General features: G+C 38.3%; 41 protein-coding genes, 1 tRNA gene, 3 other RNA genes and 6 pseudogenes (1 of these 51 only partly in view). 11 read left to right on the forward strand and 40 right to left on the reverse strand.

The features are described from left to right. Positions 1 to 471 precede the first annotated feature (471 nt). Together LDL57_RS10440 and LDL57_RS10445 are read left to right on the forward strand one after the other, a co-directional pair. Positions 472 to 1,782 carry a serine/threonine transporter gene (locus tag LDL57_RS10440; RefSeq protein WP_225505565.1) on the forward strand — a complete coding sequence of 437 codons (1,311 nt, stop codon included), beginning with the start codon at positions 472 to 474 and terminating at the stop codon, positions 1,780 to 1,782. Positions 1,783 to 1,924: 142 nt separating this feature from the next. Then, a complete protein-coding gene (locus tag LDL57_RS10445; RefSeq protein WP_180560984.1) occupies positions 1,925 to 3,292 on the forward strand; it encodes an L-serine ammonia-lyase in 1,368 nt (455 codons plus the stop codon). Positions 3,293 to 3,397: 105 nt separating this feature from the next. Here the strand turns inward: LDL57_RS10445 and LDL57_RS10450 are convergent, their stop codons facing one another. The 6 genes and pseudogenes from LDL57_RS10450 to LDL57_RS10475 form a co-directional block, all read right to left on the reverse strand. Further along, positions 3,398 to 5,404 (reverse strand): hypothetical protein, encoded by a 2,007-nt coding sequence (locus tag LDL57_RS10450; RefSeq protein WP_225505567.1) that lies wholly within the window; start codon positions 5,402 to 5,404, stop codon positions 3,398 to 3,400. Between the two features lie 342 nt (positions 5,405 to 5,746). Next, positions 5,747 to 6,955: a serine hydrolase gene (locus tag LDL57_RS10455; protein WP_180560986.1), complete on the reverse strand. Its 1,209-nt coding sequence runs from the start codon at positions 6,953 to 6,955 to the stop codon at positions 5,747 to 5,749. 338 nt (positions 6,956 to 7,293) lie between these two features. Next, on the reverse strand, positions 7,294 to 8,127 hold the full coding sequence (locus LDL57_RS10460) for an SDR family oxidoreductase (RefSeq protein ID WP_180560987.1): 834 nt from the start codon (positions 8,125 to 8,127) through the stop codon (positions 7,294 to 7,296). A 108-nt stretch (positions 8,128 to 8,235) separates the two neighbouring features. Continuing rightward, positions 8,236 to 9,372: an iron-containing alcohol dehydrogenase gene (locus LDL57_RS10465; RefSeq protein WP_180560988.1), complete on the reverse strand. Its 1,137-nt coding sequence runs from the start codon at positions 9,370 to 9,372 to the stop codon at positions 8,236 to 8,238. Positions 9,373 to 9,769: 397 nt separating this feature from the next. Beyond that, positions 9,770 to 9,916, reverse strand: coding sequence for an AcrZ family multidrug efflux pump-associated protein (locus LDL57_RS10470; RefSeq protein ID WP_180560989.1), 147 nt, complete (start codon positions 9,914 to 9,916; stop codon positions 9,770 to 9,772). A 361-nt stretch (positions 9,917 to 10,277) separates the two neighbouring features. Then, a pseudogene (locus tag LDL57_RS10475) lies at positions 10,278 to 11,502 on the reverse strand (RNA-guided endonuclease InsQ/TnpB family protein). Positions 11,503 to 11,560: 58 nt separating this feature from the next. On the opposite strand from LDL57_RS10475, the gene tnpA reads away from it, so the two are divergent. Both tnpA and LDL57_RS10485 read left to right on the forward strand, forming a co-directional pair. Next, positions 11,561 to 11,965, forward strand: coding sequence for an IS200/IS605 family transposase (tnpA, locus tag LDL57_RS10480; RefSeq protein ID WP_225505529.1), 405 nt, complete (start codon positions 11,561 to 11,563; stop codon positions 11,963 to 11,965). A 77-nt stretch (positions 11,966 to 12,042) separates the two neighbouring features. Beyond that, positions 12,043 to 12,852, forward strand: a complete 810-nt coding sequence (locus LDL57_RS10485; RefSeq protein ID WP_180560990.1) for a TOBE domain-containing protein — start codon at positions 12,043 to 12,045, stop codon at positions 12,850 to 12,852. Positions 12,853 to 12,967: 115 nt separating this feature from the next. Here LDL57_RS10485 and LDL57_RS10490 read toward each other — a convergent pair whose 3' ends face one another. The 4 genes from LDL57_RS10490 to LDL57_RS10505 all read right to left on the reverse strand — a co-directional run bounded on the left by LDL57_RS10490 (position 12,968) and on the right by LDL57_RS10505 (position 21,285). Next, on the reverse strand, positions 12,968 to 13,402 hold the full coding sequence (locus tag LDL57_RS10490) for a YuaE family lipoprotein (RefSeq protein ID WP_180560991.1): 435 nt from the start codon (positions 13,400 to 13,402) through the stop codon (positions 12,968 to 12,970). A gap of 460 nt (positions 13,403 to 13,862) precedes the next feature. After that, positions 13,863 to 14,849, reverse strand: a complete 987-nt coding sequence (locus tag LDL57_RS10495) for a hypothetical protein (protein WP_180560992.1) — start codon at positions 14,847 to 14,849, stop codon at positions 13,863 to 13,865. Positions 14,850 to 14,888: 39 nt separating this feature from the next. Further along, on the reverse strand, positions 14,889 to 20,570 hold the full coding sequence (locus tag LDL57_RS10500) for an Ig-like domain-containing protein (RefSeq protein WP_225505569.1): 5,682 nt from the start codon (positions 20,568 to 20,570) through the stop codon (positions 14,889 to 14,891). 232 nt (positions 20,571 to 20,802) lie between these two features. After that, positions 20,803 to 21,285, reverse strand: coding sequence for a YuaE family lipoprotein (locus tag LDL57_RS10505; protein WP_180559743.1), 483 nt, complete (start codon positions 21,283 to 21,285; stop codon positions 20,803 to 20,805). Between the two features lie 1,543 nt (positions 21,286 to 22,828). Between LDL57_RS10505 and gpmA the strand changes: the two genes are divergently transcribed. Continuing rightward, complete coding sequence (gene gpmA / locus LDL57_RS10510) at positions 22,829 to 23,581, forward strand: 2,3-diphosphoglycerate-dependent phosphoglycerate mutase (RefSeq protein WP_180559744.1); 753 nt, start codon at positions 22,829 to 22,831, stop codon at positions 23,579 to 23,581. Positions 23,582 to 23,633: 52 nt separating this feature from the next. Here the strand turns inward: gpmA and aroG are convergent, their stop codons facing one another. The 28 genes and pseudogenes from aroG to sdhC form a co-directional block, all read right to left on the reverse strand. Then, a complete protein-coding gene (aroG, locus tag LDL57_RS10515; RefSeq protein WP_180559745.1) occupies positions 23,634 to 24,695 on the reverse strand; it encodes a 3-deoxy-7-phosphoheptulonate synthase AroG in 1,062 nt (353 codons plus the stop codon). A 204-nt stretch (positions 24,696 to 24,899) separates the two neighbouring features. Then, positions 24,900 to 25,619 carry a nicotinamide riboside transporter PnuC gene (gene pnuC / locus LDL57_RS10520; RefSeq protein ID WP_180559746.1) on the reverse strand — a complete coding sequence of 240 codons (720 nt, stop codon included), beginning with the start codon at positions 25,617 to 25,619 and terminating at the stop codon, positions 24,900 to 24,902. Positions 25,620 to 25,650: 31 nt separating this feature from the next. Next, positions 25,651 to 26,691, reverse strand: a pseudogene (gene nadA, locus LDL57_RS10525) (quinolinate synthase NadA). A gap of 263 nt (positions 26,692 to 26,954) precedes the next feature. Further along, positions 26,955 to 27,070, reverse strand: a non-coding RNA gene (locus LDL57_RS10530) — RtT sRNA. Between the two features lie 41 nt (positions 27,071 to 27,111). Further along, positions 27,112 to 27,239: non-coding RNA, RtT sRNA (locus tag LDL57_RS10535), on the reverse strand. A gap of 41 nt (positions 27,240 to 27,280) precedes the next feature. Next, positions 27,281 to 27,408, reverse strand: a non-coding RNA gene (locus tag LDL57_RS10540) — RtT sRNA. Positions 27,409 to 27,449: 41 nt separating this feature from the next. Next, a tRNA-Lys gene (locus LDL57_RS10545) sits at positions 27,450 to 27,525 on the reverse strand. Between the two features lie 145 nt (positions 27,526 to 27,670). After that, entirely contained in the window at positions 27,671 to 28,432 is a 762-nt protein-coding gene (ybgF, locus tag LDL57_RS10550) for a tol-pal system protein YbgF (protein ID WP_225505571.1), read from the reverse strand. A 9-nt stretch (positions 28,433 to 28,441) separates the two neighbouring features. Further along, positions 28,442 to 28,939, reverse strand: a complete 498-nt coding sequence (gene pal / locus LDL57_RS10555) for a peptidoglycan-associated lipoprotein Pal (RefSeq protein WP_180559748.1) — start codon at positions 28,937 to 28,939, stop codon at positions 28,442 to 28,444. Between the two features lie 44 nt (positions 28,940 to 28,983). Continuing rightward, positions 28,984 to 30,276, reverse strand: coding sequence for a Tol-Pal system beta propeller repeat protein TolB (gene tolB / locus LDL57_RS10560; RefSeq protein WP_180559749.1), 1,293 nt, complete (start codon positions 30,274 to 30,276; stop codon positions 28,984 to 28,986). A gap of 133 nt (positions 30,277 to 30,409) precedes the next feature. Further along, positions 30,410 to 31,414 carry a cell envelope integrity protein TolA gene (gene tolA / locus LDL57_RS10565; protein ID WP_180559750.1) on the reverse strand — a complete coding sequence of 335 codons (1,005 nt, stop codon included), beginning with the start codon at positions 31,412 to 31,414 and terminating at the stop codon, positions 30,410 to 30,412. A gap of 34 nt (positions 31,415 to 31,448) precedes the next feature. Next, positions 31,449 to 31,871: a colicin uptake protein TolR gene (gene tolR / locus LDL57_RS10570; RefSeq protein ID WP_180559751.1), complete on the reverse strand. Its 423-nt coding sequence runs from the start codon at positions 31,869 to 31,871 to the stop codon at positions 31,449 to 31,451. 17 nt (positions 31,872 to 31,888) lie between these two features. Further along, on the reverse strand, positions 31,889 to 32,572 hold the full coding sequence (tolQ, locus tag LDL57_RS10575; RefSeq protein ID WP_225505573.1) for a Tol-Pal system protein TolQ: 684 nt from the start codon (positions 32,570 to 32,572) through the stop codon (positions 31,889 to 31,891). Further along, entirely contained in the window at positions 32,560 to 32,964 is a 405-nt protein-coding gene (gene ybgC, locus LDL57_RS10580) for a tol-pal system-associated acyl-CoA thioesterase (RefSeq protein ID WP_180559753.1), read from the reverse strand. The genes tolQ and ybgC overlap by 13 nt, the downstream gene beginning before the upstream one ends. A gap of 111 nt (positions 32,965 to 33,075) precedes the next feature. After that, positions 33,076 to 33,378: a cyd operon protein YbgE gene (gene ybgE / locus LDL57_RS10585; RefSeq protein WP_370520681.1), complete on the reverse strand. Its 303-nt coding sequence runs from the start codon at positions 33,376 to 33,378 to the stop codon at positions 33,076 to 33,078. Beyond that, positions 33,378 to 33,500, reverse strand: a complete 123-nt coding sequence (cydX, locus tag LDL57_RS10590; protein WP_180559755.1) for a cytochrome bd-I oxidase subunit CydX — start codon at positions 33,498 to 33,500, stop codon at positions 33,378 to 33,380. Before cydX ends, ybgE begins: the two co-directional genes overlap by 1 nt. Before the next feature lie 12 nt (positions 33,501 to 33,512). Beyond that, positions 33,513 to 34,652 (reverse strand): cytochrome d ubiquinol oxidase subunit II, encoded by a 1,140-nt coding sequence (gene cydB / locus LDL57_RS10595; protein ID WP_225505575.1) that lies wholly within the window; start codon positions 34,650 to 34,652, stop codon positions 33,513 to 33,515. Between the two features lie 17 nt (positions 34,653 to 34,669). After that, entirely contained in the window at positions 34,670 to 36,235 is a 1,566-nt protein-coding gene (cydA, locus tag LDL57_RS10600; RefSeq protein ID WP_180559757.1) for a cytochrome ubiquinol oxidase subunit I, read from the reverse strand. A 933-nt stretch (positions 36,236 to 37,168) separates the two neighbouring features. Next, positions 37,169 to 38,251 carry a hypothetical protein gene (locus tag LDL57_RS10605; protein ID WP_180559758.1) on the reverse strand — a complete coding sequence of 361 codons (1,083 nt, stop codon included), beginning with the start codon at positions 38,249 to 38,251 and terminating at the stop codon, positions 37,169 to 37,171. Between the two features lie 698 nt (positions 38,252 to 38,949). Next, entirely contained in the window at positions 38,950 to 39,825 is an 876-nt protein-coding gene (gene sucD / locus LDL57_RS10610) for a succinate--CoA ligase subunit alpha (protein WP_180559759.1), read from the reverse strand. Between the two features lie 3 nt (positions 39,826 to 39,828). Further along, complete coding sequence (sucC, locus tag LDL57_RS10615; protein WP_180559760.1) at positions 39,829 to 40,995, reverse strand: ADP-forming succinate--CoA ligase subunit beta; 1,167 nt, start codon at positions 40,993 to 40,995, stop codon at positions 39,829 to 39,831. A 135-nt stretch (positions 40,996 to 41,130) separates the two neighbouring features. Further along, positions 41,131 to 41,828, reverse strand: a pseudogene (gene sucB, locus LDL57_RS18195) (dihydrolipoyllysine-residue succinyltransferase); the annotation flags it as partial. 92 nt (positions 41,829 to 41,920) lie between these two features. Continuing rightward, positions 41,921 to 42,359, reverse strand: a pseudogene (locus LDL57_RS18200) (biotin/lipoyl-containing protein); the annotation flags it as partial. After that, positions 42,356 to 45,184 (reverse strand): 2-oxoglutarate dehydrogenase E1 component, encoded by a 2,829-nt coding sequence (sucA, locus tag LDL57_RS10625; protein WP_225505577.1) that lies wholly within the window; start codon positions 45,182 to 45,184, stop codon positions 42,356 to 42,358. The gene sucA and the pseudogene LDL57_RS18200, both read right to left, overlap by 4 nt. A gap of 282 nt (positions 45,185 to 45,466) precedes the next feature. Then, positions 45,467 to 46,183 (reverse strand): succinate dehydrogenase iron-sulfur subunit, encoded by a 717-nt coding sequence (locus LDL57_RS10630; protein ID WP_180559763.1) that lies wholly within the window; start codon positions 46,181 to 46,183, stop codon positions 45,467 to 45,469. A gap of 36 nt (positions 46,184 to 46,219) precedes the next feature. After that, on the reverse strand, positions 46,220 to 47,986 hold the full coding sequence (gene sdhA / locus LDL57_RS10635) for a succinate dehydrogenase flavoprotein subunit (protein WP_180559764.1): 1,767 nt from the start codon (positions 47,984 to 47,986) through the stop codon (positions 46,220 to 46,222). Further along, positions 47,987 to 48,331, reverse strand: coding sequence for a succinate dehydrogenase, hydrophobic membrane anchor protein (sdhD, locus tag LDL57_RS10640; RefSeq protein WP_180559765.1), 345 nt, complete (start codon positions 48,329 to 48,331; stop codon positions 47,987 to 47,989). After that, positions 48,325 to 48,717 (reverse strand): succinate dehydrogenase cytochrome b556 subunit, encoded by a 393-nt coding sequence (gene sdhC, locus LDL57_RS10645; protein ID WP_180559766.1) that lies wholly within the window; start codon positions 48,715 to 48,717, stop codon positions 48,325 to 48,327. The genes sdhD and sdhC overlap by 7 nt, the downstream gene beginning before the upstream one ends. Before the next feature lie 606 nt (positions 48,718 to 49,323). Here sdhC and LDL57_RS10650 point away from each other — a divergent pair. Continuing rightward, entirely contained in the window at positions 49,324 to 50,619 is a 1,296-nt protein-coding gene (locus tag LDL57_RS10650) for a citrate synthase (protein ID WP_180559767.1), read from the forward strand. Positions 50,620 to 50,759: 140 nt separating this feature from the next. On the opposite strand, the gene LDL57_RS10655 is transcribed toward LDL57_RS10650, so the two are convergent. Together LDL57_RS10655 and LDL57_RS10660 are read right to left on the reverse strand one after the other, a co-directional pair. Beyond that, positions 50,760 to 51,503 (reverse strand): type 2 GTP cyclohydrolase I, encoded by a 744-nt coding sequence (locus LDL57_RS10655; protein WP_180559768.1) that lies wholly within the window; start codon positions 51,501 to 51,503, stop codon positions 50,760 to 50,762. Between the two features lie 134 nt (positions 51,504 to 51,637). Beyond that, positions 51,638 to 51,841, reverse strand: coding sequence for a YbfA family protein (locus tag LDL57_RS10660; RefSeq protein ID WP_026822776.1), 204 nt, complete (start codon positions 51,839 to 51,841; stop codon positions 51,638 to 51,640). 360 nt (positions 51,842 to 52,201) lie between these two features. On the opposite strand from LDL57_RS10660, the gene kdpF reads away from it, so the two are divergent. The 5 genes and pseudogenes from kdpF to kdpD all read left to right on the forward strand — a co-directional run. Continuing rightward, entirely contained in the window at positions 52,202 to 52,306 is a 105-nt protein-coding gene (gene kdpF / locus LDL57_RS18205) for a K(+)-transporting ATPase subunit F (protein WP_081700644.1), read from the forward strand. Next, positions 52,307 to 54,013, forward strand: a pseudogene (gene kdpA, locus LDL57_RS10670) (potassium-transporting ATPase subunit KdpA). A 10-nt stretch (positions 54,014 to 54,023) separates the two neighbouring features. Further along, complete coding sequence (kdpB, locus tag LDL57_RS10675) at positions 54,024 to 56,090, forward strand: potassium-transporting ATPase subunit KdpB (protein ID WP_180559769.1); 2,067 nt, start codon at positions 54,024 to 54,026, stop codon at positions 56,088 to 56,090. 13 nt (positions 56,091 to 56,103) lie between these two features. Next, positions 56,104 to 56,697 (forward strand): annotated as a pseudogene (gene kdpC / locus LDL57_RS10680) (potassium-transporting ATPase subunit KdpC). Between the two features lie 9 nt (positions 56,698 to 56,706). After that, a protein-coding gene (gene kdpD, locus LDL57_RS10685) for a two-component system sensor histidine kinase KdpD (RefSeq protein ID WP_225505584.1) crosses the window boundary here: on the forward strand, positions 56,707 to 57,671 show its 5' portion. 1,735 nt of this gene lie beyond the right edge of the window; the window shows 965 of its 2,700 coding nt (coding positions 1-965); the start codon lies at positions 56,707 to 56,709; the stop codon falls past the right edge of the window.

Genomic DNA, 57,671 nt, shown 5'->3' on the forward strand with positions numbered 1-57,671 from the left:
AATTGAGTTTATTAACTGAATGATTAATCATATTTATTAAAACAACTATAAGCAATATTAGCCAAGAACAGTTAAAATTTAACAAAATAAAAACAAAAAATACCACTCATTTTAACAACAGGCTATAGATGATTATACTTTTGGGATGCTCATCACGGAATTTTATGCCAATAAATAATAAGATTTGCGTCTGAAAAACTAAAATATAATTTCGATATATAAAAAAACAAATAAAATTGATTCTAAACAGTATTGTGATAATGACACTAAACCATAATGTGGTATAGTATCGCAATTATCCTTAACTAGAATAATCAGTTACTTTATTTACATAAATTCTAACTATATATTTTGTTTCTGTAGATAAAGCATGTTGTATAAATATACCTGCAATCATAATTATATTGACCGGTTTTCATACATTAAAAATTTACTATTTTTTGTTTCTCGTTTTATATTTTGGAGATTACCATGGATACAACTCGAGTTGATTCCATCAGTTCCTCATATGCACACCAGGACGTAAAAGTTTGGCGTAAAAGTAATACAGTTTGGATGTTGGGCTTATACGGTACCGCTATTGGTGCTGGAGTCCTCTTTTTGCCTATTAATGCAGGTATGAGTGGCCTACTGCCCGTCATTCTAATGACGCTGCTCGCTTTTCCAATGGCCTTTTTTTCTCATCGCGGTTTGACCCGTTTTGTATTGTCCGGTTCAAAACCAAATGGCGATATTACCGAGGTGGTAGAAGAACATTTTGGCCGTTCAGCAGGTAATTGGATTACGTTGCTCTATTTTTTCGCTATTTATCCTATCTTATTGGTATACGGTGTATCGATTACCAATAATGTTGAAAATTTTATCGTTGAACTCCTCGGTTACAATGCTCCACCACGCTGGCTATTAGCGCTTATTCTTGTTGGTGGTATCATGGCTATTGTTAGCCTAGGTGAGAAATATATAGTGAAAATAATGAGCATGCTAGTATTTCCGTTTATTGCGGTGCTGGTGATATTCTCACTTTATATGATCCCGCATTGGCATAGTGCTGCATTAGAAACGCTTTCCTTCTCCAATCTTAATATGGATAATGCTGAAAATAACCAAAGTATGTTGGCTACAATTTGGTTAACCATTCCGGTTATGGTTTTTGCCTTTAACCATTCACCAATTATTTCTGCATTCGCCGTTGCCAATCGTAAAGAATATGGTGCGCATGCTGATCAAAAATCTTCGCGAATTTTGGCTTCAGCACATATTTTAATGGTACTAACAGTTATGTTTTTCGTTTTTAGCTGTGTATTTACCTTGTCTCCTGCTGATTTGGTAAAAGCAAAAGCGGCAAACATTAGTATCCTCGACTATCTATCTAGTTATTTCGATAAACCTTTTATTAAATATGCCGCTTCACTCATTGCTTTTGTCGCGATTATAAAATCGTTTCTGGGGCATTATCTCGGTGCTCGTGAAGGTTTTAACGGTTTGGTTGAACGCGCTTATCGGGCAAAAGGTAAAACAATCAATATCCAAAAGCTAAATAAAGCGACTGCAATTTTTATGTTAGTCACTACCTGGTTAGTTGCTACTTTAAATCCAAGCATTCTAAGCATTATCGAAAGTTTAGGTGGTCCTGTTATTGCAATTTTATTGTTCATGATGCCAATGTACGCCATTAGCAAAATACCCGCTATGCGTAAATATTCTGGTCATATTAGCAATATTTTTGTGGTAATTGTCGGTATTATCGCTATTTCAGCTGCAGTATATAAATTATTTCTTTAACGTTTAACGATTCTGGGATGGCTTTCATTATCCGTAATGAATTAGCTTTCCCAAATACCGTAAAACCGAAATATTAACTTCAACACTTCAGCCAACTTATTACTAAAAAAATTAGCGCCTTTAACAAGGAGGCGAATAAAATATGAGTAGTGTTTTTGATATTTTTAAAATTGGCATTGGCCCATCCAGTTCTCATACTGTCGGCCCAATGAAAGCCGGGAAACAATTTGTTGATGATCTAATCGAAAAAGAGATACTAACCAGAGTCAAGCGGATTAGTGTTGATGTTTATGGTTCTTTATCTTTAACTGGTAAAGGTCATGCCACTGATATTGCCATTATTATGGGTTTAGCTGGTAATCTACCTGATACTGTGGCTATCGATTCTATCTCTACCTTTGTTAAAAATGTTGAACAGACTCAGCGCTTATCTCTTGCCAATGGACAGCATGAGGTCGATTTTCCTATCCAAGGTGGGATGAACTTTCACACCACTAATCTACCTCTCCATGAAAATGGTATGGTAATTACCGCTTTCGCCGATGAAAATAAACTGTACAGTAAAACCTATTACTCTATTGGCGGTGGTTTTATTGTTGACGAAGAGCATTTTGGTCAAGAAAGTGGATCGTCAGTTCAACTACCTTATCCATACAAATCAGCTGCAGAATTACAACGCCACTGCAAAGATACCGGCCTTTCACTTTCGGCATTGGTTATGCAAAATGAACTGGCATTGCGTAGCAAAGAGGAAATCCAAACTCACTTCGATGCAGTCTGGCAGGTTATGCAGCAAGCTATCGAACGTGGAGTCAATACCGAAGGTCTTTTACCAGGCCCACTTCGGGTACCACGCCGTGCGGCAGCATTGAGAAGAATGTTAGTCACCTCCGATAATACGACCACTGATCCGATGGCAGTTGTTGATTGGATTAATATGTTCGCCTTAGCAGTTAATGAAGAAAATGCAGCAGGTGGACGCGTCGTTACCGCACCAACCAATGGTGCTTGTGGTATTATTCCTGCCGTACTTTCCTATTATGATAAATTTATTCGCCCTATTAACGAAAATTCATATACCCGTTTCTTTTTAGTTGCTGGCGTTATTGGCACCCTCTATAAAATGAATGCTTCCATTTCTGGTGCTGAGGTCGGCTGTCAAGGAGAAGTTGGAGTTGCTTGTTCTATGGCAGCAGCAGCATTAACAGAATTAATGGGGGGTAGTCCCGCTCAAGTCTGTATCGCCGCTGAAATTGGCATGGAGCATCATCTTGGCCTTACTTGTGATCCGGTTGGTGGTCAAGTCCAGGTTCCCTGCATCGAGCGTAATGCGATTGCGGCAGTTCAAGCGGTTAATGCTGCCCGAATGGCTTTACGTCGAATCAGTGATCCACGCGTTTGCCTGGATAAAGTGATTGAAACCATGTATGAAACCGGCAAAGACATGAATGCTAAATATCGTGAAACTTCACAAGGTGGATTGGCTATTAAAATTACTTATTGCGACTGAATGATTTAAAACTATTACAGCCATTAACTAGTAAGCCAGTTTTAATAACTGGCTTACTTAATATATTAATAAATTATTTTATTATCCATTACCTCTGTCTACCGATTAAACGACTTGCGGCATATACATGCGTGGGCTTGGATCGAATGCAGGCTTTAAATCACAGGAATCATAAGCGGTTGATTCTTTATTTTTAAATCCTGACATCATTTGGCTCAATCCTTCCGTTTGCATATTATCAATATTAATGGTATTCCCCTGAAGAGATAATCTACTATAACCATTTAAATTAATTATATTTATTTGATTATAATTTATAATTGTTGGCTGGTTGTCAACAGCAGCTCTAAGAGTTTGCATTTCCAAGCTTGGAGCTAAATATGCCGGTAAATGGGTTGTTGGCGATTCCGCTAGAAAACTTTTCTCTATCGGAGCTTCCTGTATTGGACTCTTCTCGCTCATGGTTTCATCTGAGCATCCACACAGTTTCTCTACAGTTAAAATTTCCGCTGTCGGATTTTTTTCTGTCGGAGCTTCCTCTGTTAGACTTTTCTCTGGCAAGGTTTCCTCTAGAGATAAAAACGGTTGCTCTATCGTTGGAATTGCCGCTGTTGGACTTTTCTCTGTTGCAGCTTCCTCTGTTATACTTTTCTCGGCCAAGGTTTCCTCTAGAGATAAAAACGGTTGCTCTATCGTTGGAATTGCCGCTGTTGGACTTTTCTCTGTTGGGGCTTCCTCTGTTATACTTTTTTCGGCCAAGGTTTCCTCGAGAGATAAAAACGGTTGCTCTATCGTTGGAATTGCCGCTGTTGGACTTTTCTCTGTTGGGGCTTCCTCTGTTAGACTTTTCTCTGCCAAGATTTCCTCTAGAGATAAAAACGCTTGCTCTATCGTTGGAATTGCCGCTGTTGGACTTTTCTCTACCAAGGTTTCCTCTGGAGATATAAACGTTGGAATTTCTGCTGTCGAACTTTTTTCTGTTTGTGTTTCACATAATAGCGTTCCCGTTACATTAATATTGTTACCAACGGTAATATCACCGATCCCCGCACTACCATGTTGTACTGCTATTACCGTAATATCGTTCTCTTTACCGGCGGTAATATCCTTGATGGTCAAACGACCACTCTCTTTTGCCGTCTGTTTAATGGTGTTGTTTTCACCAGCAGTGATATCGTCTATCTCTGCACTACCATGCAGTTCCGCTGTTAGTGTAAGTTTGTTTTCTTTACCGGCGGTAATATCCTTGATGGTCAAACGACCACTCTCTTTCGCCGTCTGTTTAATGGTGTTGTTTTCACCAGCAGTGAGATCGTCTATCTCTGCACTACCATATAATTCCGCTGTTGCTGTAATTTTGTTCTCTTTACCGGCGGTAATATCCTTAATGGTTGAACGACCACTCTCTTTTGCCGTCTGTTTAATGGTGTTGTTTTCACCAGCAGTGATATCGTCTATCTCTGCACTACCATGCAGTTCCGCTATTAGCGTAAGTTTGTTTTGTTTGCCCGCTGCAACATCCTTAATGGTTGAACGACCACTCTCTTTTGCCGTCTGTTTAATGTTGTTGTTTTCACAGGCAGTAACATCGTCTATCTCTGCACTACCATACAATTCCGCTGTTGCTGTAATTTTGTTCTCTTTGCCGGCGGTAATATCCTTAATGATTGAACGGCCGCTCTCTTTCGCCGTCTGTTTAATGGTATTGTTTTCATAGCCAATGATATTGCCTATCTGTGCATCAGCATGCTGTTTTGCTATTGCTATAATATTGTTCTCTTTATTTGCTTTAATATTGCCGATTGATGAAGTACCAACCTCTATAGCACTCTGTTTAATCGTGTTGTTTTTACCGGCAGTGATATTGCCTATCTGTGCATCAGCATACTGTTTAGCTGTGACTGTAATATCATTCTCTTTACCGGCAGTGACATTGCCTATCTGTGACTTACCACTATCCGCTACTAGGATATTAATATTATTAATACCGATAACTGTTATCGCACTATCATTAAGCGTTACCGAACGGTCAAATTTTATTTTTGTCTTTTTTTTATTTTTAATCTCTCCTTTTAAATTGTTATTTCTGACTTTGAATCTATTTGTATCCATTATACAAACTCCACCATAAGATTTTATTTAATAAAAATAGGGAATGCGGAATAACTTTCTGTTAATCCGAAATAATTGGTAGACAAAATTATAATAATTTAATTAATAAATAATTATTTAATTATGTCTAAAACAATTATGAGGCAATTAATTTAACCTCACAATGAAGTTTGTCTGTAAATAAAAAAAGTAAATTTATATAAAAAAATAATATTATATTTTTATATTTTTATAAAATTAATTAAATATAACGCTAATTTTATTCAAAAATATTTAACTTGCTTTTATTAAAAATAATTATAAAAAAAGACCCGCAGGTCTTTTTATCTTTAACTAATCAAACTAACCAAATAATGCCTGCCACCAACTGGAAATTGTCACAACAATATAATCCCATACTCGACTCAAAAATCCACCCTGCTCTATCGCTTGTTTCACCACTAATGGACGTTTATCAATCAATTGATCGTTTAAAAAGAAATTAATTGTTCCTACTACCTGATTTTTGCTTAACGGCGCTTTGAGATAATCTGAGTTGAGGGTATAGGTCGCTTTTAGCTCTTGCTCTTTTCCTTTCGGGATGGTTATTGCTGCATCTTTTTCAGTTCCCAATAAAACCGTAGATCGGTTGCCATACCATACCTTTTCAGTCGTAAAGGGTTTATCTGCCGTTATAGGAATAACCGTAGTAAAAAAACGAAATCCCCAATTTAGCAGCTTTTCACTTTCGGTAAAACGAATGCGATCACTCGATGCCCCCAACACTACAGCAATCAATCGCATTGGGCCATTCGTTGCCGATGTAATAAGATTATACCCTGCCCCACTTGTATGACCGGTCTTAATCCCATCCACCTGTAAGTTTTTGCTCCACAATAAACGATTGCGATTGAATTGCTTAATTTTATTATAAGTAAACACTTTTTCGCCGTGTAGCAAATACTCATGCGGAACATCTCTAATCAATGCTTGAGATAATACCGCCATATCGTGGGCAGTACTGTATTGGCCTTCTGAATCCAAGCCGTGTACGGTCTTAAAATGCGTATTTTTTAATCCTAATGAGGTAACATACTGGTTCATGAGATCGACAAAAACCGTTTGACTACCCGCGACATAATCCGCCAATGCGATACAAGCATCATTACCCGATTGAATGACGATACCACGATTTAAATCCAGCACCGATACCCTATCACCAGGTTTTAAAAACATTAAAGAAGAACCGTGTAAAACAGGGTTACCCGTTGCCCAAGCATCTTCTCCTACGGTGACAAGATCATTAATGCTAATTTTACCTGCTTTAATCGCTTGCCCCACTACATAACTGGTCATAATTTTTGTTAAACTAGCTGGATCTAAACGTTCATCTGGATTATTGGCTGTTAAAACTTTGCCACTATGGTAATCCATTAACACATAAGCTTTTACATCAAGTTGCGGTGTAACCTGTGATCCATCGGCATAAACATTGATCGGTAAAACAAAAATAAATAATAGACTTAATCCACTCGTCAAATGGTTAATTTTTTTCATCAAGCTCTTTTTCATTCTCGATCTCCCGCGCTTTCTGATTTAAATATATTAAGTATGCTACTATAAAGCGCTTATAACGATTAAAGTTAGCCTAAAAGCAGAAAGAATATTGCTATATATGATCTGCCACACAAATCGAAGTAGAAAAAATAGGTTGTTAACTGTTTCAGTTGATAAAATTAAGCCAATATAAAACATTCACCATAAGCAGAAAACCCGACAAATTTCGGACAATAACTGCTCGCAGTGGCATAAATAAATCAGTACAAAACCCTGTATTACTAATTTTTGCCCTAACCAGCAATTTTACTAATGGTCTAAATGCAAAATATATCTTACCGTCAATTCTCTAATTATAGACTCATTGGCATATTGCCAGGATCAGGATAGTTATATTCGAATCCAAGCTCCCTACAGATACGGCTACCATCAATAATTTTTCCAGCGATAGGTGTTGATTCAGAAATAAATTCTGGCGGTTGCAAGGCTAGCTGTTGTGATGCCGCTGTATAATAAGATGATCTAATTGGATGTTCAGGTGCGCATAAATTATAAATATTGCCACCTTCTGGCCGCAATATTAATAACTTTATTGCAGTAATAATATCATCTTGGTGAATAAGATTAACCGGCTCATTTCCTCCTGTTAATGCTGTTTGGCACGCTAAAAACCGTCCTGCATGTCGAGCTTCACCCACTAAACCCGCTAACCTAAGAATATCTACTGATATATTTGGCAATTGATGTAGCCAATTTTCTACCTCGACCAGCGTTTTACCTACTTCGGTATTAGGATATAACTCAGCATCTTCATTTAAAGTTCCACTTTGTGCTCCATACACTGAGGTTGAACTGGTAAAAATAATACGCGGTATAGCGTAGGAAAGGGCAGTATCAACTAAAAGTTGTACCGCCTTCAAATAACCGATACCACCTTCTGCTGTTTTATTGGCTGGTAACATAATAACCAACACATCGGTAGCATTCATTAACTGCACCAGATCTTCGGCCTCACACTTAATATCTGGCGTTAGCAGTAATTGGTAACAATCAATACCTGACATTCTGGCTGCATTTACACCATCTGGCGTGGTTTTACTACCAACCACTTCCATTCCTGACCGCATTAACTCAAGTGCTAAGGGTAATCCTAACCAGCCTAATCCAATGATAGCGACCTTTTTCATAAATCTGACCACCTCCGATCAACTTAGTAGTTACATTATACTTACCCTACTTATTAATATAATTCAAAGATCACAATTCTCTAACAATAATTAGTTATAACATTAAAACTACATTGCTGATTGGTAAATAGCGATCAAATCAGTTAAATTCGCCTGAACAGGATTAGTGATACCGGAAGCACTTTTTAACGCTGCTTTAGCTAATTTAGCTAAATCACTATCCTGAACATTCAATCGTCTTAGTCCTGAAGGTAGCCCAAGATCACAATTTAGCCGTCTTATTTCAGCAATACAAGCTTCTGCACCACGTTGATCGGTCATATGAGCAACTCGAATCCCCATTGCACCAGCAATATTTTTTAACTTTTTTGCCACTGCCTTCAGATTAAAAACTTGTACTTGAGGCAACAAAACCGCATTGCAAATGGTTAGTGGTTGATTATAAAAATGGCTCACTTGCCAGGCTAAGGTCTGTACATATCCCTGTGAAGCATTATTAAAAGCCATACCCGCTAGAAACTGGGCATAAGCAATATTTTCGTGGGCCTGCAAATCTAATGAATAATTAACTGCTCGGCGCAAATCATTACTCAATATTTTAATAGCGCTCAAAGCACATGCATCTGTAACAGGATTAGCTGCTGTAGAAACATAAGCCTCAATAGCATAAGTTAAAGAGTTCATGCCTAATGCAGCAATAAATTCACTTGATAAACCTAGCATTAATTCCGGTTCAGTTACTGACAGTAAGGGCGTAATACGTGATCCGGCAATTGCTAAATTGATCAATTCATTTTTAGTTTGATCAATCAATGGATTAAAATTATCGATATTTGAGGCAGAAGTTGTGTTGATGGTAATTAAAGGCCATGGCTTTTTAATATTATCAGTCATAAAAATGGATTGATGAGATTGTAAATAAATCATTGCCTTAGCATAATCATAAGCAGCTCCCTCACCAATTGAAACAATACAATCAATTTGCTGCTGTTCATAACAACCGATCGACTGTTTTACAATTTCTAATGATGACACCAATTTAGCATCAGTAAAAAGATGACTTTTAATCTTATTATGTAAAAAAACTCTGGTTACTTTTTCAACCAGACCACTATTCATTAAAAAAGGATCAGTCACTATAAGCACATGCTGATAACCATAATCCTTCATTAAATTTACCACATCGACTAAACATCCCCGGCCAATTTTATTGATAGTAGGAATGCAAAAAGTTGATGGCGGCATAATAATTATCCTTAAACTAAATAAAATAAAACAAATGAACTTATCTTGCTATCAAATAACAACCAAGCTATTTTTTCACAGATAGAAATAAAAATCGCTTCATCAATCACTAAGTCAATTTATAGTTTTATAGTTTATTTATACTTTTAAACTAAACAGGCTGATTATATTTAATATTTTGTCATCGGTAAGATATCAAGTAGGTATTAAGCGTTTACAGATCAGATAATAAAGAGCAAAAAATAGAGAATGGCGAGGTAATTGAGGCTGTTGTTATATCTAAATTAAATATATCACTCAGATTAAAAATAAGTAATAAAGTGCCTGAAAAAGCATAAAACGCTTTTTCAGGCAATGCCACAAAATTTTGGCTAATTATCAAGAGAAGATCAATGTATTAATGTTGTTTCTTTGAGTGAGGGTAATGTGCCTTCGACAATATGTTAAAAAGCTCTCCAATACCATAAATTAGTAACATAATTCCACCCATCACAATCGGCACCATACAGAGTGCAAAGAGCATACTTTTTAAAATATCCAGCATTAGATAGCCTCGGTAAAGTAGTGATTCATTCTATTAGGTAAGATATAAACATAACTAAATAGTAACCTTATAAGTTAGATTATTCTATTTATTTTCTATTTTGAAGGCTAACACTAAAGTTTTCATTTTTTTACACCGATGGTAAATTTAGTGACAAAAATGATTAAATTCCTAAAATATTAATCTCTAACCGCAGATATTTATTCGCAACAATCGACAAGTCTTCATTCTATTTCCACTATTTGATATAACAAAGAGCAATAAAATAATAAACTCGTAATGTGAGTTTGGGCTAATAAGGCTATTTTTATTGACATCCTCCCCCACCTTCACACTTCGTGACTCAGGAGGGGGATTCCCGTTAGTCGGAGACTATCTGATCGCTCAGAAGCCTGGTTCCTGCTGCTGACGGCATTACTGCACCGTTCACTTCACAGGCTAACACGGCATGTCCTGCCGCTAAAATGTTACGAGCTCCGTTGATATCTGCGTTCTCTGTATACCCGCACTCAAGGCACTCGAATCTACTTTGTGATTGACGATTTTCTTTCGCTGTATGACCACAACATGCACACCGTTGACTTGTATATGCCGGAGGCACAGCTAATACCTGACCACCGCGCCATAGCTGCTTGTACTCAAGCTGACGGCGCATTTCATACCAACCCTGATCCAGTATCGAACGGTTAAGTCCTGATTTTGCCCTGACATTCCGTCCGTGCTGCTCTTGTGTACCTTTTGCCGATTTCGACATGTTACTGACCTTTAAGTCCTCAATGACGATCATCGCGTGGTTTTTGCTGATTTCACTGGTGACTTTGTGAAGGTAGTCTTTGCGGATATTGGTTATATGCGAGTGGAGACGTTGGATTTTTCGCTTCTGTTTTTTCCAGTTATTGCTGAATTTAACTTTACAGCTTAACTGACGCTGGAATTTCGCCAGCTTTTTTTGGTTGGTTTTAAAACTGTTTACAGGTTCAAACACTGTGCCGTCTGACAGCGTGGCGAGTCTGGTTACACCTGCATCCAAACCAATCATTGTTGCTGACGAATGAGGCTGAATGTCCATTTCCAGTTCGACCTGAAACGATATATACCAGTGTCCCGCATGTTGGCTAACGGTTGCGTTTTTAATCTTACCGTACAGCTTTTGCGACTGCCGGAACTTTACCCATACCAAACCTGACGGTAATCTCACTCTGCCATTATCGAGCTGACAATATTTATCAAAATTAACAAAACGAACTGAATCACGCCCGTCATTTTTCCTTTTAAATACAGGAGCTTTTGCTGCCAGTTTTTTATCAAAGCAGCGTTTCCATGCCCCGTGCAGATCTTTGAGTTTCTGCTGAAGATTATCCGTGTAGGCTTCTTGCAAAAGGAATGTTCCGGCTTTTTTTCCATTCTGTGAGCATCCGATTTAGTTCAAACGCTGACGGTAGTTTACCGCCGGATTCAATAATGCGTTGCGTCTCTGCTAGCCCGTAATTCCAGATAAAACGAGCGCATCCGCACAACTGCCGCAAACGTTGCGACTGTTTTTCGGTTGGTTCGAGTCTGAATTTGTAGGCTTTTAGAATTAGCATTATTACTCAGTGTGTAGTAAATTATCTCACTATCTTACCGTATATCCGGTTAATTTCAATGCAAAAATATAAAATCAACCGTTCAAGACATGCAGCGTTTCTTTTACATGTTCACCTTGTCTTTGTGACTAAGTACCGAAAGAAAGTACTCAGTGGCTTGCACTACAAAGCATTTCATCAGTATGCAGGTGAAGTGTGTCGCGACTTTGGGGCTGATTTAAAGGAAAGTAACGGAGAGTCCGATCACGTTCATATGCTGATCGAGTACCCGCCCACAGTGCAGTTGTCAGTACTAGTAAACTCGCTGAAAGCGGTAACGTCTCGTCGTCTGCGTAATGAGTTTCTAGACTTGCGTGGGGCTTACGGCAAGCCAGTGTTGTGGTCTCGATCATACTTTGCAGGTTCGTGCGGGGGAGCACCGCTGGAAGTTGTTAAGCAATACATTCAAAATCAGCGTGGCTGATCATTCTTCGGGCTTTTCAAGCCCGACCAAATTCCCCTCCCACCTTATGTCGGTGGGAGTACCCTTTGGAGGTTAAGATGGATATTTTCTTAACCTTAAAACTTCATGATCGACTATTTGCTGATGCACGACGGATCAAATTACTCAACTATATAAAATCTTCTGGCTCCATTAATCAAGCTGCACAATTGGCGGGCATGAGTTATAAAAGCGCCTGGCATGCAATAAACGAAATGAATCAAATAGCCGAAAAAACTCTACTTGCCAGTGCTACCGGCGGTAAAGGTGGCGGTGGTACCGTTTTAACGCCCTACGGCGAACGTTTATTACAACTGTATGGATTATTAAAACAGATCCAGCAAAAAGCCTATCATGTGTTAAATGATAAAAATTTACCGCTCGATAGTTTACTAGCAGCAATTTCACGTTTTTCATTGCAAACCAGCGCGCGTAATCAATTCTTTGGTACTTTGATCGAATATGATAGCCACTCAATTCAGCAAAATATCAAAATTCAGTTAACCAATAGTGACACCATTTTAAATGCCTCATTAACTAAGCAAAGTATCAAACGATTACAATTAACAGTCGGCAAAGAAGTTTTAATTCTACTCAAAGCACCCGCAATAAAATTGCTGCCATCACAAACAGTAATCCCAGCAGCCGATAACAAGGTAACAGGAACGGTAGTTCATATTGAAAAAGATGATAAAGATAGTGAGCTGAAGGTGAAATTAGAGGATGGATTATTACTTTGCTCTATCATGTCAAATCAAGCAATAGCAGATCAAAGAATAGAACTTGGCAATAAATTGACGGCAGTTTTTGCCGCTAACCAGATTATTGTCGCCACATTACAATATTTGCCTGACTTAACAACAGATTAATTTTATAAAATTTATTTTAACATATAAAAAGCTTAATAAAACCAACCAATAATTAAGCTTTTATAATGAAAATATAAAAATTGATACTGATATTATTCCTATAACAGCAAATTAACTATTTTTGATAGGAGTCAACTAACTTCTGTATTTTCTTTTTCGTGCTAACAAAGTTATTGTACTTTACCTTGGCACAGAGTAAATCAAGTTTGGTATTAAGTGCCATCGCTAACAAATTTTTTGAATCACTATCCATAATATTTTTGTTAATATTCCAATATTTAATATCATCCATAATCATAACGTAGTCTTTTATATACTTTTGATATTTAACGGGTTCTGTTTTTTTAAGTAGATTTAAGTGATCAATACATTCGTTGTTTGTTGAGGAAATAATAATACCATTAAATAATATTCCAGATTTGTTGACTGGCGATTCAACTGCCGCTGTTTGGTTATCGATATTGCTATTTTTTTTAGCGAAACCCGCACATCCGCTCAACAACATAATGGCTAATAATACACTAAACAGATTTTTTTTATTGTACGTCATGTCATTGAATCCTAAAAATATTATTTTCTTTGATCTACACGAAATCACGAATGGTAAATTAACTGATAAAAGAAGTAAACAACTTCCTTTTCTAACGATAAATAAAGCGATCAACCTCTCAGATTAATTACCGTGGCTTTAAAATATAGTTTGCCATCCCTGGCAGGTTAACTACTTCCTAATATCTTTTATTTCAGTAAAAATGGGTTTAATTTTTGTAATAACGACTAAATAATAATTATTACCAATATTATCATTTCATTACTTTTTCTCACTAGCGATAAATGAATGCCAATTTCCTTATCGACATTCAAAATACCGCTTACATCCGTTAAGATTTATTGCAATGAAATTTACTAGAAATCCCTGCCAATACTAATGAAAATATTTCTTTCACTTGTATGCCCAATATAATATCTCTCCATTGATAAAAATATTTGTCATGATTTCCAACCCATTTTTATTCTATTAACCTTAGATCTGATTTGATACTGACTTTTTCTGGTGTAACGGTTGAGGTTGCAGGGTTATAGAGCCAATCCTGGCCAGGTTTCTGGTAATCTAACTTAAATAGCCCATCAACATTAATATTGGCTTGGCCTTTGTCATTAAGTGGTACGATGATTTGATTTCTGTTATTCGGTTTTAGCTCCTGACCCTCAATATTAAAGGTAAAATTTAATCCGGCTAAATTGGTGGTAAAAAACTCGCCAGACTTAGCGCTGTCTGGATAAACATCCAGCGTAACGCTTTTATTAGCAAGACTAAGGTGGTTATTAGCCTGACAGGTTAAATTTAAGCCGCCAATATTTGCTACTGACTGCTGCTTTAATGTTAAATTGTCATTGATAGAAAGATTAAATTTGCGCCAAGAATAGCTAGAATTACACGCAATTTCAGTAATATTATCTAATTGAGATAAGCTAAATCTATAATTCGGCCCTTTCGGATCATTATTCAATCCACCCTTACCATCAAGCTGATAAATATTTAGCTGCCCAGAAAAACGACTTGAATCAATATCACCATCTTTCTTTATATAAAGCCTTACCTGAATAGTTCCTTTTTCCGGCTGATTAGCATTCACGTAAATATCGGTTTCTATCCTTCGCTCTATTTCTGGGATATTAATATTCAAATCAGTATCATGACCGTTATAGGTTATACCAAATTTCATTCCCGGAGGAATGTCTGGCGCACTTACTTCTGGAAAAGAATAAAAGTAGACCGCTTCTGATTCCTTAGAAGTGCATTCAACATTTCGCGTAAATAGCTCAGATATCCAGATCTTTTCACCATTTTTAGAATCTTTAGGGATCAAAACATTGCCCACAGGTTTAGTCTCACGATAAGGATTATCAGTATTACCTAAAACCTTACATTCCAGCGCTAACGCGCTGCTGCTATAGAAAAACAGCATTGCCATAATAAGTGCTATTTTTTTCATTAAAAACTCCATTTCTATCTCACAATCAACCAGTCATTGTTAATTAGCTGATGACAACATTGTAATAGTGTATTCAACCTTGAACTTGTTAGACACTGTCTGATTGGTAGACGAAGTTACAGTCACATCAAACCTACCCACTTTTGCACTCTTCGGTGAGAACTTAACTTTACCTAGATTATCGGTGGTAAGTTTCTCATTAATCGATAAAGCTGGAATTAACACATCTACAGCATAATCTTTCAAAACATTACCATTGCTATCAGTGACACTAATTTCAAATGGATACTCTGATTGATCATCCGCCGGTACAATATTTTTTTGCATTAATGACGTAATTTGGATCCCAGCAGTTGCAGTATCGCCAACAAAGCTCACTGTTTTATCGGCTTTGTTTACCTTGCCATCGCTTAATTGCGCACTGACCTGAATATTCTCAACAGCTTTAGTTGTACTGGTTAAATCAATTTTGGCCTCTCCATTAGCGTCAGTTTTACTCTTCGCCGGTTTTGGTAATGTAGCATCGCTACCTTTATCTTGTTGCCATGTCACCTCGATGTTAGGCACCAAATTGCCATTTGCATCTTTTACCACTGCAATAAAAGTGAATGTATCTTTACCATTGGCAGCTTTACTAATGATATCGCCATCCAATCGAACTTGAGTTAATGCTGCCGTAGTGCTATCCGCAACAAAGTGGGTTGGTTTGTTAACCTCTTTATCATTAACTTTAGCCGTGACGGTATAAGCACCTGCCTTACTGCTCGTTACCTTGGTAATCGCTTTACCTTCGCTATCGGTTTTAACTTTTTGCTGCGTAAGTTTCGCTTCACCACTGACCGTAAATGTCACCTCTGCATCAGGCACCCAATTACCTTTTGCATCAGTTACTCTTGCAGTAACTACATTGGTTGTTTTTCCATCTGCCGGTGAGTTATCCGGATCAATCAACAAATTGGCGTCAGTAATTTCCGCCGTTGTGCCATCGGCTTTAAAGGTGGTCTGTTTATCAGTCCCTTTACCATTCACGGTAGCCGTAACGGTATAAGTACCCGCTTTACTACTCGTTATCTCGGTAATTGCTTTACCTTCGCTATCGGTTTTAACTTTTTGCTGCTTAATTGTCGCTTCACCACTGACCGCAAATGTCACCTCGGTATTTGGCACCCAATTACCTTTTGCATCAGTTACCCTAGCAGTAACAACATTGGCTGTTTTTCCATCTGCTGGTGAGTTATCCGGCTGAATGACCAAATTGGCGTCGGTAATTTCTGCGGTTGTGCCATCGGCTTTAAAGGTGGTCTGTTTGTCAGTCCCTTTGCCATTTACGCTAGCCGTAACGGTATAAGTACCCGCTTTATTACTCGTTATCTCGGTAATTGCTTTACCTTCGCTATCGGTTTTAACTTTTTGCTGCTTAATTGTCGCTTCACCACTGACCGCAAATGTCACCTCGGTATTTGGCACCCAATTACCTTTTGCATCGGTTACGATGGCAGTGACCCCATTAGTTGCCACACCATTTGCCGGTGAGTTATCCGGCTTAATGACCAAATTGGCGTCGGTAATTTCTGCGGTTGTGCCATCGGCTTTAAAGGTGGTCTGTTTGTCAGTCCCTTTGCCATTTACGCTAGCCGTAACGGTATAAGTACCCGCTTTATTACTGGTTATCGTAGCCTTCACTATACCCTTTGTATCCGTTTTAGCTTTTACGGGAGAAATAGCTGCATCATCACTGACCTTAAATATCACCTCAGTATTTGGTACCGGATTACCTTTTGCGTCCGTTACGATGGCAGTGACCCCATTAGTTGCCACACCATTTGCCGGTGAATTATCCGGCTTAATGACCAAATTGGCGTCGGTAATTTCTGCGGTTGTGCCATCGGCTTTAAAGGTGGTCTGCTTGTCAGTCCCTTTGCCATTTACACTAGCCGTAACGGTATAAGTACCCGCTTTATTACTCGTTATCTCGGTAATTGCTTTACCTTCGCTATCGGTTTTAACTTTTTGCTGCTTAATTGTCGCTTCACCACTGACCGCAAATGTCACCTCGGTATTTGGCACCCAATTACCTTTTGCATCGGTTACGATGGCAGTGACCCCATTAGTTGCCACACCATTTGCCGGTGAGTTATCCGGCTTAATGACCAAATTGGCGTCGGTAATTTCTGCGGTTGTGCCATCGGCTTTAAAGGTGGTCTGTTTGTCAGTCCCTTTGCCATTTACGCTAGCCGTAACGGTATAAGTACCCGCTTTATTACTGGTTATCGTAGCCTTCACTATACCCTTTGTATCCGTTTTAGCTTTTACGGGAGAAATAGCTGCATCATCACTGACCTTAAATATCACCTCAGTATTTGGTACCGGATTACCTTTTGCGTCCGTTACGATGGCAGTGACCCCATTAGTTGCCACACCATTTGCCGGTGAATTATCCGGCTTAATGACCAAATTGGCGTCGGTAATTTCTGCGGTTGTGCCATCGGCTTTAAAGGTGGTCTGCTTGTCAGTCCCTTTGCCATTTACACTAGCCGTAACGGTATAAGTACCCGCTTTATTACTCGTTATCTCGGTAATCGCTTTACCTTCGCTATCGGTTTTAACTTTTTGCTGCGTAAGTTTCGCTTCACCACTGACCGCAAATGTCACCTCAATATTCGGCACCTGGTTACCTTCAGCATCAGTCACTATCGCAGTAACAACATTGGCGGTTTTGCCATCTGCTGGTGAGTTATTGGGATTGATCAGTAAATTGCCGGCTGTAATTTGTGCCGTTTTCTCATCAGCTATAAAGGTGGTCTGTTTGTGGGTCGCTTTATTATTCACTTTAGCAGTAACAGTATAAGCACCGGCTTTTCTACTGGTTACCGTAGCCTTTGCTTGACCATCATTACCGGTTCTTCCTATTACTGTATTGATTAATGCACCATTACTAACGGTAAAAGCCACATCAACGTTAGGTACCAGATTACCATGTTCATCGGTTACCTTGGCTGTGGCCCCATTAGTTGCTATGCCGTTTGCTGGCGCATTATCAGAAGTGATCAACAAATTACTATCGGTAATAACAGCCGTTGAAGTATCTGCAACAAAATTAACCTTTTGCTGTTGAGTTGAATTGTTAATGCTTGCCGTAATAGTAGATCCAACCGCTGTTTTATTAGTGATCTCAAACTTGGCTTCTCCATTAGCGTTCGTATCGACGTTCTTCGATGCAGGCATCGCTCCATTATCTGCCTTAAATACTACACTTACATTTGGCACCAAATTACCATTTGCATCAGTGACTACCGCCTTTAACTGATTTTGTGCTTTACCATCGGCTAATTGATTATCTTTTAATATAATCAAATTACCTTTTTTAATGCTCATCGTGTCGCGATCCGCTTCTAGCAGCACAGTTACTGGCTTAACTTTCAACACTGAACCATTAATTTTAACGTTAAAGGTACTTTGTCCAGCAGTGGTGCCGGTTAATTCGGCGCTATAAACACCTTTAGCAGTCTCATTTATGTTATTAATGTGACTATTAGCCAAACTAGTGCTAAAGGTCACTTTATCACCACTAATAGGATTGCCCTGCGCATCCTTCAGTTCAAGTTTTAAGTTAGCTACCGCTTTACCATTGGCCACAATAGTTGCGGGTTGTGCGGTTAATAATGATTTTTCTGCACTTGGACGGCCAGTGACAAAGGTAACCGACTGCTTTTCTTCCTTACCATTAACTGCAGCGGTAATTTCACTTTTACCCGCTTTAGTATTGGTAACGCCAATAATCAGTTCTCCACGTTGATTAGTATTCGCGCTTCCACTATTGTCAATTATTGCGCCATCGGTGGCGGTCAGAATAATGGGCATATCCGCAACTGTATTACCATGTTTATCAGTTACTAATGCATACAGCGTATTCTTTTCTTTACCATCGGCTAATGCTTTATCCCTGGTAACAGTTAATTTGGCAACCTCAGCTGAATTACGATCCGCGCTGAATTTGAGCGCGCTATGTTTATAATTGCCGTTTTCCATTGTTGCGGTGATCTTGCCTTCGCCCGCCACTTTACTGGTTATATAAATAACCGCTTTTCCTTGGCTATCAGTAGTTGCTGTTATCCCCTTTCCATTGCTAGCACTTTGAGTACCGCTAAACAATGTTGTACCCGATTGACCATCTGACTGTTTTAAACCATCGACATGGAAAGTAATAACTTGTTGAGGTAATGGTTGTCCATGTTCATTAGTGATCACGGCAGTAGTGGTAAAACGATCCTGATTATTTGCAGGTAAAGTTGCATTAGGCTCGACAATCAAATCATTAACCACATTCTTAGAAGGTTTTACTCGTATTATGGTCGTGGCTCTGTTCGATTCATTGTCATTATTATCTATCCCCACCGCACTGATTTGATATTCTTGCGCAGCATTACTTTGTGTCTTATAAACATAAGCCGGTAAAATAATTTCCAATTGGGTTGGTGAAATAACCTTATAATTACCACCATTAGCGAGAAAATTAGCGGGAACTGTCCAGTTGATGGTTTTTAAACCATATTTGGTTTTATTGATGGTAGCAGAAACAATCACTGTTTCTTTTGCTTCCGCTCGCATTTCAGCGGGCAACGAAATATTAATTAATTCCTGTTTGCGATATTGCATAACAATATCATAATTTCGATCGACAAAATCATACTTATTACCAACCAAACTACGCATGACATCAACCGCATCAGGATCTAATTGCTGTGCTAAAGGCACGCCAAAGCGATAAATAATATCCATACCAACCATAGTGTCATTACGGTCACCGGCCGCATGCTCCCCTTTCAAGGTTATTAATGGTACGGGCGTGTAATTTATCCCTAATGTCAATGCATAAGGATCGTCTTTTAATTTATCAGGATCAACACCGGTACCAAGATGGACACCTTTGCCAAAATATTTTTCATATTTGATACTACCACCCAGTTTAGGGTAAGTCGGTAAATAGGCTTCTGCGCGAACATCAAAGCCGGTTGCTGGACGCTCATCATAATCATCCATTATAAATATCTTTGATTGGTGCCAATCAGTTAAGCCAAAATAGCCATTAGCCGCTAATTTCAGATAATCTGTCCAAGCTTCACCACCTAGACCTAAGCGGGCATTACCTCCGGTGTAATCATAGTCATAGAAAGTATTAATGCCATACATCCAATCGCCCCAATATTGACGATAACCTAAACCCAAATTTAAAGTATTTCTGTCTTTATTTGTTCTTAATCCTAATTGGGTAAAAAGCAAACTATTTATGCTATCTATAACAGGTAATAAAAAATCTCCAGTAAATGTTCTATCGCTGCTGATAGAAACACGGGCAGTACCATACTGACTTAACCAATCGTTAAGTCGCTGATTAACCAACCCTTCGCCAATATTTTTTGCATAACCGATAGAAGCATCAACTGCATTTCTATTGGCTAAAATATTGCCAACCTGGCTGGCAATGGAAGCCAAAGCTTGATCTGTATTGTCTTCTGCGGAAGTTTCAGCTCCACCTAAATTAGGTAAAATAGGATTAATTGTCTCGGTGCTGTTAGCCTTGATTTCAAGACTGGGTGGCATTTCTAACGGATAATGTCCTGAACTCAAGCGTTCAGAGGGAAATAGAGAGGTTTCTCCCTGAGATGACGATGTTAAACTCTCTTTAGTAACGATATTATCATGCTCTTTGGCATCATTCATCAGGGATTAAATACCTGAGATAGTATCAGCCATCTCAGCATTTTCGACTGCATTAGCTATTGAGGTAGAAAAAAAAAGGAGGGGAGAAAATAATTGTATTAAAAGTAACCACCACGCTATTATTTTTTTTCCCTTCCATGAAAACTGTGGCATAAGTAATTTACTCTAATATGTACATTCATAGTAAGAAACCACCTTCAGTTAATTAAAGGTGGTAGAATAAGAATAATATTTAAATACTTGATAACGCTTTAACTTTTTCTTTTACGCTTTGAAAACCTGAGAATTGAACTTTTGAGCATAGCGTGTCTAATTTAGTACTTAGGGTCATAGATAATAATTCTTTTGAATCTTTATCCATAATATTTTTATTAACATTTAAAAACGTATAATCCCTGCTAATTTTATTATAATCATTGGAATATTGTTGGTATTTACCGCCATTCGCTTCTTTTAAAAAATTAAAACGGTCAACACATTCATTATTTGACGAGGCAATAGTAATACCATCAAATAACATACCTTTTTTTTCTATATAATTTCGTGCAGGAATACTACTTTGGTTATTGACAATAGTCGCGCCATTTTTATTAGTTTGACTCGCTGTTTTATCATTTAATTTATTATTCATCTTTTTTGACACAGGTACAGAACAAGCATTTAATAAAAACATAGCACCAAATACTAAAGCGCACTTTTGGAAATTAACATTCATAACAAAGCCTTTATTCAATTACGTAGCTAATTAACAAGCTCCATTAAGGAGCCATTTCGAGTGATCCAAACTAATAATTCAGTACTACACAACATCATAAAAATGATAGAAAAAAGTAGTACTAGTTTTTTAATAAAAAAAGATAATCGTTTCGACATATAAAAGTGAATCCTTAAAATTTTATTAATAATAAAGTTAAGTAAAAATTCTCACTTTTAATAAAGTAAAATATCGAATAACTATTAGTCATAGATAAACTATATTTATTAATAATTTGATAGTGGTTGAATTATATTCAAATATAAATTATTTAAATTTTTAAACAAAAATTATTCTCATCAAATAGATGATTAGATTAAAGTATGAACTAAAACAAAAAAACAAGAAAAAATTCTATAAGTTAAGCTTGTAATGAGTGAAATGATATATATAAATATTAAAACGGCAAATCGTTTTAATCGATCATAAGTCAAATATTAATAGATAACAGCTATCAATTATTAACTTATGATCGTTTTCCCAATGGATTAAATTAATAAAAATCAATAAGATATAAAAAATGAAAACATTTAGATACATATTTAATTATAGTTTAACTATACAGAGATTACAAAATTACATATTATTCGCTTTAAAACGAATATAGAAAATAAAATTAAATGATATTGCAAAATAAATCATTATGAATACAACTAAATAAAAACAACTTAATAACAAATTGACTTTGAATATTCTCAATAATGACCAGGTATTGAATATGATAATTTACACGCTATACATTAATAATCACTAAACGAATATTTTATTTAATCGATTTGGAAACATACTTAATATATGGAAATATAACCTACTGATTGGTATTTTTTATTATACTAATTGTCTTATTCTATTTTGTGCCTGAAACTAACGGAAAAGTTTCTCTTATAAAAGGAAAATTGGAGCCATAAGGCTCCATTTTTTTTATCTATTGTTACAAATATAAATATAGACACATAATTTTAAAATAATTCTACAATATCATTAAAATTTATTATTAATAATTTATTTACATCGCTATTTTATAAATAGCCTATCGGACTAAATAGCTAATTTCTCTAATCTCAGTTTTTATTAATTTATTACATAAATAATTAACATAAATTTCACTTATTTTACTGAAAAGTTTATTTTAGCAAATAATCCATTATCTTTAATGCTTGATATTTTGTTATCATAGCTATAACAAATTTCTTTAATAGGTAAAATCAATATCAAAACTCTTCTATTATTTGCCATAGCTGTTCAGCTTTAATTTTTTAATAACAGATTTATCTGGCTAACACTATTTTAATTTCACTACACTTAAATAATACTTATTTATATAAATAACAAAATAGGTTATTTTTGCACTTTTAAACAACTACTTTAATGGTAGGCTGGTTAAATTAGGGTAGATCTTAGTCAACAATTTGAAAACGACAACAGTTATATTTGGTATTCAGTTTCATGGATAATATAATAATTCAGAACGATTTTAATGAATGTATCAATAGGAGTTTAAACTATGGCAGTAACTAAGCTGGTTCTAGTAAGACACGGCGAAAGCGAATGGAATAAAGAAAACCGGTTCACTGGCTGGACTGATGTTGAACTTTCCGATAAGGGGCGCGAAGAAGCAACAGAGGCAGGCCAGCTATTAAAAAAAGAAGGTTTTATTTTTGACTATGCTTATACATCCGTTTTAAAACGTGCCATTCATACATTGTGGAACATTTTAGATCAAATAGATCAACAGTGGCTTCCCGTTGAAAAAAATTGGCGGCTTAATGAACGTCATTATGGTGCGCTACAAGGTTTAGATAAAGCAGAAACAGCAGCAAAATATGGTGACGATCAAGTTAAACTATGGCGTCGTGGCTTTGAAATTACACCACCAGAATTAACCAAAGATGATTCTCGTTACCCTGGCCATGATCCTCGTTATGCAAATTTGCAACCTTCAGAGCTTCCTGTCACTGAAAGTCTCGCTACCACCATTGAACGTGTTGTCCCTTATTGGGAAGAGGTGATTAAACCTCGAGTTAAAAAAGGCGAAAAAGTCATTATTGCAGCTCACGGTAATTCATTAAGAGCATTAGTCAAACATCTAGATAAGATGAGTGAAGACGAGATCCTTGAACTTAATATTCCAACCGCTGTTCCGCTGGTTTATGAATTTGATGAAAATATGAAACCGATTAAACACTACTATCTTGGTGATCAAGCTGAAATAGCCGCTAAAGCAGCCGCTGTTGCTAATCAAGGTAAAGCAAAATAATTAAATTAAATTTATAAGTATAAGGCCACTTTGTGGCCTTATTAATCATGAATTAGATATGCTTTTTACGACGTATTCGAACAGCTTCAGCTAAACGATATAATAATTTTTTACTATCTTGCCAACCAATACAGGCATCTGTCACACTTTTACCATACTCTAGCGGTTTATTTATACTTATATCTTGATTTCCTTCAACAAGATGACTTTCGACCATTACTCCAATGATTGCTTTTTCACCGTGGCATATTTGATGAGCTACATTTTCAGCCACTTCAAGCTGTTTTTTATATTGTTTACAGCTATTTGCATGACTGAAATCAATCATAATTTGGGCTGACAAGCCTGATTTTTGCAAACTCTCTTTAACAGCTTGGATATCTGATTCACTATAGTTTGGCTTTTTACCACCACGCAAAATAATATGACAATCGAGATTACCGCTAGTATTTACAATTGCTGAGTGACCCCATTTAGTAACCGATAAAAAACAGTGAGTCGCTTTAGCAGCATTAATTGCATCCATAGCCACTTTTATTGTTCCATCGGTACCATTTTTAAAACCTACCGGGCAAGAGAGACCGGATGCTAATTCACGATGAACTTGAGATTCAGTAGTACGTGCGCCAATCGCTCCCCAACTGGTAAGATCTGCCACATATTGAGGTGTGATCATATCAAGAAATTCACCCGCAGTTGGTAAACCTAAATCATTAATTGTTACCAATAAATTACGTGCAATACGCAATCCTTCATTAATATCAAAACTGTTATCCATAAAAGGATCATTAATTAAACCTTTCCAGCCAACAGTTGTACGCGGTTTTTCAAAATAAACCCGCATAACAATTTCTAGTTCATCTTTTAACTCATCATGAATTTTTTTTAGCTTTTGTGCATATTCAATGGCTGCTTTTGGATCGTGAATTGAACATGGACCAATAACAACCAAAAGTCTGTCATCTTTACCAGTTAGAATTTGATGAATTGATTCACGAGCTGTTTGCTCTGTCAAAGCGGCTTTATCTGTTGCCGGAAATTTTTCTAGTAATGCAACTGGCGGTAATAACTCTTTTATCTGTTTAATTCTAATGTCATCATTCTTATAAGTCATCTTTTCTGCTCAATGTATCGCTTTTTAGCCAATATATTCTCTAAAATAAATAAAAGATGAACTCAATTTAACCTCTAGAGATAAAAGTGTAAATATGCACTAATATTTATATTATAAAGATTTAATCAAAATATATAATATGATATAAATTTCTTAATCGTTAATTTTAAAAATATTATACGGTTATACCAATACAAGTAACAATCAATTAGCTAAAAATATCGAACCATTTTCTTTAGCTGACCGACGCCAAAGTCGAAAACCATTGATTGAAATACCGAGTAACATCAAGTATTCAAATGACATTGCTAAAACACCCTGCAAGTAAAAAATGACAACACTAATAATATTGATAATAATCCATAGTAACCAGTTTTCTGCATATTTTCGTGTCATTAGTACCATAGCAATAATCGAGAGTACCATCATTACTGAATCCCAAAAAGGGAATGCATCGGGCTCTATTTGTACAGGTTCAATATGAAAGCCTAATAAATGGGCGATATCCCAAGTAATCTGAGTAAGAAAAATAAACACTTTATCAATGTTAAAACTTAATAGCAGCGTTGAAATAATAGCGATAAATAAAGTTACCACTACTTTTGAAAAACTCATCCAGCGAATCTTAAGCCTTAATTCATGATAAGCATCTACTCGACTCCAAGCGTACCAACCATATGTATTTGCTGCAAAAAAGAAAATTTGTAACAATAAGCTAGCATACAATTGAATTTGAAAAAAAATTACAGCAAATAATGTAACGTTTATTAAACCAAAAAGATAATTAATAATTTTTTCCTGGCTAGCAAGCCAAATACATAAAAATCCGGCTATCGTAGCCACAGCTTCTATATAAGATAAGTTATAACCATTGCTGCCAAGAGCAATATGTACCATAGTATTACTAGTATTGAAAAACTCCATTCCTCTTACCCTATTAACACTTATAATTCAGTCACTTAATGTTAGCAGCAAACGACAACATCCGCTCCAAAGGTTTTAATGCTCTCTCTCTTAATTCACCATTAATAGATATTTCGTGTAATTCACCTTCTTTTTTTAGTCCTTGTTCAATAGTTTTTAAGCTGTTCATTGCCATCCAAGGACAATGTGCACAAGTTCGGCAGAACGCACTTTCACCTGCCGTTGGCGCAATATAAAATGTTTTATCTGGACATGCTTGCTGCATTTTATAAAAAATACCTTTATCTGTTGCCACGATTATTTGCTGATTAGGCAAATTTTGCGCAGCTTGGATCAATTGACCGGTTGAGCCAATTGCATCTGCAAAATCAACAACAGCTGCTGGGGATTCTGGATGCGCTAATATTGCCGCATCAGGATACAACACTTTCATTTTCTTCAAGGCTTGAATTTTGAATTCATCATGTACAATACAAGTAGCTTGCCAGCAAAGAATATCTGCTCTTGTTTTTCTTTGTACATAATTACCTAAATGACGATCCGGTGCCCAGATAATTTTTTGTCCTTGACTATCTAAATAATCAATTAATTCAACTGCAATACTGGAAGTTACAACCCAGTCAGCTCTAGCCTTAACTGCGGCAGAAGTATTGGCATAAACAACCACTGTTCGCTCTGGATGTTGATCACAAAATTCAGCAAATGGCTTTGCGGGACACCCTAAATCTAATGAGCACTCCGCTTTCAATGTTGGCATTAATATTGTTTTTTCAGGATTTAAGATTTTGGCCGTTTCTCCCATAAATCTAACTCCAGCAACAACTAAAGTCGATGCCGGATGTAGTGAGCCAAAACGTGCCATTTCCAGTGAATCAGCTACACAACCACCGGTTTCTTCGGCTATAGCTTGAACGTCAGGATCGGTATAATAATGCGCGACTATAACCGCATTTCTCTTTTCCAACAATAGTTTAATAGATTATTTACAATGTTTTTTTTCACTATCTGTCAAAGGCGCTGACCTAATAGGAAATGGATAGCTAGCTAAATTGAAATCAATAAAATTAGACATTTTTCACTCGTTTGTTTAGTATTTAAATTAAAAATAATCTTTTTTAGCAAAAAAGACTATTTCTTTGCCTCTTTTGTTTCATATACTAAACAAGATAATCAATATTTAAAATTTTGTCGCTTAATTTTTACTATCAAATAGCGCTAGATAATCGATTTATCTATCTGGTTGCATAATAAAAATAAATACTGTTTTTCATCCGCATTCAGTATCCAGATAAGATGAAATTAGCTTTTGGCTGAAATAGTAGCAATATCTTTAGATGCTGGATCGTACAGGATCACTTGGCTTACGACCCCGCCCTGCGGGTCGTTGTGCTGTCTCGCTGCGCTCGACTCGAACCTACACAGCTTCTCATCCTGTACTCGCATTGCGATATATTATTTTTGGTTTTTTGGAAAGCATGAAGATATCTTTAGATGATGGATTGTACAGGATCACCCGGTCTACGGCCCCACCCTGCGGGTCGTTGCGCTTGGCACAAGGCTGTCTCGCTGCGCTCTACTCGAACCTACACAGCTTCTCAACCTGTACTCGCATTGCAATATATTATTTTAGTTTCTTTGCAAAGTAGGAAGAGTTTTTTAGATGGTGGGTCGTACAGGATCACCCGGTCTACGGCCTCGCCCTGCGGGTCGTTGTGCTTGGCACAAGGCTGTCTCGCTGCGCTCGGCTCGAACCTACACAGCTTTTCATCCTGTACTCGCATTGCAATATATTATTTTAGTTTTGTTGGAAAGTAGGAAGAGTTTTTTAGATGGTGGGTCGTACAGGATTCGAACCTGTGACCAATTGATTAAAAGTCAACTGCTCTACCGACTGAGCTAACGACCCATCTGAAGTTACCTGAGCTGATGGCGGTGTATATTACTTATTTTTACTAAGGGTGCAATTGTTTTTTTACTGAATGAATTTAAATGCTTATTAATCACACAATTATCCCCGAAATAAACAGCAGTATATACTTCGGGGCTATTCATTAGAGTGATGCTAATTTTTTCTCTGCCAATTGCGCACTCGGACTGCCAGGATAAGCTTTAATCACTTGTTGATAAACAACTCGTGCTTTATCATTTTGCCCTTTTTCTTGCATCAGTAACCCTACTTTATAAAGGGATTCTGCCCCTTTGGGTGAATTAGGGTAGTTTTTTACGACGGTAGCAAAATAAAAAGCCGCATCATCTTTATTTCCCTGATTATAATTCAATTGTCCAAGCCAATAATTAGCATTGGGCTGATAATTAGATTTAGGGTAAGCTTTGATAAAATGCTGAAAAGAACTAATTGCCTGGGCAATCTGCTGTTTAGATTTGCTCTTTATAGCAAGTGCAACCGCCGTATCATAGTCAGCCTTTTCATTCGCTGGTTCAGCCGTGCCAATAGCATTACTGCTATTACTACTTTCAGTATTTGCTTTGACTTTATTTGCACCAGTGGTCAATGAATCCAACTGGATATAAAGATCTTTTTGTCGTTCAATAACTTGAATTAACTGATATTGGTTTTCCTGAATTTGACCACGCAATGTATCAATGTCTCGCTGAGCATCCGATAACTGCTTCTGAATTTGATATAATAATTGCCCTTGAGAATTAACCGCTGTCTCAATTTGAAGAAGACGATCACTGGTAGAGCCTGAGCCGACATTAATGATTGGCGCTTGGGCAGTAGCGACTGCTGTAGCCGCTACGCCAACCAATAACGACAGACTCAAATAAAGATGTCTGAAGTTACTGTTCATGTAATACTCTTAATATGCCAGTACCGCACGACGGTTTTTAGCATATGCTGTTTCGTCATGACCCAGTACCGCCGGTTTTTCCTTACCATAAGATACGATAGCAATTTGCTCACCGTTGACGCCTTTGCTCTGCAAATACATTTTCACAGCATTAGCACGACGCTCACCAAGGGCAATATTATACTCTGGTGTACCGCGTTCGTCAGCATGGCCTTCAACAGTAATTTTTACTGAAGGATTACCGCGCATGAAAGCTGCATGCTGATCTAAAATTTGTGCATACTCTGGAGCAACATCGTACTTATCGAAACCAAAGTAAACAATATTGTTACTTTGCAATTCTTGCATCTGCTGACGAGCCAATTGCTCAGCAGAAAGGCTAGCATTGCTATCTACTACATTGTTTTCAGTACCTGTCTTGTCATTGCCTTTTTTTGAGCTACATGCTGCAACGGCTAGCATAGGTAACGCTAACATTAGCCCTTTAAGCACTTTATTCAATTGCATCTTGTTCGATCCTTTAATAGTTATTAAATACTTATTATTATGCATCACAAATACGGCGACCAGGCAGGAAATTTAACCTGTCCATCAGTTGCCGGCAGACGCGCTTTGAAACGCCCATCCGTTGATACCAGTTGTAATACAGTACCTAACCCTTGTGAGGAGCTATAAATTACCATAGTACCATTAGGTGCAATACTCGGCGTTTCATCCAGAAACGTATCCGTCAAATATTCAACGTTACCCGTTGCCAGATCCTGTTTAGCAATGTGCTGTTTACCATCACTCGAGTTGACCATTACCATAAACTTACCGTCAGGGCTGACGCTTGGATCCTGGTTTTGCTTGCCTTCCCAAGTAATACGCTCTGGCACACCACCATTAATATTTAGTTTGTATATTTGTGGACGTCCAGCTTGATCAGTAGTGTAAATAAGTGTCTGACTATCTGGCATCCAGTTTGGTTCAGTATTGTTACTGCGACCATCGGTTATTTGGCGAGTTTGGCCACTGGCCAAATCCATTACATAAAGATTTAAACTACCGCTCTTTGACAGAGCAAAAGCCAGCTTGGTTCCATCAGGGGAGAAAGTAGGTGCACCATTATGCCGCGGGAAAGCGGCAATTTGGCGGACTTCACCCGTTGCTAACGTTTGTATAACCAACGCAGAACTGCCGCTTTCAAAGGTTACATAAGCTAATTTTTCTCCATCAGCTGACCAGGCTGGAGACATGAGAGGTTCGGGCGAGCGATGGACAGTAAATTGATTATAACCATCATAATCTGAAACCCTTAATTCATAAGGAAACTTTCCACCATTGGTTTTCACTACATAAGCAATACGAGTACGAAATGCACCTCGAATACCGGTTAATTTGGCAAAGACTTCGTCACTAATAGTATGTGCTGCATAGCGTAACCATTTTGCCGCTACTTTCAATTGATTTTGCGTTAATACAGCGCCAGGAGAGTTCACCACATCAACCAATTGATAGCTAATAATATATTGCCCATCAGCAGCAGGTTGTACCTGGCCAACAACAACCGCGTTGATACCTAATGCCGTCCAAACAGTGGGGGTGACTTCCGATGCGGTGGTTGGTTGTTGAGGCATATGACTGGGATCAATCGGATTAAATTTACCGCTATTTCGTAAATCAGCCGCAACAATTTGTCCTACATTGTCGGGTAAAGTACCTGTTCCTGTCCATTTAAAAGGTACAATAGCAATAGGCTGTGCTGTATTGATGCCTTGAGTAATTTCAATACGAATTTCTGCCTGAGCATATGCCGCCCATAGTATTAGAAAACCTAATAATAATTTAAATGCCTGCTTCATTTTTTCTTCCTTATCACGTATTCACGTCCGTAATAATTAGCTTAAATATTAACAAAGGTGAATACACAAAACCAGATAACTGAAAAACTTTTGTTAATTTTCCTAGCCTTATGCTATTCATAACACTCATTAACTAAGGTTTGAACACTAAAGAACTTCCCTCTTTATTAAATGCATCATAAATACTACGACTAGGCGGTTTAGGCATTATCGCTGTCTTGGCTGCAAGTATCGCTGCGTCACAGAGTGATTGATCATTTGCTGCACTAGTTTTAGCTGCAATACTAATTAACATACCGTCAGGAGCGAGTTTTATGCTTAATTCGCATGTTTTGCCGCGATAAATATCAGCATTATAAAATTTGCTCTGAATCGCGGCTTGGATCTTGCTCTGATAATTAGCCACGTCTGAACTAGATGCCCCGCTTCTTCTATTTGCTCCTTGACCCGCCGCTGCTGCACCTCCTGTTTGCTGAATTGGTTGTTGAGCAGTTAACCCGCCGAGCAGATCTTCAACCGCAGCAGCCTGTTTTGCTGCATCGGCTTTTTTCTTAGCTGCCAATGCCTTAGCAGCTTTTTCAGCTTTTTCTTTGGCTTCAGCTTGTGCTTTAATCTTGGCTATTTCAGCCTCTTTTTTAGCTTGCGCTTCTGCTTTCGCTTTTGCCTCTGCTTGCTCTTTTATTAGCCGCTCTTGTTCTGCTTTGGCTTTAGCGGCAGCCTCTTCAGCAATTTTCTGTTGTTCTTTCGCTTTTTTGGCCGCTTCTTCTGCTTGCTTGCGTTGTTGCTCGGCTTCTCGTTCTATTTTAATACGCTGCTCTTCAACCATTTTTAAGCGTTTTTGTTCTTCTTCCTGCTGTTTTCGTAGTTCTTCTTCTTGTTGTTGCAGACGTTTCTTTCGCTCAGCATCTGCTTGTTTGGCACTAGTTTGCTGCCGTTGCAGTTGGTTATACTGTTCTATTACGGCACTTGGATCAACCATGATAGCATCGACCACTTCACCACCTTGACCGCCACCACCAAGTTTAATAATTTCATTCAGTGAACCCAAAATGATAAAACCAAATAGTAAAAAGTGAAGTATTATAGAGAGTACGACAGAGCGACTCAGTTTATTTTTTTGCTCTTTTGTCTTTCTCACAACAGATTTCCAAACAAGTAATTATGCAATTACATCAAATAGGCTGAGTCATAAAGCCAACCGATTTAATGCCAGCTTGATGAAGTATATTTAGCGCTTTAATAACTTCTTCATAAGGTACATCTTTAGCGCCGCCAATTAAAAAAATGGCCTGTGGATTTTTTACCAATGCGGCTTTTGTTATTGCCGCAATCTGTTCTGGCGGTAAAAGCTCTTCCCGATGACCATCAATAATAACACTGTATTGCCCTACGCCAGCGACTTCAAGAATAATGGGCGGATTATCACTGCCTGACACAATTTCTGCTTGTGCCGCATCAGGTAATTCCACTTTTACGCTTTGCGAAATAATCGGAGCCGTTGCCATAAAGATCAATAACAGTACCAACAGTACATCCAATAAAGGAACGATGTTAATTTCAGATTTCAGTTCACGTCTATGTCGAGTCCGTGCCATCTTTCTGTTCTCCGCATTTATTGCTTTTCAGAAGCAAAAGCTTGACGATGCAAAATGGCTAAGAATTCTTCCATAAAATTGTCATAACTTTGTTCCAATTTATTGACTCGCTGATTCAGGCGATTATAAGCCATTACAGCTGGAATAGCGGCAAACAAGCCGATTGCCGTTGCAATTAAGGCTTCAGCAATACCCGGAGCGACCATTTGTAATGTTGCCTGTTTAACCGAACCTAAAGCGATGAAAGCATGCATGATTCCCCATACGGTACCAAATAATCCGATGTAAGGACTTATTGATCCTACCGTACCTAAAAAGGGTATATGCGCCTCCAATGATTCTAACTCACGATTCATTGATATTCGCATAGCTCTAGATGCGCCATTCATTACAGCTTCTGGGGTATGAAGATTAGCTTGGCGTAAACGAGCAAATTCTTTAAAGCCAGAATAAAAAATCTGTTCTGATCCAGTTAATGTATCACGCCGAGCCTGACATTCTTTATAGAGACGTGATAGCTCAATACCGGACCAAAAACGATCCTCAAAAGCTTCCGTTTCTCGAGTTGCTGCATTTAAAATTTTGCTTCGTTGAATAATAATAGCCCAAGAAGCAATAGAGAATCCTATGAGGATCAACATGATAAGTTGAACCAAAAAACTCGCTTTGAGGAATAAATCTAAGATATTCATGTCAGCCACTGCTTAAACTCCGCCACAATAGACTCAGGAAGCCCGATTGGCTTCATTTCAGAGGTATCAATAGAAACAATAATTATTTCTGCTGTGCAAATTTCTTTTCCTTGCTGATTAATTAATCGTTGCAGAAAAGTCAATGATGTACGTTGAACATGGTTAATTTTTGTTTCAACGGTTAATAAATCATCCAATTTAGCAGGGTATAAATAGTCAATTGTCATTTTACGTACGACAAAGGCTAAATTTTGTTCTCGTAATTTCTGCTGTTCAAATCCTTTTTCTCGTAACATTTCCGTTCTAGCACGCTCGAAAAAATGCGCATAACGTGCATAATAGACTATACCTCCCGCATCAGTATCCTCGTAATAAACACGGATAGGCCAGCAAAACAGCATATTTTACTCCCCTCGCTATCAATTAATTACCCGTCACTATACTTAAGTGAATCATCTATTGGAATGATTTATAAATAAAGTTACAAAAAAATAGTGAAATATAAACTTATTTTAAGAAATGAAACTCATACGCAAGAAATAAAATAGTCCGCAAACCAGGATCAAAATAGCAGGTAATGGATGAAAAAAATAACGCCAAAACGCTTTGTTAGGTAAAAACCCAATACCAAATATTATCCCACTACAAGTTGCCCAAATTAGCAATAATTCCTGCCATGTAGCAAGAGAACTGGTATTTGCGGCAAATAATGTTGGATCCCAGAGTACACAAAAAGCCATGGCAAATGCCATAAACAGGATAAGGATCCGAAACGGACCCTTATGCATTGCTGAGTAGATTTTATCTACCATTATCATTCACCAGGATGGTTAGCTTTGTTAGCCGCATTAGCTTCAACCTGCTCAATAGCCAGAGCTGCAATGACAGCGAAACTACAAGCAAGTAGCGTTCCTAAAATCCAAGCAAAATACCACATGCTATTCGCTCCTTAATATAATGAATGCTTGTTATTTTCAATATGCATTTTGTCAATGCGACCAAACATTTTGTAATAACACCAAATTGTATACGCCAATATTATTGGCACAAAAATGATGGCAACAACCGTCATCACTTGTAATGTAAACAAGCTTGAAGTGGCATCCCAAATCGTCAAACTGGCATTAGGCTGTATACTTGAAGGCATAATGAATGGGAACATACTAATGCCGAAAGTTAAAATAATACATGCAATTGTCAGTGATGAGAATAAAAATGCCCAGCCGGCTTTATCAAGCTTGGTACCTAAGATAGTCAGTATGGGAAAAATTAAGCCCAGTATAGGTAATGCCCATAAGCCGGGATGATTATTAAAATTAACCAACCATGCCCCAGCTTCTTTTACTACTTCTTTATGTAGCGGATTAGAAACGGCATAGGTATCGATGTTACTTTTAATCGCATAACCATCAATCCCATATATCAACCAAAAGCCAGCCGCTGCAAAAGCGATTAAGGTTAAAAAAGCGGTAATATAAGTGATATTACGTGAACGTAAATGTAATTCACCTACCGTGCGCATCTGAAGATAAGTTGCGCCTTGGGTAATTATCATCATTATAGAAATAATGCCCGCTAATAAACCATAAGGATTAAGTAACCCCAAAAATGAGCCGGTGTAATTCAAATATAATTGGTCATTGACTGCAAAAGGAACGCCCTGTAACAAATTGCCAAAAGCAACACCAATGATCAGTGGAGGAACAAAGCTACCAATAAATATGCCGCGATCCCACATATTGCGCCATTTGGAATTCTCAAGCTTTGAACGATAGTCAAACCCTACCGGTCTGAAAAATAGTGACGCCAAGACTAATATCATGGCAACATAAAAACCTGAGAATGCCGCTGCATAAACCATCGGCCAAGCCGCAAATAGTGCACCACCCGCAGTCACTAGCCAAACCTGATTACCATCCCAATGCGGTGCGATTGAATTGATCATGATGCGACGCTCAGTATCTGTTTTTCCCATAAATGGTAATAAGATACCAACACCCATATCAAAACCATCAGTCACGGCAAAACCGATCAGCAACACACCAATCAGTAGCCACCATATAAATCTTAGAACTTCATAATCAAACATGAATGGACTCCTGTTTACTAAGCTTCTTGGGCTGAAATATTTTGTTGCTCATAATGATAACGACCTGTTTTAAGACTACTCGGCCCTTTACGTGCAAATTTGAACATTAAGAACAATTCAATAACCAAGAACAAAGTATACAGACCACATATTAGCGCCATCGAGAAAATTAGATCTGCACTACTTAATGATGAATGCGCAACCGCTGTCGGTAAAATTTCACCAATTGCCCACGGTTGGCGGCCATATTCAGCAACAAACCAACCAGATTCAACCGCAATCCATGGTAACGGAATACCGAACATAGCTAAACGCAAAAGCCATTTTTTCTCTCCAATACGGTTACGAATAACAGACCAAAAGGATAAGCCAAAAATAAGCAACATTAGGAAGCCACAAGCCACCATAATGCGAAACGCCCAGAATAGCGGTCCAACTTTAGGAATACTATCTTTGGCTGCCGCTTTAATATGTTCTTCACTGGCATCAACAACATTAGGCGTATAGCGTTTTAACAATAATCCATAGCCAAGATCTTTTTTATTTGTATCAAATGCTTTTCGTGTAGCAGGATCGTTATCACCAGCCTGTAATCGTTTTAACAGTGCATAGGCTTTTATACCATTACGGATACGAACTTCATGTTGCGCCATTAAATCTTTTAAACCCAAAACCGGCGTATCGATAGAACGGGTGGTAATAATTCCCATTAACCATGGAATTTCCACTGCGAATTCATTTTTCATTTTTTCGCTATTGGGTATAGCAATAAGATTAAATGAGGCCGGCGGTGGTTGGGTTTCCCATTCAGCTTCAATAGCGGCTAATTTGGTCTTCTGCACATCACCCATTTCATAACCCGATTCATCACCCAAGACAATGACAGATAGTACTGAGGCGATACCAAAACTTGCCGCTATCGCGAAAGAACGTTTAGCAAAGGGTCGATCACGGCCTCTGAGTAAGTAATAAGCACTAATGCCTAAGATGAACATGGCACCCGTACAATAGCCTGCCGCAACGGTATGAACAAATTTAACTTGTGCCACGGGATTTAAAACTAATTCTGAAAAACTGAGCATTTCCATTCGCATGGTTTCAAAGTTAAAATCAGAAGCAATCGGGTTTTGCATCCAACCATTAGCAACTAAGATCCATAGCGCAGAAAAATTAGAACCCAACGCAACCAGCCATGTGCTAGCTAAGTGTTGGGTTTTACTTAAACGATCCCAGCCAAAAAGAAATAAACCAACAAATGTTGACTCCAGGAAGAACGCCATTAATCCTTCAATTGCCAGTGGCGCACCAAAAATATCACCAACATAATGGGAATAGTATGACCAGTTAGTCCCGAATTGGAATTCCATGGTCAAACCGGTTGCAACACCTAAGGCAAAGTTAATAGCAAATAACTTACCCCAGAATTTAGTCATATCTTTATATATCTGTTTACCTGAAATAACATATACCGTTTCCATTATGGCTAGTAAAAACGACATACCAAGTGTTAATGGCACAAACAGGAAATGATACATTGCAGTTAAGGCAAACTGTAACCGGGACAGTTCGACAATATCAAACATCTTGACTCCTTGCTCCTAGCAGGAAGACACCGACTTGCGGCGACCTGACTTTCATAATGCAAAGATGAAAGCCTCATAACTACCAGCTTTATACATCTTAAAATAACGATAAAAAATTTATCAAAATACAACAAACATCTTAATAATAGTACGCTTATATACACTTATAATAAATAGATTTAATACGATTAAGATTGAAATTTTGCGATTAAATCAACATACCACTACATTTAAATACTAGCCAAATTTGATCCACAATAAATTTTTGAAAAATGAAAGCAAAACTCATGTTATTATTTGATTTAAATCAATTTTTATTAAAATCATCAATAGCTTAAATAGCGACTTATTTTTCAGTAGATGTTAATAAAATAGGCAATAATTCATTCTAACAATTTACCGTTAGATGGCTTAGAACGACAAGCCAAAACGTGATTTAACAAACCCGAAATTGGATCTTTTCAATCCGTATAACGTCATTTTTGCTCGTGAAAAACTAAGTTTACCAACATTTCTCACAGCCTAAACATAAAAAAAGCCACTATCTATAGTGGCTTTTACTAATCATAGTATGAATCAGGTTATTTACTAGTCACTAATTAGTTAACGGCTGCCCCATTCGGTTAAACTACGAACCGTTTTACTCCTACCGCTTCGAAAGCAACAAACTTCCTATTTGCGCTATCTTTGCCGCCAGCCATGCTTCGGTATTGCTGTCATAAAAAAACCGCTAAAAATGGGCAAGACACGCAAATTTATTCCCAGCAAAAATATAGCAGTAGAGGGAACGCCAACTATAACGCTTCGTTACCGATTGGCTGTGCACTAAAAAAAAACCGAAGTGGTTGAATGCTGAATTTTTGCAAGGCCGATAGCCTGAATGATGCGATCCTGTTCAACGAAGCCCTAACTAACAGGGCTTTTTTATGGTGTTTAAAAACTCAACTTAAACAAAACAATAGCCGGTATATCAAAATGCTCTTGGCTATCGAAGGTTAATTCAATATTTCCTTCATTACCATAACTGTCAACAACCTCAATAACAGGATTATTAATTACATCTTTCCAGCCTTGTTGATATAAAGCACTACTAACCGGAATAGTATTTTTATATAAAATTAAGTTAACAGCACCACTTTTATCATCGATATATTCTTTTCTTATTTTAGGATTACAGAGATATTTAGTCGGATAATTACTATTATTATCATTAAGTATATAAAAGCCATCAATATCAATAACGTCATTCATTGAGTACCATAAATTGACCTGATAACTATTTTGCTGACTTTTACCAATAACCGCACAGGGATAGTGAGGTTCTTTAAATATAGAAAAACATTTAAAAACCTGTGGACTTCTTACAACATGCATTTCCTGACTCATATCCTGATTTTTTATTGGATGATAAGAAATAACATGTTCTTTAAAGAAGTTATTTACACCGGTTTCTTTACTTGGAAGAATCTTGATAATTGAACTCTCTATTTTTCCCTTGTAAGAAGAAGGCGCATTACTAGAGTAAAACGTTTGATAATTCAACTCAGCAATGTCAGATAATACGCCCGCTTGTATCGTAATATTATCTTTATCACTGTAACGGATGGGTTCTCTGGCAATGATGGTAATATTTTTCGGGTTTTTAAATTCATTGCCTTCTTTGCCATTGGGGCCATTTTTGGTCGAGGTACCAAATTGGGAAGTGTTAAATTTACCCACCCCAGGAATATCAATACCACCAGCAATAACAACTCCATTATCCTGTCTGTCACAGCAAACAAACTTATGGATACTAATAAAACCATCATCCATCACATCAATTTTTTCATGCCGAGCATCGGCGCTTTGGATATATTCAATCACTTTGTTATATCCATTATCTTTGTCGGATATTTTCCAGCCCGATTTCAAGTCATTACCCGAAAAGAAGTCACAAAGAAAAATATGTTCTCTTACATCCTCTTCTTTTAATGAAATAGGTGAAAGACTTTTATCAATAATACGTAGAGTAACCATGACCTATACCTGATTTTTACCATTGCCATAAATTGCAGCTTTATTATTAACCGAATTTGGAAAATCTATACTTAAATGGGTAAGTTGATAAAAATCCTGCCAAATATTATATGAATTCACAGCAGCCTCCGGAAATCAAAAAATAAAGAAATATGTTTTATAAAAAATTTGATTAAAGAAATTTTTAAATTCTTTATTTTTATCTTCAAATAATATTTTATACTTTACTATTTAATAAAAAATAAAAACCATGATAAATAAATTTCACCTAAGTAACAAATGGTTAGATTTAAATAATTATTATATTTATGTTAAAAATAATATAAATTTATATTTATTAGAGTAAAATAAAATTATGATATTGAATGTTAATCGTTTTTTATTTTATAACTATTTTTAACCGCACAATAAAATTGAATTATTTTTTATTTCTCATCACCACCTAGTAGATTTAATTCTCGTAAATATAATTGTTAAATACATTTTGGCTGATTTTTGCTAAGAAAACTAAATAACAGAATTGAGGCTATAGCAGAATGGTATATAAACCCGTCAAAGATGAGATTTATATCTGTAAGTTAAAATTATAAAATGGTTATCAAGTAGATAATATCAAAATATATCTATATATCAATAATTTATATAGTCAAAAAAGCCACTATCTATAGTGGCCTTTACAAATCATAGTATGAATCTGGTTATTTACCAGTCACTAAATGCTTAACGGCTGCGCCAATTTCGGCTAAACTACGAACTGTTTTTACCCCTGCCGCTTCTAAAGCAGCAAACTTCTCATCAGCGGTACCTTTACCGCCAGCAATGATGGCGCCAGCATGACCCATACGCTTACCTTTGGGGGCCGTTACGCCAGCAATATAAGCAACGACGGGTTTGGTGATATGTTGTTTAATATAAGCGGCCGCTTCCTCCTCCGCTGTACCACCAATTTCACCAATCATAACGATAGCTTCAGTTTGTGGATCTGCCTGGAACAATTTCAATATATCAATAAAATTTGAACCAGGAATAGGATCACCACCAATTCCGACACAAGTCGATTGGCCTAAGCCTGCATCGGTTGTCTGCTTAACTGCTTCATAAGTTAAGGTGCCAGAGCGTGATACAATACCGACTTTGCCAGGTTTGTGGATATGTCCGGGTTGGATACCAATCTTACATTCACCCGGGGTAATAATACCCGGGCAGTTTGGCCCTATCATTCTTACCCCAGTTTCATCTAACTTTGCTTTCACTGTTAGCATATCTAAGGTAGGGATCCCTTCGGTTATGGTAATAATCAGTTTGATGCCACTATTGATCGCTTCAAGAATCGAATCTTTGCAGAATCGAGCTGGCACATAGATTACCGATGCGGTTGCACCTGTTGCTTTTACCGCTTCGCGTACTGTATTAAAAACCGGTAATCCTAAATGTGTGGTTCCGCCTTTACCTGGCGTTACACCACCGACCATTTTTGTTCCATAAGCAATTGCCTGCTCTGAGTGAAAAGTTCCTTGGCTACCGGTAAAGCCTTGGCAGATAACTTTAGTATTTTTATCAATTAAAATAGACATGACTTATTTCGCCTCCGCCGCTGCTACTGCTTTTTCTGCCGCATCGGTCAAACTGGTTGCAGCCGTGATCTGTAGGCCACTATCCGCTAACTTTTGTGCTCCTAGCTCAGCATTATTACCTTCAAGACGAACAATGACCGGGACTTTAACCCCAATTTCTTTAACTGCGCCAATAATACCATCAGCAATCAAATCGCAGCGAACAATGCCACCAAAAATATTGACCAAAACAGCTCTAACATTTTCATCATATAAGATAATTTTAAATGCTTCTGTTACCCGTTCTTTCGTGGCTCCACCACCAACATCAAGAAAATTAGCCGGAGCACCGCCATGCAACTTGACAATGTCCATGGTTCCCATGGCTAAACCAGCCCCATTAACCATACAACCAATATTGCCATCTAAAGCAACATAGTTTAATTCCCATTCTGATGCATGAGCTTCACGCGGATCTTCCTGAGAAATATCACGCATCTTCTGTAATTCTGCTTGGCGGTAGAGTGCATTACTATCAACACTAAGCTTTCCATCCAGACAAATTAAATCCCCTTGCTTAGTTATGACCAGGGGATTAATCTCGATTAATGCCAGATCACGCTCGAGAAAAATTGTCGCTAATCCGATAAATATGTTGCTAAACTGCTCAACTTGTTTGCCGCTTAAGCCTAACTTGAAAGCAAGCTCACGACCTCGATAAGGCATGGGACCAGTTAAAGGGTCAATAATGGCTTTGTGGATAAGTTCCGGAGTCTGTTCTGCCACTTTCTCAATTTCAACGCCGCCTTCAGTCGATGCCATAAAGACTATCCGACGAGTGGCACGATCTATCACCGCCCCTAAATAAAGCTCTTTATCAATATCCGTTGCTGCTTCTACTAAAATTTGATTAACAGGCTGTCCATGGGCGTCGGTTTGGTAAGTGACTAAGCGTTTTCCTAACCAATTTTCAGCAAAAAGCCGGACTTCGTCGCGATTATTAACCACTTTGACACCACCCGCTTTACCTCGGCCACCCGCATGCACCTGACACTTTGCCACCCAAGGACTATTACCCAATTTTGTCGTGGCATCTTCTGCTTCTTTTACTGTTTTACAAGCATAACCGGTCGGTACTGGCAAACCATACTGCGCAAACAGCTGTTTTGCCTGATATTCGTGTAAGTTCATGATGCTCTATCCATAATTTAGTCTGACTGAGACATAACAGGTCTCTATATATTTTCATTTAAACATTGGTCAATAAAAAATTAACCAAGCTTTATACTGCAGACTGAGTAAATAACTTCACTCTAATTTGGTTATCTAGACGTCTAACAATAAACGAGCCGGATCTTCCAACATGTCCTTTATGGTCACCAAAAAGCTAACAGACTCACGTCCATCAATTAAACGGTGATCATAGGAAAGGGCTAAATACATCATTGGCAAGATTTCGATTTTACCATCAACCGCCATTGGCCTATCTTTGATAGCATGCATACCTAAAATTGCACTTTGCGGCGGATTAATAATCGGGGTTGACATTAAAGAGCCAAAAACACCACCATTAGTAATGGTAAAATTTCCACCAGTCAATTCTTCAACCGTTAATTTGCCATCACGCCCCTTAACTGCTAACTCTTTAATACGCTTTTCAATTTCTGCCATGCTCAACGCATCTGCATCACGTAATACTGGTGTGACCAAACCTCTCGGCGTGGAAACAGCAATGCTAATATCAAAATAACTATGATAGAGCAAATCCTCACCATCAATAGAGGCATTCACTTCAGGATAACGCTTAAGGCTTCCACAACCGCTTTTACATAGAAAGACATAAAGCCCAAGCGCACACCATGCCGTTTTTCGAAACTTTCACCATAATGTTTGCGTAAATCAAAAACCGGCTTCATATTGACTTCATTAAAGGTGGTCAACATGGCGGTGTTGTTTTTCGCTTCTAGTAAACGTTCTGCAATACGTTTCCGTAAACGCGTCATTGGTACGCGTTTTTCACTTCGATGAGGAGATATTGATGATGTCGTTGTAGGTGCATCATTCTGTGGCTTAATAGTTGTATTTTCGCTGGCTGTTGATTGGTTTTTAATATATTTTTCAACATCATCGCGCGTTATACGCCCGCCTACACCACTACCTTTGATATTAGCCGGGTTTAAATCATGTTCGGCAATTAAACGACGGACAGCCGGTGTTAGTACATTATGACTCTCTTCCTCAAGACTGGCAGTCTGACGTTTAGCTGGTGCCGATTCAGTTGTCTCTTTTACCTCAGCCGGGATCCCTGTACTATCACTAAGCTTTATGCGTCCCAATAGTTGTTTAGATAAAACAGTCGCTCCCTCTTCTTCCAAAATTGATTCCAGAACACCTGAATCTGCTGCTGGTACTTCGAGTACCACTTTATCCGTTTCAATTTCCACTAATACTTCATCGCGCTCTACCTGATCACCTGGTTTCTTGTGCCAAGTTGCCACTGTAGCATCGGCAACAGATTCAGGAAGATCAGGAACAAGAATTTCTATGCTACTCATTTTCTATCCTTTAATTTATTTACTTTTAGTGCATCATCAACCAATGCTTTTTGCTGTTCTTGATGAACAGACGCGTAGCCTACGGCGGGTGAGGCAGATGCAGGGCGCCCCGCATAGCTTAATAATGAACCTTTTGGAATTGCTTCCCGGATATTATGCTGACTACAGTACCATGCACCCTGATTAAGAGGCTCTTCTTGACACCAGACAAAATCACGAACATGTGCATAAGGCTTTAGCGCTGTTTCTAAATCTTTATGGGGGAATGGATATAATTGTTCAATACGAACAATAGCGAGATTTTTTTGTTTGTTTTCACGACGTTGTTCAAGTAGATCATAATAAACTTTACCTGAACATAAAACGACACGTTTAACTTTTTTCGCATCTATGGGATCAACTTCGCTAATAACTTGCTGGAATTCACCATTTGCTAGCTCTTCCAAACTAGAAACTGCAAGAGGATGGCGCAGTAATGACTTGGGTGACATAACAATCAATGGACGTCGCATATTACGAAGTATCTGGCGACGGAGCATATGATAGACCTGAGCGGGCGTAGATGGAACACAGACTTGCATATTTTGTTCCGCACACAGTTGTAGATAACGCTCTAAACGGGCAGAGGAGTGCTCTGGACCTTGCCCCTCATAGCCATGGGGTAACAACATCACTAATCCACACATGCGTCCCCATTTCTGTTCACCAGAACTAATAAACTGATCGATAACCACTTGCGCTACATTAGCAAAATCACCAAACTGAGCCTCCCAAATAGTCAAAACCCGTGGCTCGGCAGAGGCATAACCATATTCAAAAGCAAGTACCGCTTCTTCAGACAAAACGGAATCCCAAACGTCAAATATACCTTGATTTTCCCGTATATTAGCCAGAGGGACATACACTGAGCCATTAGTTTGATTATGAATAACTGCATGACGATGAAAAAACGTACCTCGACCGGCATCTTCACCGGATAAACGAACTTGTATCCCTTCATCAACTAATGTTGCATAAGCTAAAGTTTCTGCGGCTCCCCAATCAAGTAGTTTTTTACCGCTCGCCATTGCCTGGCGATCACTGTAAATTTTTTCCACTCGAGGCTGCATGACAATCTCTGCCGGAATAGTACTTAAACGTTTAGCTAAATCTTGCAGTCGTTTCTTTTTAACTTTGGCAGGGTAAGCATCACTCCATTCATGATTTAAGTAAGGTGTCCAGACCGAATAGTTAGTGCCTATTGGACGCCATTCATCAACGACACAATCACCGTGATCTAATTTATCACGATAGAGATTAACCATTTCGGTTACTTCATCGCTAGTAACTGTCTTTTCCGCTATCAATTTATCGGCATAAATTTTACGCGGTGTAGCATGTTTTTTAATTTTTTGATACATAATTGGCTGGGTAGCGCTCGGCTCATCCGCTTCATTATGACCATGTCGACGATAACAAACTAAATCAATAACAACATCGCGTTTAAACTTATTGCGAAAATCTAATGCCAATCGAGTAACAAAAGCAACCGCTTCGGGATCATCGGCATTCACATGAAAAATAGGTGCTTGCACCATTTTCATGATATCAGTGCAATATTGTGTTGAACGTGCATCTTTAGGATTGGAGGTGGTAAAACCTATCTGGTTATTAACCACAATTCGCACTGTACCACCAACTTCATAGCCTCGAGCCTGAGACATATTCAGCATTTCCTGCACGACTCCCTGGCCAGTTACCGCCGCATCACCATGAATAGTAATAGGCAGTACCATATTACTACGACCTTCATCTAAGCGATCACGACGCGCACGGACAGAACCGATTACTACCGGACTAACTATTTCTAAATGTGATGGATTAAAGGCTAAAGCTAAATGAACCAAAGCGCCTTCTGTTTTAAAATCAGAAGAAAAGCCCTGATGATATTTAACATCACCAGTTCCTAAATGATCTTTATGCTTGCCGGCAAACTCATCAAACAGATCTTTTGGTTGCTTACCTAAAATGTTAACTAAAACATTTAATCGCCCACGGTGCGCCATGCCCAATACGACTTCACGCGTATCCTGTTGACCTGCATGCCGGATCAAATCCTTTAGCATCGGAATGAGCGAATCGCCCCCTTCGAGGGAAAAGCGTTTTGCGCCAGGAAATTTTGCCCCCAGATAGCGCTCTAATCCCTCAGCCGCAGTTAATTCTGATAAAAAGCGGATTTTTTCTTGTTTGCTAAATTGTTCACTAACCGGCGTGGCCAGTTCTAGGCGCTGTTGGATCCAACGTTTCTCTTCCGTGTTGGTAATATGCATGTATTCTGCACCAATGGAAGCGCAATAAATACGCTTCAGTGCCGTATACAGCTCACTCAATTTCATGGTTTCCTGGCCAATAGCAAAAGAACCAACATTGAAGGTTTTTTCAAAATCAGCTTCAGTTAAATCATGAAATGCAGGATCTAAATCAGGCACAGTTTCTTGTTTCCACAACTCTAATGGATCAAGATTTGCATTTTGATGTCCTCTAATACGAAATGCGTTTATTAATTGGAGGACTTTAACTTGCTTCGCATCCAAAGACGGATCACTAACCGAAGTTTGATAACGTGTAGAATCTTTCGCCAATGAACGAAAATATTCACGTGTTTGAGTATGGGAGTATTCACCGTTGGAGCTTGCACCTGGTAGTTTATCAAAAATGTCTCGCCAGTCTGCATTAACGGAATTAGGGTCAGTTAAGTAGTCTTCATAAAGCTGTTCGATATAAGACTGATTTGCACCAGCTAGAAAACTTGAATCTAGCCAGTCCTTCATTACGCCGTTGTGCATTGTGATCCCTTAAGCCTATAGGCTTTAGTTTTCGTCGTAGTTAACAGTACCGTTTTTATATAGACGGTTTCAATAAAGATTCTTTGAACGTGTTCTATGCACGATTATTAATAAAGGGGGCTTTTTATTAAATTCCCCTTATCGTAAGAACCTTTAAAAACCGTAACCGGTTTTTAAAGACTCCTGCCATAATTTAACACATAAAAATAACAGTAATTTAAAATAATTGATTTCTATTTTTTATTTCCCGCAATATTTCTATTACGGGAAATTTTACCCAAACTATGCACTACGCTTTAATAACATTGATTTAATGTGACCAATAGCCTTAGTCGGATTTAAACCTTTTGGACAAACACTGACACAATTCATAATGCTATGACAGCGAAATACACTAAACGCATCATTTAAATTATCCAATCTTGTCTCAGTTTCAGTATCCCGACTATCGATTAAGAAACGATAAGCAGCTAATAAACCGGCAGGTCCAATAAATTTATCAGGATTCCACCAAAATGATGGACATGAAGTTGAACAGCAAGCACAAAGAATACACTCATATAAACCATCCAATTTTTCTCGTTGCGCTGGAGTCTGTAAATATTCACGAGCCGGTGAATTCTTGCCATCATTAATAAGGTAAGGACGAATTTTTTCATACTGAGTATAAAATTGGGCCATATCAACAATTAAATCTCGAACAACCGGCAAACCTGGCAAAGGTCGAATCACTATCTTTCTTTTATCACGACACAATGCTGACAATGGTGTAATACAGGCCAAGCCATTTTTACCATTCATATTTAATCCATCAGAGCCACAAACGCCTTCACGACAAGAACGACGAAATGCTAAAGTCGGATCTTTTTCTTTTAGTTGAATTAACGCATCCAGCAACATCATGTCACGCCCTTCAGCTATGTCCAAACTGTAGTCTTGCATACGTGGCATATTATCGACGTCTGGATTGTAACGATAAATGGAAAATTCAATTTTCATAATCTACTTTCTCCGCAACACTATTAACGTCGTGCATTAATAAGTACGTATTTTAGGTGGGAAGGGTTCACGTAACTCAGGTTGCATATTGACTGCTCGGCGAGCCATGGTTCCAGACTGTGGTAAATATAGCGTGTGACATAACCAATTTGTGTCATCACGATCAGGGTGGTCAAAACGACTATGTGCTCCCCGGCTTTCTGTCCGGAAATTGGCGGCTTCTGCCGTTGCAAACGCCGTTTCTACTAAATTATCTAGTTCTAAACATTCAATACGTTGGGTATTAAATTCGCGTGAAGTATCATCCAAACGGGCGTTTTTTAAACGTTGACGAATGACTTTTAATTCTTCTAAACCCTTAGCCATCGCATCGCCTTCACGAAAAACGGAAAAATTATGTTGCATACATGCTTGTAATGCTTTACGTATTTCGACCGGATCTTCACCGCTATGGGTATTATCCCAGCGATTTAAACGCTTTAAAGCCACATCAATATCAGATTCACTGGCATCACGCATTGAGCCTTGTTCCAGTAAAGATTCTTTCAGATGTAAGCCAGCAGAACGGCCGAATACCACTAAATCAAGTAATGAATTACCGCCTAAACGGTTGGCCCCATGAACAGACACACACGCAATTTCACCAACAGCAAATAATCCCGGGATCACAACATCTTCACCTTTTTCATTTATCGTCAACGCCTGACCGGTTACTTTGGTTGGGATCCCACCCATCATATAATGGCAAGTAGGAATAACAGGAATGGGTTCTTTAACGGGATCAACATGAGCAAAAGTCCTAGATAACTCAAGAATACCGGGTAATCGTGACTCCAATACTTCTTTACCTAAATGATCCAGTTTTAATTTAACATGGGGTCCCCAGGGGCCATCACATCCCCTACCTTCACGGATCTCTATCATAATTGAGCGAGCAACCACATCACGGCCCGCTAAATCTTTGGCATTGGGTGCATAACGCTCCATAAAGCACTCGCCATCTTTATTAAGTAAATAGCCACCCTCTCCACGACATCCCTCTGTCACTAATACACCCGCGCCAGCAATTCCTGTTGGATGAAATTGCCACATTTCCATATCCTGCAATGGCACACCTGCCCTGACGGCCATGCCTACCCCATCACCGGTATTAATATGTGCATTAGTCGTTGACTGATAAATCCTGCCCGCTCCACCGGTCGCAAGAATAGTGGCTTTAGCTTTAAAGTAAACTACCTCACCAGATTCCATACATAAAGCGGTACAACCGACTATGTCACCATCCTGATTTTTGACTAAATCCAATGAATACCATTCGGAAAAAATGGTGGTATGGTTTTTTAAATTCTGTTGATATAGGGTATGCAAAAGGGCATGCCCAGTTCTATCTGCCGCCGCAGCGGTGCGAGCCGCTTGCTCACCACCAAAATTTTTTGATTGGCCACCAAATGGACGTTGATAAATACGGCCATCATCTAAACGTGAAAATGGTAACCCCATATGTTCAAGTTCTAGTATGGCCTCAGGTCCGGTTTTGCACATGTATTCAATGGCATTTTGATCACCGATATAATCAGAGCCTTTGACAGTATCATACATATGCCATTGCCAATCATCCTCATGTGTATTACCTAATGCAACAGTGATCCCGCCTTGGGCTGATACGGTGTGTGAACGGGTTGGAAAAACTTTAGAAATTAATGCACATGACAAACCTAACTGGGAAATTTGCAATGCTGCCCGCATCCCAGCGCCACCAGCACCAATAACAACTGCATCAAACTCTCTTATTGGTAATTTCATTTACGCTCCCCACACCACTATTGTTCCATAAATTAAATAAGTCATTAGTATTACAATAAAAAAAAGTTGTAATAATAATCGCAATGCAATTGACTTAATGTAATCGGTTAATACTTGCCATAAACCTATCCAGGCATGTATCAATATGGAAATGAGCGTTAAAATAGTAAAAATTTTAGTTATTGAAAAAGCAAAAAATGTCCGCCAAACAGTATAATTTAACTCAGTCGTTACAATAAAACTAACAATATAAATCGTATAGAGGACAATAATAATGGCAGATGCACGAAGTAACAGCCAATCTTGGGTACCGGTACGGCCTAATGTTGATGCGCTAACTACCATATAAAAACCCCCGCCAAAATCGACAAAATAGCGGTAATAATAAACGCAGCTATAGCGGAAATGCGTCCTACAGACAAACTCTCATCGATAAAACCAAAATCCATTAACATATGGCGAACACCGCCACAAATATGATATATCAATGCTGTCAATACACCCCAAATAATGAATTTGATGAAAAAACTATGCATAATTTCGGTCGCATATTGAAAGCCTTCCAATGAAGAAAGCGATAATCCCAGCAGCCATAATAAAATACCGACCGCAACAAAGGTAATAACGCCAGAGACACGATGTAAAATCGAAGCGATTGCAGTAACAGGAAAATGAATTGTCTGCAATTGAAGATTAATAGGTCTTTGTTTTTTCACAATTTTTGCCCACACAGCTCTTTATTGTTTTCCTACCTCCGGACCTGGAGCAGAAATCAAACAGCGATCGTGATAACAAAGTACAACTCAGCTGATAAATTAATCCATAACATATTGGCAAAAGTTGTTACTTATTAACGCTGGGTACTCCTACCACAAGGTAATCCGGAGACCTCGTTTGCAGTATATGACCTTCACATGCCCATTACAATTACAACACATTATGTTTGGAGAGATTTAGCTTGAACAGTGAGTATGATCACGATTTAAACATCGGTCATTAAATTGATAATGTAATTTGACAAGTGTTAAACATTTATCTTACATATGATTAAGTTAAATTAATTAGTCTTTATTACCGCACAAAAAAAAGAAATTATGTAAAATAAAAATGCTAGATTGTTAGCCATAAAAAACCTAATGTTATTGTTGATATAATTTAAAATATATAAGGAACATAATAGATTATGAAATGTTAATGAAAAATTTCATTTGATAAAAACTTCGTTAAAAAATCATGATTCAAGCTTTTTAATTAATAAAATATCATGCAATTTCTAAGCGTTTTATCATGCTTTCATGGTTGTCGGAAATTGCGTTTAAGCGCTAAGGAGACCCGTAATGGCAGGCAAAGAAAAAAAGACTATAGAACTAGTCGATAAAGATGCAGAAAAAATTGAGCTTGAAGTACTAAAACCGACACTTGGAGTTGATGTAATTGATGTCCGAGGAATAGGCTCTCAAGGTTATTTTACCTACGATCCTGGCTTTACCTCAACCGCATCCTGCGAGTCTAAAATTACCTATATTGATGGAGATAAAGGTATTCTTTTGCACCGCGGATATCCTATTGATCAATTGGCTACCAATTCTACTTATTTAGAGGTTTGTTATATACTACTTTACGGTGAAAAACCTTCACAAAACGACTATGACAAGTTTAAAAAAATTGTCACCGAACATACCATGATCCACGATCAAATTACTCGGCTTTTGCAAGGTTTTCGTCGCGATTCTCATCCAATGGCTATTCTTTGCGGTGTAACAGGCGCACTAGCGGCTTTCTATCACGACTCATTAGATGTTAATAATCCGCGTCATCGTGAAATTGCAGCATTTAGATTACTGTCAAAAATGCCTACCGTTGCTGCAATGTGTTATAAATATTCTATTGGTCAACCCTTTATTTACCCGCAAAATGACCTCTCTTATTCAGCGAATTTCCTTCATATGATGTTTGCTACACCTTGTGAAAAATATCTGGTTAACCCCATCATCGAACGGGCCATGGATCGCATTTTTATTCTCCATGCGGATCATGAACAAAATGCCTCAACTTCAACGGTAAGAACCGCCGGCTCTTCTGGTGCTAATCTATTTGCATGTATTGCTGCTGGAATTGCCTCTCTTTGGGGCCCGGCTCATGGTGGCGCCAATGAAGCCTGTTTACGCATGTTAGAAGAGATTCAAACTGTCGAAAATATTCCTAAATTTATCAAACGGGCAAAAGACAAAGATGATCCTTTCCGTTTGATGGGATTTGGTCATCGGGTTTATAAAAATTATGATCCTCGAGCCACTGTGATGAAGCAGACTTGCGATGAAGTACTTAAAGAACTTGAATTAAATGATAATATATTAGAAGTTGCCAAACAGTTAGAACATATAGCTCTCAATGACCCCTATTACATAGAGAAAAAACTTTATCCCAATGTGGATTTCTATTCTGGCATCATTTTAAAAGCGATAGGGATCCCAACAACCATGTTTACGGTTATTTTTGCTATTGCGCGTACCATTGGTTGGATTGCTCACTGGAATGAAATGCATGATGAAGAATTAAAAATCGCTCGTCCACGCCAATTATATACCGGTTACAAACAAAGAGATTTTCATAGCGATTTAACCAAAAAATAATTATTTTTTATTCTGATAAATAGACTGTGTCTTACTATTTTATTTTTCGTAATCAACAACCATATAGATTACAAGACACAGTTTAATGATAAACTACCTTTTAGCACTTTTAGTTGGCTTGCTGTTTATCTTGACAAAAATCAGGCCGGGTTGGCTATATCGACAAAAGTAACCGCAAACCCATACTCTTTTTGCAACCATTCACCTAACACTTTAACGCCAAATCGCTCCGTTGCATGATGACCTGCGGCATAAAAATGGATCCCCATTTCTCTAGCAATATGGATGGTTTGCTCAGAAACTTCACCGGTCACAAAAGCATCAACGCCAGCCTCAGCTGCCTGTTGAATAAAACTCTGTCCGCCCCCGGTACACCAGGCAATGGTGCGGATGTTTTTTGGGCCATTATCACCACAGTACAATGGTTGGCGTGCTAACCGATTATTTAAACGAGCCATTAAATCATCTGGAGTTATCGGTTGCGCAAACTTACCTATTGGCAATAAAGGTGTAATATAGCTATCGATCTCTACCTCCATAATATTTCCCAACTGCGCGTTATTACCCATAATGGGATGGGCATCAAGGGGCAAATGATAGCCATAAAGGTTAATATCATTACAAAGCAATGTTTTTAATCGCTTACGCTTCATATTAAGAATAACAGCAGCTTCATTTTTCCAAAAATAACCATGATGAACAATAATTGCATCTGCGGCTAATTTTACTGCTTCATCAAGTAGCGCTTGCGATGCTGTCACACCGGTCACTATATTTTTTACCTCTGAGCGCCCTTCCACTTGAAGTCCATTGGGCGCATAATCTGTATATTGTTCAATATTCAAGTGCGTATTGATTAATTGCTCTAATTTAATATTATCCATTACTTACCTATCCTATTTGTAAAACTGATTTATTTTATTAAATATCAAACTTAAAAATATGTTTCACAGCAGCTTAAAACAAAAACGGCCTATCACTACAAGTAATAGGCCGTTTTAATTTTTTAATCAATTAATTACTTCATCGATTGCGTATCTTCAGCGCTGGCTAACCAAACCGGTTTATCACTAGTCTTTAGCCACATACGATGTAGGTAACTATAGAAGCGGCTACGGTCTCGACGGAAAATCATGACAGGAAAAGCCACAATGCCTAATAATACAACACCAACACGACGCAAGAGAACTTGATGCCAGGGATATTGACGATACTCAGACATAAAGATCCTCCTTATAAAGTGATCAATTGATATAAACAATTGAGATATATTGTGTAATGAATGAAAATTTTATCTGATAAAAGTGAGCATGGCTATTCATCAGACCACTTTTTTGCTGTTTTTTTCAGCACTTTCCCTTATATCGTAATTTATTTACTTATCAAACAATAAAATATTAACTTTTATTTCAAATAATTAACCATATATTAACTATGGTTAATTTATTATAACAAAAAAATAGCGATAACAGTAATAACTTACAAACTATTATATTGGCATTTTTATACTATTTTTACACTATGTGGCGACTTTTTATCAGATTCTTTGCATTGAAAAACTTAAGCTCTGTACATCAAAAGCATGAGGAGACAAACTGTGTCCATTTTTACTATCACAGGGATCATTCTAATTGGAATATTATTTCTCTATTTAATTTATGCGCTTATCCATGCGGAGGATTTTTAAATGGTAAGTAGTGCTTTATTATTAATTACCAGTTTTTTAATTTTCCTGCTTGTGATCGCTAAATTTGTAGGAAATTATATCGCTTTATTGATTGAAAGTGATTTGCCGATTTGGGTTCTCAAAATGGAATCCGGCTTATGGAGTTGTTGTCGCTTACGCAAACCTGGCGGTGAAATACACTAAATGAATTGGCGACAATACGTTACCGCGCTGTTGCTGTTCAATGTTATTGGTGGCATATTTCTCTTTCTGCTATTAATCAATCAACAAAATTTACCCCTCAATCCACAAAAATTTGCCAATCTAGATTGGGATCTAGCACTCAATACCGCGATTAGTTTTATCACTAATACTAACTGGCAAGCCTATAGTAGCGAAAATACCTTAAGTTATTTTAGTCAAATGACGGGATTAACGGTACAGAATTTCTTATCTGCCGCGACCGGTATTGCGGTTGCCTTCGCGCTGATCCGCGCCTTTGCACGCCAAGGTGTAAAAACGCTAGGCAATGCCTGGATAGATATTGCTCGTATTACACTCTATCTTTTGCTACCACTGGCATTTATTTTTGCCTTATTTTTTGTTAGCCAAGGTGTGTTACAAAATTTTTCGCCATATCTAGTAGTAGAGACATTACAAAACCAAAACCAAATCATCCCCATGGGGCCTGTTGCTTCGCAAGAAGCAATTAAATTATTAGGCACTAATGGCGGCGGATTTTTTGCCACAAATTCAGCGCATCCTTTCGAAAATCCTACTGCATTAACCAATTTTAGCCAAATGATTGCCATTCTTTTAATTCCTACCGCACTTTGTTTTGCATTCGGTCGCGTGGTCGGTGATAGTCGCCAAGGTATAACATTAATTTGGGCGATGGCAATTATTTTCATTATTGCTATCACTATCGTCGTCTATGCCGAAACGCAAGGTAATCCCCAATTGATGTTTTCAGGCGCCAACAGCAATATTAATATGGAAGGGAAAGAAAGCCGCTTTGGGATTTTAAATTCAGCACTCTATGCTGTTATCACGACAGCAACCTCCTGCGGCGCGGTGAACTCCATGCATGATTCTTTTACTGCATTAGGGGGGATGATACCAATGTGGCTTATGCAACTTGGTGAAGTGGTATTTGGCGGTGTCGGTTCTGGGTTATACGGTATGCTACTATTTGTCATGTTAGCCGTTTTTCTGGCTGGATTAATGATTGGTCGAGCACCTGAATATCTAGGCAAAAAGATCGAAATTCAGGAAATGAAGTTAACCGCTATTGCTATTTTAATTACTCCCACTTTAACCCTACTAGGAACAACACTGGCACTTTTTACCGAAGCAGGACGCAGTGCTATTTTAAATCCTAGCGCTCATGGCTTCAGTGAAGTTCTTTATGCTTTTTCCTCAGCGGCAAATAATAATGGCAGCGCTTTTGCCGGATTAAATAGCAATAATCTGTTCTATAATATTACGCTGAGTATAGTTATGTTTGTCGGTCGTTTTGGCTTAATCACTGCAGTAATGGCTATTGCTGGTATTATGGTAGGCAAAAAACGCCAGCCTGAAAGCTTTGCCACATTACCTACTCATGGCCCACTCTTTATTGGCTTGTTAATACTGACGGTTTTCGTTATTGGTGCACTCACTTTTGTGCCTGCCCTGGCACTTGGGCCAATTGCTGAACATTTACAACTTTGGCATTCCGCCCAATAAGGGACTATAAATGAACAAAAATACCAGTCAATTGTTTGATAAGAAATTAATCCACCAAGCATTATTTGACGCTATAAAAAAATGTGCGCCACAGATTCAATGGCGCAATCCAGTTATGTTTATCGTTTATATCGGCAGTATATTGACGACATTCATTTGGTTTTATCAATTATTCACGCCATCCGTTGACGGTAATGCACTATTTACCGGCATAATTGCGGTTTGGTTATGGTTTACCGTGCTATTTGCTAATTTTGCCGAAGCACTGGCTGAAGGGCGCAGTAAAGCGCAAGCCGCTAGTCTGAAAGGGGTCAAAAAACAAAGTGTTACTACACGTTTAGCCAGTGCCGATTATCAGGCAGCAAAAGAGAAAATCAATTCTGACCAAATCAGAAAAGGCGATATCGTACTGGTTGAAGCGGGTGAAATTATTCCTTGTGATGGTGAAGTACTTGAAGGCGGTGCTTCCGTTGATGAAAGTGCGATTACTGGTGAATCAGCCCCCGTTATTCGGGAGTCTGGTGGTGATTTTTCTTCAGTAACAGGCGGAACGCGCATACTGTCAGATTGGTTAATTATCCAATGTACGGTTAATCCTGGTGAAACTTTTCTTGATCGTATGATCTCTATGGTAGAAGGTGCTCAACGGCGCAAAACACCTAATGAAATCGCGTTAATCATACTATTAACTGCATTAACCATTATTTTTCTATTAACCTGCTCAACACTTTATCCTTTTAGTTTATTTAGTGCTGAGGTGAACGGCAGCGGTAGTCCAATTTCTATTGTGGTACTGATTGCATTATTAGTTTGTTTGATCCCGACTACCATCGGCGGATTACTCTCTTCAATTGGCGTTGCCGGTATGAGTCGGATGTTAGCCGCAAATGTCATTGCCACCAGTGGACGTGCCGTAGAAGCGGCGGGAGATGTCGATGTCTTATTGCTCGATAAAACGGGTACTATTACTCTAGGTAATCGTCAGGCGTCTAAATTTTTACCCCTTAAAGGTGTTACAGAACAACAGCTGGCTGATGCGGCACAACTATCATCGCTGGCTGATGAAACACCAGAAGGACGTAGTATTGTTATCTTAGCTAAGCAATTGTTTAATTTGCGCGAGCGTGATCTACAAGCATTAAATGCCACGTTTGTTCCCTTTTCCGCCATGACTCGGATGAGTGGCGTTAATGTGGGTGATCGTGTGATCAGAAAAGGCTCTGCCGATTCTATTCGTCGTTATTTGGAAACAAGTCATGCTAGATTCCCAGCCGAAACAGAAAAATTAGTCGAAGAAGTTGCCCGGAAAGGAGAAACACCATTAGTTGTTGTTGAGAATCAGCAAATTCTTGGTGTGGTCGCCTTAAAAGATATTATAAAAGGGGGGATCAAAGAGCGCTTTGCCGAAATGCGCCGGATGGGAATTAAAACCGTGATGATCACCGGTGATAACCATTTGACAGCCGCAGCCATTGCCGCTGAAGCCGGCGTTGATGATTTTTTGGCCGAGGCAACACCTGAAGCTAAACTGGCATTGATCCGCCAATATCAGGCCGATGGGAGTTTAGTAGCAATGACAGGTGACGGTACTAATGATGCACCAGCACTGGCGCAAGCCGATGTTGCCGTCGCCATGAATTCTGGCACCCAGGCAGCAAAAGAAGCCGGTAATATGGTCGATCTTGACTCAAATCCAACTAAACTTATTGAGGTTGTCCACGTTGGTAAACAGATGTTGATGACCAGAGGCGCTCTTTCAACTTTTAGCATTGCCAACGATATTGCCAAATATTTTGCTATTATTCCTACCGCTTTTTCGGTTACTTATCCTCAGCTTAATATTTTAAATATTATGCATTTACACTCCCCTTCTTCAGCTATTCTGTCAGCAGTTATTTTTAATGCGCTAATTATTGTTGGCCTTATCCCCTTAGCACTAAAAGGCGTTAGTTACCGTCCCATGAGTGCAATAGCATTATTACGCCGTAATTTATGGATCTATGGATTAAGTGGTTTAGTTATACCATTTATTGGTATCAAATTGATTGATCTACTGCTTAGCCTGTTTATGTCCTAATAAGGTATTGAATATGAATGTCTTACGTTCTTCATTTGTGTTATTTATTTTTCTAACTATCACAACCGGAATTGTTTACCCATTATTTATTACTGGTTTATCAAATGCTTTCTTTAATTATCAAGCTAAAGGCTCCTTGATAGAAAAGAATAATCGGACTGTGGGTTCGGCACTGATTGGCCAATCGATAACTGAGGTTAAATATTTTCATGGCCGCCCGTCAGCAACGGCTGACACACCTTATAATGGATTAGCTTCCAGCGGCAGTAATCTGGCGGTCAATAATCCCGCATTGCAAAAACAGTTTGCTAGCCGTGCTCAACAAATTAAAATTTTCAATAATCAAAACAATGTGGCCGTTCCAGTCGAGCTGATAACAGCTTCAGCCAGTGGATTAGATCCTCATATTTCACCAAGTGCAGCCTATTATCAAGCAGGCAGGGTAGCTAAGGCACGCCGGCTTGCTTTACATAAAATTAGACACCTAATTGCAGCTAACACCTAGCGACCCTTTTTAAGTTTTTTAGGTCAACCTGTTATTAATGTGCTTAAACTTAATATTGCCCTTGACGCGCTTGAACAATCAGAAAATGCAAAAATACAATAAGGTTGATTGATGGAGAGCCAGGAACCTAAACGCCCTACCCCTGAAGATTTATTGAGTATTGCCAATGAAAAAATTCGCGGCAACTTAAAGATCTTCTTCGGCGCCTACGCTGGAGTAGGAAAAACCTATGCAATGCTACAAGAAGCCCAACGGCTTCGTTCACAAGGGCTTGATGTTGTCATCGGTGTGGTAGAGACGCACAATCGCCTAGAAACTGCTGCTCTATTAGAAGGTTTGCCGCAACTGCCCGCAAAACGGATCCGCTACCACGGACGTAAAATTAATACCTTTGATATAGACGGTGTTTTAGCACGTCACCCGGCCATTATTTTAATGGATGAATTAGCTTTCAGTAACCCGCATGGCGGTCGTCATCCTAAACGCTGGCAAGACGTTGAAGAGTTATTAGATGCCGGTATTGATGTCTTAACCACCATTAACGTACAACATTTAGAGAGTTTAAACGATATTGTTGGTAGTATTACCGGAATTCGCGTCCGTGAAACGGTACCTGATCATATTTTTGACCAAGCCAGTGAGATTGTTTTAGTCGATTTACCCCCTGATGATTTACGCCAACGACTGAATGAAGGAAAGGTCTATATTGCCGGACAAGCCGAACGAGCAATTGAACACTTTTTTCGCAAAGGCAACTTAATAGCGCTAAGAGAATTATCCCTAAGACGTACGGTTGATCGGGTCGATAATCAAATGCGTGAGTATCGTGATACTCAAGGTTACTCTCAAGTTTGGCACACTCACGATAATTTATTAGTTTGCATTGGCCACAATACTGGAAATGAGAAATTAGTTAGAGCAGCAGCCAGGCTAGCCGCCAAACTGGGTTGCAGTTGGCATGCTGTGTATGTTGAAACCCCCAAATTACATGCATTAGCAGAAGAGAAAAGACGCGCCATTCTAAAAGCATTAAAACTGGCCCAAGATTTAGGCGCAGAGACTTCAACCTTAGCTGA

Source organism: Arsenophonus apicola (assembly GCF_020268605.1).
Lineage (GTDB): Bacteria > Pseudomonadota > Gammaproteobacteria > Enterobacterales > Enterobacteriaceae > Arsenophonus > Arsenophonus apicola.

Coding starts and splice junctions, on each gene's coding strand:
- sdhD (WP_180559765.1), bottom strand. CDS start 48,331: ATGGTAGTTAGCGCATCAACATTAGGCCGTACCGGTACCCAAGATTGG.
- LDL57_RS10605 (WP_180559758.1), bottom strand. CDS start 38,251: ATGGTTACTCTACGTATTATTGATAAAAGTCTTTCACCTATTTCATTA.
- LDL57_RS10440 (WP_225505565.1), top strand. CDS start 472: ATGGATACAACTCGAGTTGATTCCATCAGTTCCTCATATGCACACCAG.
- LDL57_RS10450 (WP_225505567.1), bottom strand. CDS start 5,404: ATGGATACAAATAGATTCAAAGTCAGAAATAACAATTTAAAAGGAGAG.
- sucC (WP_180559760.1), bottom strand. CDS start 40,995: ATGAACTTACACGAATATCAGGCAAAACAGCTGTTTGCGCAGTATGGT.
- kdpF (WP_081700644.1), top strand. CDS start 52,202: ATGAGGAGACAAACTGTGTCCATTTTTACTATCACAGGGATCATTCTA.
- LDL57_RS10660 (WP_026822776.1), bottom strand. CDS start 51,841: ATGTCTGAGTATCGTCAATATCCCTGGCATCAAGTTCTCTTGCGTCGT.
- LDL57_RS10455 (WP_180560986.1), bottom strand. CDS start 6,955: ATGAAAAAGAGCTTGATGAAAAAAATTAACCATTTGACGAGTGGATTA.
- cydB (WP_225505575.1), bottom strand. CDS start 34,652: ATGTTTGATTATGAAGTTCTAAGATTTATATGGTGGCTACTGATTGGT.
- tolR (WP_180559751.1), bottom strand. CDS start 31,871: ATGGCACGGACTCGACATAGACGTGAACTGAAATCTGAAATTAACATC.
- LDL57_RS10470 (WP_180560989.1), bottom strand. CDS start 9,916: ATGCTGGATATTTTAAAAAGTATGCTCTTTGCACTCTGTATGGTGCCG.
- gpmA (WP_180559744.1), top strand. CDS start 22,829: ATGGCAGTAACTAAGCTGGTTCTAGTAAGACACGGCGAAAGCGAATGG.
- kdpB (WP_180559769.1), top strand. CDS start 54,024: ATGAACAAAAATACCAGTCAATTGTTTGATAAGAAATTAATCCACCAA.
- LDL57_RS10460 (WP_180560987.1), bottom strand. CDS start 8,127: ATGAAAAAGGTCGCTATCATTGGATTAGGCTGGTTAGGATTACCCTTA.
- LDL57_RS10495 (WP_180560992.1), bottom strand. CDS start 14,849: ATGAAAAAAATAGCACTTATTATGGCAATGCTGTTTTTCTATAGCAGC.
- LDL57_RS10630 (WP_180559763.1), bottom strand. CDS start 46,183: ATGAAAATTGAATTTTCCATTTATCGTTACAATCCAGACGTCGATAAT.
- LDL57_RS10505 (WP_180559743.1), bottom strand. CDS start 21,285: ATGAATGTTAATTTCCAAAAGTGCGCTTTAGTATTTGGTGCTATGTTT.
- ybgC (WP_180559753.1), bottom strand. CDS start 32,964: ATGCTGTTTTGCTGGCCTATCCGTGTTTATTACGAGGATACTGATGCG.
- LDL57_RS10500 (WP_225505569.1), bottom strand. CDS start 20,570: ATGAATGATGCCAAAGAGCATGATAATATCGTTACTAAAGAGAGTTTA.
- ybgF (WP_225505571.1), bottom strand. CDS start 28,432: ATGAACAGTAACTTCAGACATCTTTATTTGAGTCTGTCGTTATTGGTT.
- cydX (WP_180559755.1), bottom strand. CDS start 33,500: ATGTGGTATTTTGCTTGGATTTTAGGAACGCTACTTGCTTGTAGTTTC.
- pal (WP_180559748.1), bottom strand. CDS start 28,939: ATGCAATTGAATAAAGTGCTTAAAGGGCTAATGTTAGCGTTACCTATG.
- LDL57_RS10490 (WP_180560991.1), bottom strand. CDS start 13,402: ATGACGTACAATAAAAAAAATCTGTTTAGTGTATTATTAGCCATTATG.
- sucA (WP_225505577.1), bottom strand. CDS start 45,184: ATGCACAACGGCGTAATGAAGGACTGGCTAGATTCAAGTTTTCTAGCT.
- LDL57_RS10655 (WP_180559768.1), bottom strand. CDS start 51,503: ATGGATAATATTAAATTAGAGCAATTAATCAATACGCACTTGAATATT.
- LDL57_RS10465 (WP_180560988.1), bottom strand. CDS start 9,372: ATGCCGCCATCAACTTTTTGCATTCCTACTATCAATAAAATTGGCCGG.
- tolB (WP_180559749.1), bottom strand. CDS start 30,276: ATGAAGCAGGCATTTAAATTATTATTAGGTTTTCTAATACTATGGGCG.
- cydA (WP_180559757.1), bottom strand. CDS start 36,235: ATGTTTGATATTGTCGAACTGTCCCGGTTACAGTTTGCCTTAACTGCA.
- sucD (WP_180559759.1), bottom strand. CDS start 39,825: ATGTCTATTTTAATTGATAAAAATACTAAAGTTATCTGCCAAGGCTTT.
- LDL57_RS10650 (WP_180559767.1), top strand. CDS start 49,324: ATGGCAGGCAAAGAAAAAAAGACTATAGAACTAGTCGATAAAGATGCA.
- sdhA (WP_180559764.1), bottom strand. CDS start 47,986: ATGAAATTACCAATAAGAGAGTTTGATGCAGTTGTTATTGGTGCTGGT.
- LDL57_RS10445 (WP_180560984.1), top strand. CDS start 1,925: ATGAGTAGTGTTTTTGATATTTTTAAAATTGGCATTGGCCCATCCAGT.
- aroG (WP_180559745.1), bottom strand. CDS start 24,695: ATGACTTATAAGAATGATGACATTAGAATTAAACAGATAAAAGAGTTA.
- LDL57_RS10485 (WP_180560990.1), top strand. CDS start 12,043: ATGGATATTTTCTTAACCTTAAAACTTCATGATCGACTATTTGCTGAT.
- pnuC (WP_180559746.1), bottom strand. CDS start 25,619: ATGGAGTTTTTCAATACTAGTAATACTATGGTACATATTGCTCTTGGC.
- tnpA (WP_225505529.1), top strand. CDS start 11,561: ATGCAAAAATATAAAATCAACCGTTCAAGACATGCAGCGTTTCTTTTA.